Source organism: Alcaligenes sp. WGS1538, from assembly GCF_043187505.1.
Lineage (GTDB): Bacteria > Pseudomonadota > Gammaproteobacteria > Burkholderiales > Burkholderiaceae_B > Alcaligenes.
In genome coordinates this window covers 2,027,975-2,085,109 of the sequence record NZ_CP171109.1, presented here as the reverse complement: position 1 = coordinate 2,085,109, position 57,135 = coordinate 2,027,975, and the positions used below count along the sequence as shown (strand labels likewise).

Below are 57,135 nucleotides of genomic sequence, written 5' to 3'. Positions count from 1 at the left end.
GCGTGCCTTTCAATTTCGTAATGGATTACAGCCACTGTATTTTCAAGATGGCCAACCCAGCCGAGCAGGAAATATCGGGCATACGGCAGGACGTGCTGGATGGAAAGGTGATTCTTGATCCATTCGAACCAGGCAATCTGGCCGATGAATGGCTGGGCCAGAACATGGTCTGGTGGCAGCAGAACAGGCCTGCCGTGCCGAACGGGCCGGTGAACAAATGGGCGCTTGGCGAGGATGGCTTGCCGGGGCGCGGGGTGCAGTACCCCTTCCTCAAGCCGAACAAGGGCGAGTGGTACGAGGAGTGGCACGCCTATTTGCTGGAACCGACCAAGGAGGTGATACGGAAAACCCTGCGCCATCACTTGAGCAACAAAGAAAGTCCTTTGAAACTGATGACGGTTGATTACATCAATCTGCCGGACTATGGATTGGGGGTTGAATACAATACGTTGGAAAACAGTATTGCAGTTGGAAAATTCATAAGGGAGACCTATAAGAAAATAGAATCCGAAATGAAAAAATAGGAAGCATTGATTTTTTCACGCGTCACAATAAAAAGAGACAAGAACAGCCGGCCTGGATTAATCCAGGCCGGCTGGAAACCCCTATAAGGAGGCGGCATATGGGTAATGAGCACACTACTCGACCCTTGCAACAAGAGGTGACGGCTGTAGATGAGATCGTAGTTCCGGGGAAATTGCTCGTATTCGGGCTGCAGCATGTGCTGGTCATGTATGCCGGCGCCATCGCCGTCCCTATTTTGATCGGTACGGCCGCCAAGCTGCCTGCGGATCAGATTGCATTCCTGATCAGCGCCGATCTGTTCGTTTGCGGAGTGGCGTCCTTCATCCAGTCGGTCGGCATCTGGAAGTTCGGCATACGATTGCCATTGATGATGGGGGTCACGTTTGCGGCCGTACCGCCCATGCTGGTGATGATCAACAATCCCAATATAGGACTTCAAGGGATGTTTGGAGCCATCATCGTCTCGGGCCTGGTCGCCATGTTGATAGCGCCCGTCGTCGGCCGCCTGGTGCGCTTGTTTCCGCCTGTCGTGACCGGCACCGTGATTACCGTGACCGGCCTTAACCTGATACCTGTAGGCGTCAATTGGATAGCGGGCAGGGGAGAGTCGGCGGGCAGCCTGTCGAACCTGGCGATCAGCGCCTTCGTTCTGGCGATCATCATCGTGATCACCAAGTATGCCCGTGGATTCTTGCGCAATATCGCGGTTCTGGTCGGCATTGCGGGCGGCTTCCTGGCATCGACCTCCCTGGGGCTGGTCGATTTCAGCCGTTTGGGCGATGCCGCATGGCTTGCCATGATCACCCCTTTTCACTTCGGCCTGCCCACCTTTGACATCGGTTCCATTCTGGCGCTGTCCATCATCATGGTCGTGGTGATGATAGAGACCACGGGCATGATGCTGGCGGTGGCCGAGATGGTCGGCAAGAAAGTCGGTACCGAGGACGTGACGCGCGGCTTGCGCGTCGATGGCCTGGGCACGTTCATTGGCGGCATATTCAATACCTTTCCCTACGTGACCTATTCCCAGAATGTGGGTCTGGTGGGGGTGACCGGCGTCAAGAGCCGCTGGGTCTGCGCCTGCGCCGGCGTCATCATGGTTGTCCTGGCCTTGTTTCCCAAGCTGTCCATGTTGTTCGCACTGATTCCCCAGTCGGTGCTGGGCGGGGCGGGCATCGTCATGTTCGGCATGGTGGTCGCAACCGGCATCAATGTCCTGGCCGGGGTGGATTACAAGGGCATGAGCGGCCGCAACAATTTATTCATTGTCGCCGTCAGCGTCGTGATCGGCCTCATGCCCATGGTCAATGGCAAGGTGTTCAGCCGCCTGCCGGAGTGGCTGTCGCCTTTCACGCATAGCGGGATCGTGCTGGCCGCCATCACCGCCCTGATTCTGAATCTGTATCTTAATGGTTATCCCAAACCGGCCGTTTCCCGTAGCGCTGCTGCAGGGCTGGCCGTGGAAGAGTAGGCCTGCGACGGCGAGCGGAAGCGCTTGCCGGCCCCTGGGAACGGCGTTTCATGCTTTTTCGGGCGCTCGCCCAGGGGGGCGACGGGCCTTGTCGTCGCCCTTCGCTTCGGCATGCGTACAGGCGCCTTCCAGGCTGTCCAGGATGGGGCAGTCAGGGCGATGGTCTCCATGGCATTGCTCGGCGAGCTGGCGCAGCTTGGCGGCCATGTCCAGCAATTGCGCCGCACGCGTTTCCAGATGCCGGATATGGGTCTGGGCCAATTGCTTGACCTCGCTGCTCGGGCGCCGGTGATTGCGCCAGAGGCTGGTCAGTTGCTGGATGTCCGTCAGGCTGAAGCCCAGATCCTTGGCGCGCACGATGAAGCGCAGCGTGTCCAGGTCTTGCGGCTGGTACATGCGATAGCCGTTGCCCGCCCGTTCGCTGCTGAGCAGCCCCAGCTCTTCGTAATGGCGGATCATTTTCGGGGTCAGGCCAGTCTCGCGCGCGGCTTCACTGATCAGCATGGGCTTCCTTCCGGCAGTCAAGCTCGACTGCGTTATGATTCAGACACGAATTGATCCATTGTAGAGCGCAGCTCCGCGGTGGTGAAGAACTCCGGCCTTTCACGCCGGGATTGTCGAATCGGGAGTGCATATGAAGGAAATTCAGTGTGACGTGGCGGTGATCGGCGCCGGCACGGCGGGCATGACGGCGTACCGGACGGCCAAGCGCGCCGGACAGAGGACCGTCCTGATCGAGTCGGGCCCCTACGGCACCATGTGCGCCCGTGTGGGCTGCATGCCCTCCAAGCTGCTGATCGCGGCGGCCGACGCCGCCCATGACGCGCGGCGCACGGCGCCGTTCGGCGTGCACGTCGACGGACCCGTGCGCGTCGACGGCGCGCAGGTCATGGAGCGGGTGCGCCGCGAGCGGGACCGCTTCGTGCAGTTCGTGGTGGACGACGTGGAAGGGTTCGACGCGCAGGACAAGCTGCGCGGCCGGGCGCGCTTCGTGTCCGACCATGTGCTGGAGGTGGACGACCATACCCGCGTCACGGCGCGCCGCATCATCGTGGCGGCCGGCTCCGAACCTGTGCGACCCAGAGAGCTGGAGGCCCTGGGTTCATTGCTGATCAGCAATGAAGACGTTTTCTACTGGACCGATCTGCCGCGCCGCGTGCTGGTGATCGGCGCCGGCGTGATCGGCCTGGAGCTGGGGCAGGCCCTGGCGCGCCTGGATGTGGACGTGGCCATCGTCGCCCGCAGCCAGAGCCTGGCGGGCTTGTCCGATCCTCAGGTGCGCGAGGCGGCTCGCGCCATCTGGACCCAGGAATTGAACCTGCGCGCCGACGTGACGGTATTGGGCGGCGAGGCGGTCGACGGCAAGGCCCGGGTGCGGCTGCAGGTCCAGGGCCGCGAAGTAGTGGAGGAGTACGACTGCGTGCTGGCCGCCGCCGGCCGCCGTCCGCAACTGCAAGGCCTGGGCCTGGAGAATACCGGGGCGCAATGGGACGAGAAGGGGCGGCCCGTGTACGACGAGGCCACGCTGCAGTTGAAGGGCACCCCCATCTATCTGGCGGGCGATGTGAACCAGCGTGCGCCCATCCTGCACGAGGCGGCCGACGACGGCAGGCTGGCCGCCCTGCAGGCGGCCAGTTCGGGCGGCGCGGCGCCGGGGCCCCGCCGGGCGCCCATGGCAGTGATGTTCACCGACCCGCAGGTTGCAGTGATCGGCACGCCCTTCAAGGCCTTGCCGGAGGGCGCGGTGGTGGGGGCGGTCAGTTTCGTCAACCAGGGGCGCGCACGCGTCATGCTGCGCAACCAGGGGCTGCTGCATGTGTATGCCGATCGTGCAGGCCGCTTCCTGGGCGCGGAGATGGTGGGGCCGGACGCCGAGCACATCGGCCATTTGCTGGCCTGGTCCTTGCAGATGGGCTTGAGCCTGGACCAGATGCTGGCCATGCCTTTCTATCATCCGGTGCTGCAGGAAGGCTTGCGTACCGCATTGCGCCAGGCGCAGTCGGCCCTGAAGACGGAGTGAGGGACGCAGGCGTGTTCCGAAACAGGCGGCGCAATGCCGCCGTTCGTTCCTAGAGCAGGCGGCGCACGCCGTCCGCCAGCACGTCCACCGATTCGGTGTCGGGCGCGAGGAAGCGGGCCTTGCCCTGGCGATCGAAGAAATACACGCCGCGGCTGTGGGCGACCTCGTAGTCGTCCGGCGTCTTGGGGTCGGGTTTCTCGATCTGGTAGGCGACGCGGTAGCGTCGAGCGAGATCGGCGATCTGCTTTTCCGTGCCGGTCAGGCCGATGGCGTGCTCGTCGAAGGCCTTGACGTAGCTTTCCAGCGATTCGGGCGTATCGCGGTGCGGATCCACGCTGACGAACAGGATGCGCACGTCCCGGGCCTGGGGGCCCAGGCTTTCCATGACGGCGGCCAATTGGGCCAGCGTGGTGGGGCACACGTCCGGGCAACTGGCATAGCCGAAGAACAGCAGCACCACCTTGTCCTTGAAGTCGTCCTGGGTGACGGACTTGGGGCCTGCCGCCTGCAGGGAGAAGCGCAGGTCGGGCAGAAAGCCGCGCACCGGGTGCAGGTTGGCGGCTGCGCCCGGACCGGCCAGCATGAAGCCCAGCAGCATTGTCAGGGCAAGCCGTTTGAGCAGGACAAGACAGGACTTCATGGGCGGTTCTCCGGTCGGGCGGGTTCTGGTCAGGCTGGTTCCGGGGTCAGCCCGCTGTGGCGCAGCAGGGCGGCAATGGAAGGGTCGCGGCCGCGGAAGGCGCGGAACGATTCGGCGGCGGGGCGCTCGCCGCCCACCGAAAGGACTTCGCGCCAGAAGCGATGGCCGGTATTGCTGTCCAGCGTATCGCGAGCACCGTCGGCGTGCACGTAGGCCTGTTCCTCGAAGGCCGAATAGGCGTCGGCCGACAGCACTTCCGCCCATTTGTAGCTGTAGTAGCCCGCGCCGTAGCCGCCCGCGAACAGATGGGAGAACTGGTGCGGGAAGCGATGCCAGTCCGGCGGGAAGATCACCGCCACTTCCTGGCGCACCTGGTCCAGTATCTGCATGACGGCGGCAATGTCCAGGCCCGTATCGCGGGCGTGGATCAGCATGTCGAACAGGGAGAACTCCAGCTGGCGCACCATCTGCATGCCGCTCTGGAAATTGCGCGCGCGACGCAGTTTCTCGTAGAGTTCGCGCGGCAGGTGCTCGCCGGTATCGGCGTGGGCCGTCAGCATCTGCACCACCGGCCATTCCCAGCAGAAGTTCTCCATGAACTGCGAAGGCAGCTCGATGGCGTCCCATTCCACGGCGGCGAAGGCCGAGGCGGCCGGGTCGTCCACGCGCGAGAGCAGGGCGTGCAGGGCGTGACCCGATTCGTGGAACAGGGTGATGACATCGTCGTGCGTGAGCAGGGCGGGGCGGCCGGACTGCGGCTCGGCGAAATTGCACACCAGGTAGGCGATGGGCAGGCACAGGTGCTCGCCCAGGCGGCGCCGGCTGCGTTCGCTGTCGACCCAGGCCCCGCCTTGCTTGCCCTGGCGGGCGTGCAGGTCCATGTACAGGTAGCCCAGCGTCTTGCCGTCCGATCCGCAGACCTCGAAGGCGCGCACGGCAGGATGCCAGACGGGCGCCGTGGTGGGGCGCAGCGTGACGTCGAACAGGCGCTGGATGACCTGGAACAGGCCTTTGAGCACCGCCGGTTCGGTGAAATATTGTTTGACTTCGTCTTCCGAGTACACGTAGCGCTGTTCGCGCAGCCGCTCCGAGCAATAGGCCACGTCCCAGGGTTGCAGGACGGCCAGTCCCAGTTCCTGGCGGGCGAATTCCTGCAGCTCGGCCAGGTCCTGGCGGGCATAGGGGCGCGCCTTGGCGGCCAGGTCGCGCAGAAAGCCCAGCACCTGTTCCGGCGTGTCGGCCATGCGGGTTTCCAGGCGCATGTGGGCGTAGCTGGCGAAGCCCAGCAGGCCGGCTTCCTCGGCGCGCAGGCGCAGCAGGGTCTCGATGGCCTGGGAGTTGTCGAATTGGGGATCGCCCTGTTCCGAGGCGACCGTGGTGTAGGCGCGGTACAGGAGCTCGCGCAGATCCTGGTTGCGCGCATACTGCATCACGGGCAGGTAGCAGGGCATCTTCAGGGTCAGGCGCCAGCCTTGCTGGCCGTTTTCCTGCGCGGCCCGGGCAGCGGCGGCCAGCACGTCCGCGGGCACGCCTTCCAGTTCTTTTTCGTCGGTGACCAGGTAGTGCCATTGGTCGATGGCGTCCAGCACATGTTCAGAGAATTGTTGCGAGGTCTGGGCCAGCTCTTCGGAAATGCGGGCGTAGTCCTCGCGGGCCTGGCCCTGCAGTTCCACGCCGCTCAGGCGGAAGTCCCGCAGCGCCAGGGTGACGATGCGCTGGCGCTGGGGGCTGAGCCCGGCGAAGGCCGGGCTGTCGGCCAGCGCCTGGTAGCGCAGGAACAGCTGGCGGTTCAGGCCCACCCAGGTGGAGAACTCGCTCATGCGCGGCAGGCAGTTGTTGTAGGCTTCGCGCAGCTCGGGCGTGTTGATCACGGAGTTCAGGTGCCCGGCGACCGACCAGGCCCGGTACAGCGTTTCCGTGGCGTCGGTGAGCGGTTCGACGACGGTTTCCCAACTGGGTTCGCGATCGTCGCTCGACACGGTTTCCACGGCTTGCCGGGCCTGCGCCAGGAGCTGGTCTACGGCCTGCTCCACGTGCTCGGGCCGGATGGCGGGGTAATCAATGAGGCTGTCGATAGCGACCAGCAGGGGATTCGTCGTCATAGGGCTATAAATCAGTGGGTGATGCCGGCCGTGCGTTCGGCCGCTTCCAGGGTGTTCACGAGCAGCATGGCGATGGTCATGGGACCGACGCCGCCGGGCACCGGCGTGATGGCCGAGGCCACGGCGCTGGCGCTGGCGAAGTCCACGTCGCCGCACAGCTTGCCGTCCGCGCCGCGATTGATGCCCACGTCGATGACGACGGCGCCCGGCTTGACCATGTCGCCGGTGATGATCCCGGGACGGCCCACGGCCGCCACCAGCACGTCGGCGCGGCGCGTCTGCGCGGCCAGGTCGCGGGTCTTGGAGTTGCACAGCGTGACGGTGGCGCCGGCGGCCAGCAGCAGCAGGGCCATGGGCTTGCCCACGATGTTGCTGGCGCCCACCACCACGGCTTCGGCGCCGCGCAGGTTCACGCCTTCGGATTCCAGCATCTTCATGACGCCGTAGGGCGTGCAGGGGCGGAACAGGGGCTTGCCGGTCAGCAGCAGGCCGGCGTTGCTGATGTGAAAGCCGTCCACGTCCTTTTCAGGCGCGATGGCTTCGATGACCTTGTGCTCGTCCATGTGGCCGGGCAGGGGAAGCTGAACCAGAATGCCGTGCACGCCGTCGTCCTGGTTCAGGCGCGCGATCAGGGCGAGCAGTTCGGATTCGGACGTGTCGGCGGGCAGGCGGATCAGGTCCGACTTCAGGCCGGCGGCCTCGCAGGCCAGCGACTTGTTGCGTACATAGACCTGGGAGGCGGGATCCTCGCCGACCAGGACCACGGTCAGGCCGGGCTGCAGGCCTTCCTGCTTGAGTTCGGCCACGCGGGCGGCCACTTCAGCCTTGATCCGGGCGGACAGGGCTTTTCCATCGATGATGCGAGCACTCATTTACGCTTCCTCGGACTTGGCAAGGGCGATTTTCATGAGGTCGGCGACTGTGGTGACTTCCAGTTTTTCCATGATGTTGGCGCGATGCGCTTCGACAGTTTTGATGCTGATGTTCAGGTCCCCGGCGATCTGCTTGTTCAGGCGGCCCGCCACGATGCGTTCGAGCACCTGTTGTTCGCGGGCCGTCAGGCGGCCGAGGATCTCCTGCTGGTCTTTCTGGGCCTGGGCCTGCGAGGCGCGGGCCGTGGCCTGTTCTATCATGCGGCCCACGATGGTGCGCAGGTCGGCTTCGTTGAAGGGTTTCTCCAGGAAGTCGATGGCGCCTTTCTTCATGGTGCTGACGGCCATGGGCACGTCGCCGTGTCCGGTGATGAACACGATCGGTATGGTGGCCTTGCGGGCGATCAGGGTTTCCTGGAGCTCCAGGCCGCTCATGCCGGGCATGCGCACATCGACAATCAGGACCGCGACCTGGGAAGGGTCGTAGGCGCTCAGGAATTCCTCGCCGGACGCAAAGCAGCGCACGCGATAGCCATTGGCCTCCAGAAGCCAGCGCAGGGAGTCGCGCACGGCTTCGTCATCGTCAACCACATAGATGGTGCATGGCGTCTGAGGGCTGGTCATTCGGTTATCTCCAGTTTGTTATCAATGGTGTCCGGTACATCCGGCGCTGCACAGGGAAGGCTGAAACGGAAGATTGTCCCGCCTTCGGGATTCGGGCTCGCCCAGAGGCGGCCGTGATGCGATTCAATAATGGTACGGCAGATGTTCAGGCCCATCCCCAGGCCTTCGGACTTGGTGCTGTAGAAAGGCTCGAACAGGCGCTCGGGATCCTTCAGGCCATGGCCGCGGTCGATCACGGCCATTTCCAGAAGCGATTCCTGCTGGCTGATGACCAGCTTGAGCACGTGGTGCTCGCTGTGTTCCATGGCTTCGATGCCGTTCTTGAGCAGATTCAATAATACCTGTTCTATAAGAATGGGGTCGGCGATGACGTCCGGCAAGGGGTCTGGAATAGTAAGGTCTATATCGATCTGGCGCTTGCGGGCGTCGATCTCGGCAAAGCCCACCGCGTTCTCCACGATGCGCATCACGCCCACGCGCTGGCGGCGCGGCTCGCTGCGTTTGACGAATTCGCGGATGCGGCTGATGATCTTGCCGGCCCGTTCGGCCTGCTGGGCGGCTTTTTCCAGGGCGGCGAGCAGGGTCTCGGGCTGGTAGCGCCCGGACTTGAGCATGGCCACGGCGCCCATGCTGTAGTTGCTGATGGCCGTCAGGGGCTGGTTCAGCTCGTGGGCCAGCGAGGAGGCCATCTCGCCCATGGTGGTCAGGCGGCTGGTCAGCTGGACCTTTTCCTGCTGTATGCGCGAGGCTTCCTCGTGCTTGCGCCTGTCGGTGATGTCGCGCGCCACCTGCAGGCGCACGCGGCGTCCGTCCGTCCAGGCCAGCATGCGGTGATGCACTTCGAACCAGCGCGCCGCCGATTCGGAGTAGATTTCCACGGTTTCGTCGGTGAAGCGACCCAGGCGCCCGCCCAGCAGTTCCGCGTGGCCGTTGGACTGCGCCCCGAAGAAGCGCCGGTAGGTGCGGTTGGCGAACAGCAGCTCCAGGCCCTCGGAGGTGTCGGCCACCACGGAGATGGCGTCGTCCAGGCCTTCGAGCACGGTCATGAAGCGTTCGTGCGCGGCCGTCAGGGCCTCGCGGATGCGCTTGGGTTCGGTTATGTCCGTCATGGAGGTCATCCAGCCTATCTGCTCGCCGTTGGGCGCGCGCAGCGGCGAGACGTACATGCGGGCGGTGAAGCGCGAGCCGTCGCGCCGCTGGGCCTCCACTTCCAGGCCGCTGCTGGGCGTGCGCCCCGACAGCAGCAGGTCCAGGGTCTCCTGGTGCTGCTGGTGGCGGCCCGGCAGCCAGTAGGGGAAGGGCGCGGTGCGCCCGACCAGGTCGGCCTCGTTCCATCCGATCATGCGGCAGAAGGCCGGGTTCACGTAGGCGATGCGCCCCTGCATGTCGAACACCCGCATGCCGGTGGACATGGAGTTCTCCATGGCGCGCCGGAACCCGGTTTCGGCGATCTGGGCGGCTTCGGCGCGGGTGCGAAAGCGCGTGTAGCGCCACAGGGCCAGCAGGCTGACCACGATGACCAGTGACAGGGCGATGATGACCATCATGAGCCGCTGCTGACGGGTCTCCTGGTCGATGGTCACGAACATGACGCTGTCGTTCTGCAGGCGCTGCAGCCACACGAACACGCCCATGACGCAGAGATAGAGAAACAGCACGACCACCGGCGTCAGCCAATAGAAGCCGCGGCGGTTCTGCTTGGCCTGGTCGTAGAAGGTCGTCGGAATCAGAGACTTTTTGGAATGGTTGGCCATGACTGCATCAATGTTGTTGTGCGTGAATTGTAATGTAGCGCTATTTTCCTTGGTGATATTTCACATTATAAAAACTCATACCATAAAATGAAATTTTGCTTGAGCCTTTGGATGTTCTTTCCTAGAATGGCCTCGATGCAGGCGTATAGCGCCTTCACCGCTCACGGTCCGCAGTCATAAGCTTCGTTACCAACGCTTTGGCCTATCACGTGTTCAGCGTTGTGGAAGTCCGGACTCATACCCCATATACGGAGACACTATATGTCCTCAACTCAAGACAATAGTTCGGCCCACGTCAATCAAGACCAAGCCTTGGAAACAAAAGAGTGGCTCGAGGCCCTGGAAGCGGTCGTGGACCGTGAAGGCCCTGCGCGCGCCCATGACCTGATCGAGAAGCTGATCGACCTGGCGCGCCGCTCGGGCGCCCACATCCCGTTCTCGCCCAACACGGCCTACGTCAACACCATTCCTCCGGGCCTGGAGCCTCCGCACCCCGGCAACCTGGAACTGGAAGAGCGCATCCGCTCCTACATCCGCTGGAACGCCATGGCCATGGTCGTGCGCGCCAACCGCGAAACGCCGCCCGACGGCGGCGGTCTGGGCGGCCACATCGCCTCCTTCGCCTCGCTGGCCACCATGATAGGCTGCGGCCAGAACCACTTCTGGCACGCCGAATCCCAAGACCACGGCGGCGACCTGGTGTTCTTCCAGGGTCACTCCTCGCCCGGCATGTACGCCCGCGCCTTCATGGAAGGCCGCATCTCCGAAGACCAGCTGAACAACTTCCGCCAGGAAGTCGACGGCAAGGGCCTGCCTTCCTATCCGCATCCCAAGCTGATGCCCGAGTTCTGGCAGTTCCCCACCGTGTCCATGGGTCTGGGCCCGCTGATGGCCATCTACCAGGCCCGCTTCCTGAAGTACCTGCACGCCCGCGGCATCGCCGACACCAGCGGCCGCAAGGTCTGGGTGTTCCTGGGCGACGGCGAGATGGACGAACCCGAATCCCTGGGCGCCATCGGCCTGGCCGCACGCGAGAAGCTGGACAACCTGATCTTCATCGTCAACTGCAACCTGCAGCGTCTGGACGGTCCCGTGCGCGGCAACGGCAAGATCATCCAGGAACTGGAAGGCACCTTCCGCGGCGCCGGCTGGAACGTGATCAAGCTGATCTGGGGCGGCTACTGGGATCCGCTGCTGGCCCGCGACAAGGAAGGCATCCTGCGCCGCGTCATGGAAGAGACCGTTGACGGCGAATACCAGGCCTACAAGGCCAACGACGGCGCCTACGTGCGCGAGCACTTCTTCGGCAAGCATCCCAAGCTGCTGGAGATGGTCAGCCGCATGAGCGACGAGGACATCTGGCGCTTGAACCGCGGCGGCCACGATCCTCACAAAGTGTATGCCGCCTTCGATGCCGCCACCAAGCACGAGGGCCAGCCCACCGTCATCCTGGCCAAGACCATCAAGGGCTACGGCATGGGCCACGTCGGCCAGGCCAAGAACCCCTCCCACCAGCAAAAGAGCCTGGATCTGGATGCCGTGCGCGAATTCCGCGACCGCTTCAACATCCCCGTGCCCGACGACAAGCTGGAAGAGCTGCCATACTTCAAGCCGGCCGAAGATTCGCCTGAAATGCAGTACCTGCACGCCCGCCGCAAGGCGCTGGGCGGCTACCTGCCCAAGCGCCGCACCAAGGCCGACGAGCAGCTGACGGTGCCCGCGCTGGACGCGTTCAAGCCCATCCTGGAAGCGACTGCGGAAGGCCGCGAGATCTCCACCACCCAGGCTTTCGTGCGCTTCCTGAACACCTTGCTGCGCGACAAGCAGGTCGGTCCGCGCGCCGTGCCCATCCTGGCCGACGAGTCCCGCACCTTCGGCATGGAAGGCCTGTTCCGCCAGATCGGCATCTATGCGCCCGAAGGCCAGAAGTACGTGCCGGTCGACAAGGACCAGGTGATGTACTACCGCGAGACGGCCAACGGCCAGCTGCTGCAGGAAGGCATCAACGAACAGGGCGCCTTCAGCTCCTGGATCGCCGCGGCCACGTCGTACTCGAACAACAACCGCATCATGATCCCGTTCTTCATCTATTACTCGATGTTCGGGTTCCAGCGCTTCGGCGACCTGGCCTGGGCGGCGGGCGACATGAAGGCGCGCGGTTTCGTGCTGGGCGGCACCGCCGGCCGCACCACGCTGAACGGCGAAGGCCTGCAGCACGAAGACGGCCACAGCCACATCCAGTCCTCGCTGATCCCCAACTGCGTGTCCTACGACCCCACCTTCGCCCACGAAGTGGCCGTGATCATGCAGAACGGCCTCAAGCGCATGGTTGAAGACCAGGAAGACGTGTACTACTACGTCACCCTGATGAACGAGAACTACCCGCAGCCCGGCCTGGTCGAGGGCGACGAGGAAGGCATTCTGCGCGGCATGTACAAGTTCAAGTCGGCCGGCGAAGGCAGCAAGCTGCGTGTCCAGCTGATGGGCTCGGGCACGATCCTGCGCGAAGTCATCGCCGCCCAGGAACTGCTGGAAAAGGATTGGGGCATCGGCTCGGACGTCTGGAGCGTCACCAGCTTCACCGAGCTGCGCCGTGACGGCCTGGACTGCGAGCGCACCGCGCTGCTCAATCCCGAAGGCAAGGACCTGCCCGTGCCTTACGTCACCGCCAAGCTGCAGGGCACCGAGGGCCCCATCGTGGTCTCCACCGACTACGTCAAGGCGTTCGGCGACCAGATCCGTCCGTTCGTTCCCAAGGATCGCACCTTCAAGGTGCTGGGCACCGATGGCTTCGGCCGCTCGGACTTCCGCTCCAAGCTGCGTGAGCACTTCGAGGTCAATCGTCACTTCGTGGTCCTGGCCGCGCTGCGCGCCCTGGCTGAAGAAGGCAAGATCCCATTCAGCAAGGCTTCCGAAGCGATCGCCAAGTACGGCATCAATCCTGCCAAGGCCAACCCGCACCACGCATAAGGGACTGCACCATGAGCAATATCATTCAAGTCAAAATCCCGGACATCGGTGCTGAGGACGAAGTCGACGTCATCGAGATCCTGGTCAACGAAGGCGACACCATCGAGGTCGAGCAGAGCCTGATCACCGTGGAGTCCGACAAGGCCTCCATGGAAATCCCGTCCTCGCACGCCGGCGTGGTCAAGGCCATCAAGGTCAAGCTGGGCGACAAGGTCAAGGAAGGCAGCGTCGTCCTGGACCTGGAGACGGCCGACGCGGCGCAAGCCGCTCCCGCCGCCGAGCCTGCCAAGGCCGCCGAACCCGCCAAGGCCGAACCCGTCAAGGCCGAGCCCGCCGCTGCGGCGGCGCCGGCAGCGGCTCCGGCCGCCGCGGGCGGCGAGCAGAAAGTCACCGTTCAGGTGCCCGACATCGGCGACGCCCGCGACGTGGACGTGATCGAGATCATGGTCAATGTGGGCGACACCATCGAAGTCGACCAGAGCCTGATCACCGTGGAATCCGACAAGGCCTCCATGGAAGTGCCTTCGTCGCATGCCGGCGTGGTCACCGCCATCAAGGTCAAGCTGGGCGACAAGGTCAGCCAGGGCAGCGACATCCTGGAACTGACGGTCCAGGGCGCCGCTCCCGCGGCCGCGCCTGCCAAGCAGGAACAGCCCGTTCCCGCGCAGGCCGCCGCACCGGCCGCCGCCGAGCCCGCCGCTTCCTCCTCGTCCGTGGTGACGGGCGCCGGCGCGCCCGCCCCGGCGCGCGTGTCCCCGACCGCCTCCTATGCCGAGGCCGATGTGCCGCTGCGCAACCTGCCTCACGCTTCCCCCAGCGTGCGCAAGTTCGCCCGTGAACTGGGCGTGGACCTGAGCCGCGTCCATGGTTCGGGCGACAAGGGCCGCATCACGGCCGATGACGTGCGCACCTTCGTCAAGCAGGCCCTGGCGGGCGGCGCCGCCCCTGTCACGGCCGCCGGCACCGCCGCCCAGGTGGGCGGCCTGGACGTGCTGGCCTGGCCCAAGGTGGACTTCGCCAAGTTCGGTCCCGTGGAAGCCAAGCCGCTGTCGCGCATCAAGAAGATCTCCGGCGCCAACCTGCATCGCAACTGGGTCATGATCCCGCACGTCACCAACAACGACGTGGCCGACATCACCTCGCTGGAGGCGCTGCGCAAGGAGCTGAACGAGGAATACAAGAAGTCCGGCGCCCGCGTCACGATGCTGGCCTTCGTGATCAAGGCCGCCGTGGCCGCGCTCAAGAAGTTCCCCGAGTTCAACGCCTCGCTGGATGGCGACAATCTGGTGCTCAAGCAGTACTACCACATCGGTTTTGCCGCTGACACGCCCAACGGCCTGGTCGTGCCCGTGATCCGCGACGCCGACAAGAAGGGCATCCTGGACATCGCCCGCGAAACCGGCGAACTGGCCGCCGCGGCCCGCGACGGCAAGCTGACCGCCGCCCAGATGCAAGGCGGCTGCTTCACGATCTCGTCCCTGGGCGGCATCGGCGGCACCGACTTCACCCCCATCATCAACGCTCCCGAAGTGGCGATCCTGGGCCTGTCGCGCTCGAGCATGCAGCCTGTGTGGAACGGCAAGGAATTCGAGCCGCGCCTGATGCTGCCCCTGTCGCTGTCCTACGACCACCGCGTCATCGACGGCGCCGCCGCCGCCCGCTTCAATGCCTTCCTGGCAACGATGCTGGCCGACTTCCGCCGCATCGCGCTGTAAGGAGCTGCCATGAGTCTGATTGATCTGATCGTACCGGACATCGGCGACTTCGGCGAAGTCGACGTCATCGAAGTCCTCGTGCAGGTGGGCGACACCATCGAAGCCGAGCAGAGCCTGATCACCGTGGAGTCCGACAAGGCCTCCATGGAGATCCCCGCCTCGCAGGGCGGCGTGGTCAAGGAAGTGCTGGTCAAGGTGGGCGACAAGGTCGCCCAGGGCACGGCCATCGTGAAGGTGGAGGCGAGCGCGGGTGCTGCGCAAGCCGCCGCGCCGGCCGCCGCGCCCGCCGCCAAGCAGGACGGCGCCAAGGCGGCTGCCGCTCCTGCCGCCGCGCCCGCCCCGCAGGCCGCCAGCCACCAGGGCGGCTCGGACGACACCGTGGACGTGGTCGTGCTGGGCGCAGGCCCCGGCGGCTACAACGCGGCCTTCCGCGCCGCGGACCTGGGCCTGAAGGTGGCCCTGATCGAGCGCTACGACACGCTGGGCGGGGTCTGCCTGAACGTGGGCTGCATTCCCTCCAAGGCGCTGCTGCACACCGTGGCCGTCTACGAGGAAGCCAAGTCGCTGGGGACGCACGGCATCAAGTTCGGCGAAGCCGAGATCGACATCGATGCGCTGCGCGACTACAAGAACAAGGTCATCGGCAAGTTGACCGGCGGCCTGGCCGGCATGGCCAAGGGCCGGAAAGTGCAGGTGGTGGTCGGCAACGGCCAGTTCCTGGACCCGAACCACATCGAAGTGACCGCCAAGGACGGCGCCAGGAAAGTGATCAAGTTCGGTTCGGCCATCATCGCCGCGGGCAGCCAGTCCGTGAAGCTGCCGTTCCTGCCCGATGATCCTCGCGTGGTGGATTCCACCGGCGCGCTGGAACTGAAGTTCGTCCCCAAGCGCATGCTGATCGTGGGCGGCGGCATCATCGGCCTGGAAATGGGCACGGTGTACTCGGCCCTGGGCGCGCGCCTGGACGTGGTGGAGATGCAGACGGGCCTGATGCCCGGCGCGGACCGCGACGTGGTCAAGGTGTGGGAGAAGATGAACAAGCATCGCTTCGACCACATGATGCTGGAAACCCGCACCGTCAGCGCGGAAGCCCGCGAAGACGGCATCTGGGTGACCTTCGAGGGCAAGAACGCCCCGGCCGAGCCGCAGCGCTACGACCTGGTCCTGCAGGCCGTGGGACGCTCGCCCAACGGCAAGAAGATCGGCGCCGAGAAAGCGGGCGTGCAGGTCACCGACCGCGGCTTCATCGAAGTGGACAAGCAGCAGCGCACCAATGTGCCGCACATCTACGCCATCGGCGACATCGTGGGCCAGCCCATGCTGGCGCACAAGGCCGAACACGAGGCGCACGTGGCTGCCGAAGTCATCGCCGGCCAGAAGGCCTTCTTCGACGCCCGCGTGATTCCATCGGTGGCCTATACCGATCCGGAAATCGCCTGGGTGGGCCTGACCGAAGAGCAGGCCAAGAAAGACGGCATCAAGGTCGAGAAGGGCGTGTTCCCCTGGGCCGCCTCGGGTCGCGCGATCGCCAACAACCGCGACGAGGGCTTCACCAAGGTGCTGTTCGATGCCGAAACGCATCGCATCCTGGGCGGCGGCATCGTGGGCACCAACGCCGGCGAGCTGATCGGCGAGCTGGTGCTGGCCATCGAGATGGGCGTGGATCCCGTGGATCTGGCCAAGTCCATCCATCCGCATCCCACGTTGTGCGAGTCGGTCAGCAAGGCCGCCGCCGTGGCCGAAGGCACGTGCACGGACTTGCCTCCCGCGCGTCGCAAGTAATACCCATGGGCGCCTTGACTGCAAGGCGCACCGGGCGGACGGCAGGTGCTATCATCAGCGCCTGCCGTTTTTTTATCGCCGGGCCGCCCCCAAGATAAAAAACGCCCCTCGGGGGCGGCAAGCAGGCCGGGCCTGCGCGGCGTGGGGGCTTTTTATTTGGTATCTGCTATGTCTAGTCCTATCCTGAGCGCCGGCTCCGCGCTGCCTGATTGGCTCTCCTACCTGGAAACCCTGCACCCCTCGGCCATCGACATGGGCCAGGCCCGCATCCGCGAAGTCGCCCAGAGGCTGGGCGTGCGCATCGACGGCGTGGTCATCACGGTGGGCGGCACCAACGGCAAGGGCTCGACCTGCGCCATGCTGGAGGCCATCCTGCTGGCCGGAGGCTACAAGGTGGGCGTGTACGCCTCGCCGCATCTGGTGCGCTACAACGAACGCATCCGCCTGAACGGCGAGCTGGCCTCGGACGAGCAGATCACCGCGCAGTTCGCGCGCATCGACGCCGCGCGCCAGGACATCACCCTGACGTACTTCGAGTTCTCCACGCTGGCCGCCCTGTTGTTGTTCCAGGAACAGGGCGTGGACGCGGCCGTGCTGGAAGTCGGCCTGGGCGGGCGCCTGGACGCGGTGAACATCATCGATTCGGATTGCGCCGTCATCACCAGCGTGGACATAGACCACGCCGAGTATCTGGGCGACACCCGGGAAAAGATCGGCTGGGAGAAGGCCCATATCTTCCGTCCCGGCTGCCCGGCCATCTGCGCCGACCCCGTGCCGCCGCAGACGCTCATAGACTACGCCCGGGAGATCGGCGCGGACCTGTGGCTGTTCGGCAAGGATTTCAATTATTCCGGCGACCGCCAGCAATGGGCCTATGGCGGACGCGGGCAACGGCGGGCGGGCCTGGCGTACCCGGCGCTGCGCGGCGCGAACCAGTTACTGAATGCGTCGGCCGCCCTGGCGGCGCTGGAGGCCTTGCGCCCGCGTCTGGCCGTTCCGGCGCAGGCCGTGCGCGAAGGCCTGCTGCGCGCCAATGTGCCGGGCCGTTTCCAGATCCAGCCCGGCGTGCCCTGCGTGATCTTCGATGTGGCCCACAACCCGCACGCCGCGGCCGCCCTTGCGCAGAACCTGGACAATATGCCGCCGTACGCCAAGACGATCGCCGTGCTGGGCATGTACAAGGACAAGGATGTGGACGGAGTCGTCGCCCGGCTCGCCGGACGCATAGACCACTGGTTGTGCGCCGGGCTTGAGGGCCCGCGCGGCCTGAGCGGCGAGGAGCTGGCCGGGCACGTGCGCCAGGTGCTGGCGGCGCATCCGCGCCAGCCCGAGGTGCTCGACCCGGCGCAGGAAGATGCCGGCCATCGTCCCGGCGTGCGGCCGGCCGCGCGCAATCCTGTCGCAAAGCCGCCGGCCGTCGTATCCAGTTACAACAGTCCCGCCCAGGCCTATGAGGCGGCTCGAAAAGAGGCGGGCGACAATGATAGAATTGTAGTGTTTGGCTCGTTTGCAACAGTAGGCCCGATACTTGAGGCCGCAAACGGTCGCTCATCCTCCTGATCGTCCGCAAGGCAGTTCACTACATAGGTCTAGGGTTCATGGGTTTTTTCTCACGCAACGATGCTTCCTCGTCGTCGGGTCGCCGTGGAGCGGCCTCCAGTGATTCGCAACTGTCGGAGCTGCGCAGCCGGGCCCGCCGCCGCCTGATCGGGGCCCTGGCGCTGGTGCTGGCCGTGGTGGTGATCGTGCCCATGCTGACCGTGGACAAGACCGCCCCCGAACCCGAACAGTCGCTGGCCATGGGCCCGCTGGGCCAGACCGCAGCGCCCACGCAGCCCGCGCGTCCCGGCGAACTGATCGTGGAAGAGGGCGGCCAGGCGCCTGCGGTGGTGCAGCCCGAACCCCCCCTGCTTGCCGACTCCGGCGCGAGCGGCACGGTGGAGACGGTGCAGGATCCCGGCCTGGGCGCTGATCCGGCCCATGTCACGCCGCCGGCCGAACCGCCGCGCCCCGAAACGGCCCGCACGGAGCCGCCCAAGCCCGCTGAGAAACCCAAGCCAGCCGAAAAGCCCAAGCCCGCTGCCCCGCCTGCCGGCCAGGCCAGCGGCGGCAAGCGCACCGATGACGGCTCCTATGCCCTGGCGCTGCTTGAAGGGCGCGTGCCGGACGGTCCGGCGCCCGCGCCCCGCACTCCGTCCAAGCCCGCTGCGCAGCAGGGCAACTTCATCCTGCAGATCGTCGCCTATTCGAACGAAAATGACGCCCGCTCGCGCCGCGACCAGCTGGTGTCGGCCGGCGTCACCAATGCCTATGTGGAAACCGCCCAGTCCGGCGGCAAGTCCACCTACCGTCTGCGCGTGGGGCCGTTTCCCACCCGCGAGGCCGCTCAGGCCGCCCAGACCCGCTTGCGGTCCCTGGGCTACGAGAACAGCTTCATCTCGGCTAAGTGACCAGCTTCGACTATATCGTCCTTGCCGTCATCGGCGTGTCGGGCCTGCTGGGCCTGATACGCGGATTGATCAAGGAAGTGCTTTCCCTGACCGCCTACCTGCTGGCCTTCATGGCCGCCATCTGGTGGGGTCCGCGCACATCAGGCTGGATACAGGTCTGGATAGAAAACGGCTTATTGCGTACCGCCCTGGCGTACGGAGCCGTTTTTTTTGTGGTGCTGCTGCTGATCGGGCTGCTGAACATGCTGCTGGCCAGCCTGATCGAGCAAACGGGGCTGACGCCTGCCGACCATGGCCTGGGCGGCCTGTTCGGCGTGGCCCGGGGCGTGCTGCTGGTGCTGATCCTGGTCATTCTGGCCGGGCACACCGAGCTGCCCAAGGAGCCCTGGTGGGAGCAGGCCAAGCTGGCCGGCCCGGCCATACGGGCGGTCCAATCCATCAAGGCCATGCTGCCGCCGTCCTTGGCAGAATGGCTGCCTTATTGAGAACACACTAACGGGAACCAATCATGTGTGGAGTTGTAGGGGTTGTCGCGCGCAGCCCTGTGAATCAGTTGATCTATGACAGCCTGCTCCTGCTGCAGCACCGGGGGCAGGACGCCGCCGGCCTGGCGACCTGGCACGACCAGTTCTTCAGCATGCACAAGGCCTACGGCCTGGTGCGGGACGTGTTCCGCACGCGCAACATGCGCTCGCTGCCGGGCAACAGCGGCATAGGTCACGTGCGCTATCCCACGGCCGGTTCCAGCGACAGCGTGGACGAGGCCCAGCCTTTTTACGTCAACGCGCCGTTCGGGATCACCTTCGCCCACAATGGCAATCTGACCAACTGGCGCGAGCTGCGTGAAGAGCTGTTCACCATCGACCGCCGCCACATCAATACCAACTCGGATTCCGAGGTATTGCTGAACATCTACGCGCACGAGCTGCAGCGCGCCGCAACCGGTCCCGAGCTGTCCGTGGACGAAGTCTTCCAGGCAGTGTCGGCGGTGCACCGGCGCGCCCGCGGCGCCTATGCCGTGGTGTCCCAGATCGCCAATTTCGGCCTGGTCGCCTTCCGCGATCCCAACGGCATCCGCCCCTTGTGCCTGGGCCGCAACGAGACCGACAAGGGCGTGGAGTGGATGGTGGCGTCCGAGTCCGTGGCCCTGACCGGCTGCGGTTTCGAACTGGTGCGCGACGTGGAGCCCGGCGAGGCCATCATCGTCGATCTGGACGGCAACTTGAGCAGCCGCCAATGCGCGGAAGATCCTCGCCTGAACCCCTGCGTGTTCGAATACGTGTATTTTGCGCGCCCCGATTCGACCGTGGACGGCGTATCGATTTATGACGCTCGCCTGCTGATGGGCGAGTACCTGGCCGACAATGTCGCCAAGAACCTGCGCCTGGCCGATATCGACGTGGTCATGCCGATTCCCGATTCGGCCCGCCCATCGGCCATGCAGCTGGCCGCCCGGCTGAACCTGAACTACCGCGAGGGTTTCATCAAGAATCGCTATGTGGGCCGCACCTTCATCATGCCCGGCCAGGAAGTCCGCAAGAAGTCCGTGCGCCAGAAGCTCAGCGCGATCCCCATGGAATTTCGCGGCAAGAACGTGCTGCTGGTGGATGACTCCATCGTGCGCGGCACCACCAGCCGCCAGATTGTGGACATGGCGCGCGCCGCCGGCGCCAGGAAGGTGTTCTTCGCTTCCGCCGCGCCGCCTGTGCGTTATCCCAATGTGTACGGCATCGACATGCCCACCCAGACGGAACTGATCGCCACCGGCCGCGACGTGGACCAGATCGCCCGAGAAATCGGCGTGGACGGCCTGGTGTATCAGGATCTGGGCGATCTGGAGCAATCCCTGAGCGATCTCAACCCCCGCTTCGCGGGTTACGAATCGTCCTGTTTCAGCGGCCAGTACGTGACCGGCGATGTGGACGAAGCCTACCTGGAACGCTTGGCTGATAGTCGCAAGAACGGCAAGCCGGTGCCGGACGTGACTGACTGATGGTCACAGCCCCTTGTTGTTCGAACCCCGCTCCTTGAGCGGGGTTTTTTCAAGGCGCCGGCTGGTGAGGAAAGAAGCTTGCCGGATTAAGGGCGGCGCCGCAGCAGCGTCATCAGCAGGCCCAGCCCCAGGATGACGAACAGCGCCAGGCTCCAGAGGGCGTACTCGATGCCGAACAGCTCGACCCGGGCGTCCATGCACGAGGCGTAGATGCCGAACAGCGAGGGTACGGCGCTTTCCAGTCCCGACTGGGTGATGAAGCGGTCGGCGAAGGTCTGGTCGCAAGAAAACAGGTGCTGGGCCACCGTGTATTGGTACCAGGCCGCCAGCACGCCGCTGGCGGCGCCCGCCAGGGCTAGCACGCCGGCCGCGCGCGAGGCGCCTTCGCGTCCGCCCTGGCGCAGCAGCGCGGCAGCCAGGCTGGCCACGCCCAGGGCGAGGTAGATCAGGCGCTGCAGCACGCACCAGGCGCAGGGCGGCATGCTGAATACGTGCTGGGACACCAGGGCGGCGCCCACGGCCAGGAAGGACAGGGCGCTGATCAGGTAGTAGGGCAGGGCGGAGCGGTTCGAGTTGGCAGCCATGGCGAATCAGGACGACGTCGTGGAGTGGAAGGTAGATGCTTCGTGCAACAAACCCAGGAAAAGTTCATGGAAACCGGCCCAGGCGATCTGCACGCCCAGGCACAGCAGGATGAAGGCGGACAGGCGCATGACCACGGCGGTGCCGTTCTTGCCCAGCTTGTAGAGGAACTGCGAGGCAAAGCGCAGGCACAGGTACACCACGAAGCCGGCGACGGCGATGGCCGGCACGGCGCCCGCCAGCTTGCCGGCCGTGCCGGCGACGGTATTGTCGTGCAGGGTGGCTCCCACGGTCAGGGCGGCGGAGATCGAACCGGGGCCGCAGATCATGGGGAAGGTCAGGGGATAGAAAGCCTTGGAGCGTATCTGTTCCCAGGAATAGGATTCGGCCATGTTCTGTGCATGCGCCGCATCGAAGTCCGAGGCGTTGACCAGGCGCCAGGCCGTGGCGATCACCAGCAGCCCGCCGCCCACCCGGATGATGGGCAGGGAGATGCCGAAGAAGTTCAGGACGATGTTGCCGGCCACGGTGGCGATGGCCAGCATGACAAAGATGTTGATCGAGACCTTCTGGGCCAGGCGGGCGCGGTCCGGCGTGCTGGCGCCCTCGGTCAGGGTCAGGAAGATGGGGGCCGCGGCCGGCGGGTTGAGCATGGGCAGCAGGGTTGCCAGCGCGAACAGGAAGCTGCGGCTGAGATCGGCCAGGAAGGCGGGGAATTCCATTGGTGTGAGCGGACCCTAATTTGAGGCGGGTTGTTGGGACAGGGCCAGGCGCACATCGCGTTCGAAGCGCAGCTGGTTGCGGTTCTGTTCCAGGGCGGGCCCGGCGAGCACGAACACGTCTTCCACCCGATCGCCCAGCGTCATGACCTTGGCGGAGCGCAGGGTGACATCGTGCCGCTCGAAGACCTGGGCGAGACTGTACAACAAACCGCGCCGGTCCGTGGCGGTCAGCGTCAGGATCCAGTCCTCGCCCTTGTCGTCGGGGCGCAGGTCCACGGCAGGCTGGATCGGGAACACGCGCGCCCGTCGCGAACGGAAATCCCGGTAGTGGGACGGCGCCGGCCCCGCCTGCTCCTGTCCCTGCTGCAGGGCCAGGCTGAGCTCGGACTCGATGAGCAGCGGATCGCGTCGCGCCGCATGCTCGTAGGCCGGCAGCATGACGATGAAGCTGTCCAGGGCCCAGCCATGCCGCGTGGTGTAGATGCGGGCGTCCTGGATGCTCATGGCCTGGCTGTCGAAATAGCGTGAGATGCGCAGGAACAGGCCTTCCGAATCGGGCGTGTAGACCAGCACCTGGATGGCGTCGGTCTGGCCGGCCACGCGGATGCGCACGATGGGCTGCGGGCTGTGTGATTGATGGTAGAGCTGGATCGTGTGCCAGGCGATCTCGCCGGCGTCGTGACGCAGGAAATAATGGTCGTCCAGCCATTGCCAGAACTGCTCGCGGGCCTCGTCCAGCAGCCCCGCCAGGCGGATCTCGCCGGCGGCGTCGCGCTTGCGCTGCTCCAGCACGGACAGGCCGTCGCTGGCCTGGCCGCCCAGCGCGGCCAGCGTCAGGCGATACAGGTCCTCCAGCAGCTTGCCCTTCCAGGAATTCCACACCGTGGGGCTGGTGGCGCGGATGTCGGCCACGGTCAGCAGATACAGCGCGGTCAGGCGGCGCTCCGTGCCCACGGCGCGCAGGAACTGGAAGATGACCTGCGGGTCGCTCAAATCCTTTTTCTGGGCCACCTGCGACATGGTCAGGTGGTCCCGCACCAGGAAGACCACCAGCTCCGTGTCAGTGGGGTTCAGGCCGTGGTCCTGGCAGAAAGCCAGGGCGTCCTGGGCGCCCAGTTCCGAATGATTGCCGCCGCGCCCCTTGGCGATGTCATGGAACAGGGCGGCGATGTACAGCAGCCAGTGGCGCTCGAAGCCGCTCATCAGCTGGCTGGCCATGGACAGCTCCTCGCTGTGCTCGGCCATGGTGAAGCGGCGCAGGTTGCGGATCACCTTCAACGTGTGTTCGTCCACGGTGTAGGCGTGGAACAGGTCGTGCTGCATCTGGCCCACGATGCGCCGGAACACGGGCAGGTAGCGGGGCAGCAGGTTCAGCAGGTTCATCAGGCGCAGGGTGTGCACGATGCCGCGCGGCTGCTGCAGGATCTGCAGGAACAGGCGCCGGTTGCGCGGCTCGGCGCGAAAGTCCGCATCGATCAGGCGGCGCGCGTGCCAGAGCGCGCGCAGCGTGCCCGCTTTCAGGCCGTGCAGGTCGGCGCGCGACTGCAGGTGCAGCATGGCCACGAACATCAGGGAGGGATCGCGCTGGAAGCCGTCGGGGCGGCGCAGCTCCAGTTGGCCATGGTGGACCTGGAAGTCGTCGTCCAGCATGTGGGCCGGCTGGTCGGGCTGGGGAAACAGGCGCTCCTCGATGCTTTGCATCAGGATCAGGTTGAGCTGGCTGACGACCTTGGCCGCCCAGTAGTAGCGCTGCATCAGCAGTTCGCTGGCGCGCCGCGTGGCGGTGGGCTGGAAACCGTAGATTTCGGCCAGGCGCGGCTGCAGGTCGAACAGCAGGCGGTCCTCGGCGCGGCCGGTCAGCAGGTGCAGTTCGATGCGCAGGCGCTTGAAGGCCTGGTCCACGCGGCTCAGGGCGCGCAGCTCGGCCTGGGTCAGCAGCCCCGAGCGGGCGATGTCGCGCCAGGTGCGCCCCAGGCCGGCGGCGCGCGCCATCCACAGCAGCACCTGCAGGTCGCGCAGGGCTCCGGGCGATTCCTTGCAGTTGGGCTCCAGCGCATAGGGCGTATCCTGCAGGCGGGCGTGGCGCTGCTGCTGTTCGGCCTGTTTGGCCAGGAAGAAGGCGCGCGGATCCAGCTGGCTCTGCAATTGGCGCTGCACGTGGCGCAGCAGCAGGCGCGAGCCGGCCAGCCAGCGGCTCTCCAGCAGCGCGGTTTCCGTGGTGATGTCCTGCGCGGCCTGTTCCAGGCATTGCTGCGGCGTGACCACGGCATGGCTGGGGGCCAGGCCGATGTCCCACATGGCGGCCAGCAGGGCCTCGATGCGGGCAATGTCCCGGGCGTCGGGAGGGCGCTGCAGCAGGATCAGCAGATCCACGTCGGAGTGGGGGTAGAGCTCTCCGCGGCCGTAGCCGCCCAGCGCGGCCAGGCAGGCCTGTTCGGGCAGAGGATGAAGGGCGAGCAGTTCACGCAGGCCCTGGTCGCAGATGCGGCGCAGGGCCTTGAGCAGCACGTCGGGCTGCAGGTGTTGCCGATAGCGCCGGCAAGCGTTGGCCCGGCGGCGGGCGATCGTGTCGCGCAGCGAGGCCAGGGCCGGGCCGGGCATGGGATCAGTCCTTGATGAAGGCCGGCGGCGCGGGCATGCCGGGCGAGACGGTCAGCACTTCGTAGCCGGTGTCGGTGACCAGAACGGCGTGCTCCCACTGCGCCGACAGGCTGTGGTCGCGGGTCACCACGGTCCATTGGTCCGCCAGGGTGCGCAGCTCGCGGCGGCCGGCGTTGATCATGGGTTCGATGGTGAAGATCATGCCGGCCTCCAGCTTGATGCCGGTGCCGGGCTTGCCGTAGTGCAGCACTTGCGGATCCTGGTGGAACTTGCGGCCCACGCCGTGCCCGCAGTATTCGCGCACCACCGAGAAGCCCTGGCTTTCGGCGTGCTTCTGGATGGCGTGGCCGATGTCGCCCAGCGTGGCGCCCGGCTTGACCTGGTCTATGCCCAGCCACATGCATTCGTAGGTGGTTTCGGTCAGGCGGCGGGCCAGGATGCTGGGTTCGCCAATATAGAACATGCGGCTGGTGTCCCCGAACCAGCCGTCCTGGATGATGGTCACGTCGATGTTCAGGATGTCGCCGTTCTTGAGGACCTTGTCGCCGGGAATGCCATGGCAGATGACGTGGTTCACGGAGGTGCAGATGGAACCGGGGAAGGGCGGGTAGCCGGGCGGCGCGTAACCGACGGTGGCGGATTTCACCTGCAGTTCGTTGATGCGTTCCATGCACAGTCTGTCCAGTTCGGCGGTGGTGACGCCGGCTTTGACAAAGGGGGTCAGGTAGTCGAGGATCGAAGCTGCCGTCCGGCAGGCTGCCCGCATTTTGTCGAGGTCGGAAGGGTCTGTGACGAGAATACTCATAGCAACTTGAACAGGTCTGTTGAAAAATAGTAGAATTATAGGCTTTCGTGAATTTTGCGGCAGTGCAAACCCTTCTTTACGGGGGCTTGGTGTCGGCAAAAGAAGTGAAATTTGGCGGGAGAGCCTTGCGCCTTATCCTTCTAGGATACACCCGGTGCGTGCCTGGCGTCTGTTTTGCCCTTTCATGAAAGCGACGGGCCGGACACTGGCGGTCGCCAAGCGCATGTCGCTTTGCGCGGTCGCGGGCCCGTATGTCCAATGCGCCAGTCCCGTCTTGGGCGGCGTTCCTAAATGTAGCTGTAAATCGCGTGACCGTCCGTCTCGGGGTGTCTGGAATGCAGGCGAACCTGCGGCCCTTACCGGATACCGGGCGGTTACAAGACCAAACCCTTGGAGAAAATCATGTCTTTGATGCGTGAAATGCTGGAAGCCGGTGTGCACTTTGGCCACCAAACCCGTTACTGGAACCCCAAGATGTCGCAGTACATCTTCGGCCAGCGTAACAACATCCATATCATCAACCTGGAAAAGACGGTTGCTCAGTACGAAGAAGCCGTGAAGTTCGTGCGCCAGCTGGCCGCCCGCGGTGGCAACATCCTGTTCGTCGGCACCAAGCGCGCCGCCCGTGAACTGGTCGCCGCCGAAGCCGAGCGCTGCGGCATGCCTTACGTCGACAGCCGCTGGCTGGGCGGCATGATGACCAACTTCAAGACGGTCAAGACCTCCATCAAGCGCCTGAAGGACATGGAAGCTCAGCTGGCCGAAGGCCGCACCGAAGGCATGAGCAAGAAAGAAGCCCTGATGTTCGAGCGCGAGCTGGAAAAGCTGAACAAGTCCATCGGCGGCATCAAGGACATGAACAACCTGCCTGACGCCCTGTTCGTGATCGACGTCGGCTACCACAAGATCGCCGTGGCCGAAGCCCGCACCCTGGGCATCCCCGTGGTGGCCGTGGTCGACACCAACCACTCCCCGGAAGGCCTGGACTACGTGATCCCCGGCAACGATGACTCCGCCAAGGCCATCGCCCTGTACGCCCGCGGCATCGCCGACGCCGTGCTGGCCGGCCGCGAGCAGAACCTGAACGGTCTGGTTGAAGAAATCGCTGCCGACGAGGAATTCGTCGAAGTCGACGCCGACTCCCAGGAGTAATCGGCTCGAAGCCATCGGCCATGCGCAAGGCTGTCATGGCCGATGGCTACACTTGCATTTCGCACCGCCCCGGCCCGCCGGGGCACGTTCTACAGAATTGGAGAAAACCGTGGCTCAAATCACCGCATCGATGGTTAAGGAATTGCGCGAGAAAACCGACGCGCCCATGATGGAATGCAAAAAGGCGCTGACCGAAGCCGATGGCGACATGGCCCGCGCCGAAGAAATCCTGCGCGTGAAGCTGGGCAGCAAGGCCAGCAAGGCCGCCAGCCGCGTGACCGCTGAAGGTCTGGTGACGGTCTACATCGCCGACGACGCCAAGACCGGCGCCATCGTCGAAGTCAACTGCGAAACCGACTTCGTGGCCAAGAACGATGACTTCATCCAGTTCATCGATCAGGTCGCCCAGCTGGTTGCCAAGAACAATCCCGCCGACCTGGCCGCCCTGGCTGAACTGCCACTGGCCGACGGCACCGTTGAAAGCGTGCGCGCCGCCCTGGTCGGCAAGATCGGCGAGAACATCTCCGTGCGCCGCTTCCAGCGCTACGAAACCGCCGGCCAGCTGGCCAGCTACATCCACAGCGGCAAGATCGGCGTTCTGGTCGACTTCACCGGCTCCGAGGAAGTGGGCAAGGACCTGGCCATGCACATCGCCGCCAGCCGTCCCAAGGCCCTGGACGCATCCGGCGTGGACGCGGCCGACATCGAAGCCGAGCGTTCCGTCGCCGCCCAGAAGGCTGCCGAGTCCGGCAAGCCTGCCGACATCGTCACCAAGATGGTGGACGGCGCCGTGGCCAAGTTCCTGAAGGAAGTCACGCTGCTGAACCAGCCTTTCGTCAAGAACGACAAGCAAAGCGTCCAGCAGATGCTGAACGAAAGCAAAGCGACCATCGCCGGCTTCACCCTGTATGTCGTGGGTGAAGGCATCGAGAAGCGCGTTGAAGACTTCGCCGCCGAGGTGGCTGCTGCCGCCGGTCAAGCTTAATCTGGCTTGAACTTGCAGGGCAGGCACCGTAGTGGCGGTGCCTGCCCTGCTGCTTTACACTCTCCCTGTCTTTCGTCACTTGGAACCCCAACCATGACCACCCCTCATTACAAACGCGTCCTGCTCAAGCTTTCCGGCGAAGCGCTGATGGGCGAGGACTCGTTCGGTATCAATCGCAGCACCATTCTTCGCATGACGGAGGAAATCGCCCAGGTCGCCCAGCTGGGCGTGCAGCTGGCGATCGTCATCGGAGGGGGCAATATTTTCCGGGGCATCGCTCCCGGCGCCCAGGGAATGGATCGCGCGACGGCCGACTACATGGGGATGATGGCCACTGTCATGAACGCACTGGCGCTGCAGGATGCGCTGAAGCACCGCGGCCTGGATGCCCGCGTGCAGTCGGCGCTGAACATCGAGCAGGTCGTGGAACCCTACATCCGTCCCAAGGCGCTGCGCTACCTGGAAGAGAACAAGGTCGTCATTTTCGCGGCCGGCACGGGCAACCCCTTCTTCACGACCGATACCGCCGCCGCGCTGCGCGGCGCCGAAGTGGGCGCGGAGATCGTGCTCAAGGCCACCAAGGTGGACGGCATCTACAGCGCCGACCCGAACAAGGATCCCGGCGCGACCCGCTATTCGCGCATCAGCTTCGACGAGGCCATCGTGCGTCGTCTGGAAGTGATGGACGCCACGGCCTTCGCCCTGTGCCGCGATCAGAAACTGCCCATCAAAGTGTTTTCCATCAACAAGCCCGGCGCCCTGACGCGCGCGGTCTCCGGCGAGGACGAGGGCACCCTGGTCCACGTTTAAAGTTATAGGAAATTAAGTCCATGAGTCTCTCCGAGATCAAATCAACGACCGACACCCGCATGGCCAAGTCCATCGAGTCCCTGAAGACCGGCCTGGCCAAGATCCGCACCGGCCGCGCCACCACGGGGCTGCTCGATCACGTCCAGGTGGAGTACTACGGCTCGCCCGTGCCCGTCAGCCAGGTGTCCAACATCACCGTCGTGGACGCGCGCACCCTGAATGTGCAGGTCTGGGAAAAAAACATGGCCGGTCCTATTGAAAAGGCCATCCGCGACAGCGACCTGGGCCTGAACCCCATTTCCATGGGCGACAGCATCCGCGTGCCCATGCCGGCCCTGACCGAAGAGCGCCGCCGCGACCTGGCCAAGGTCGTGCGCAGCGAAGGCGAGGACGCCAAGGTCGCTATCCGCAACCTGCGCCGCGACGCCAACGACACGCTCAAGAAGCAGGTCAAGGACAAGGAGATCTCCGAGGACGAGGAGCGCCGCGCCCAGGACGAAGTCCAGAAGCTGACCGATAAGTACGTCGCCGAGATCGACAAGCTGATCGCGCAGAAAGAAGCCGAGATCATGACGGTCTGATGACCGCGCAACAGGTGGCTAGGTGATTCCATTCAGTTCTACTCAGCGTATCCCGACGCACAGTCAAGTCCCTGGTCACCTGGCCATTGTCATGGACGGCAATGGTCGATGGGCAACCCGCCGCATGCTCCCGCGTACGGCGGGCCACCTGCGCGGCGTCCAGGCCGTCCGACGCATCGTCGAGGCCTGCGGCGACCTGGGGGTGCGCTACCTGACCTTGTTCGCATTCAGTTCCGAGAACTGGCGCCGGCCTCCCGAGGAGGTCTCCATGCTGATGCGCCTGTTCGTGAAGATGCTCCAGAAGGAAGTGGCCACGCTCAAGAAGAACGGCGTGCGCCTGCATGTGGTCGGCGAGCTGTCCGCCTTCAGCGACGAGCTGCGCGAGCTCATCGCCCGCGCCGAGGAACAGACTCGCGACAATGACCTCCTGCATCTGACCATTGCCGCCAATTACGGCGGCCGCTGGGACATATTGCAGGCGGCGCAGAAAACCATCGCGGCCAATCCCGAATTGGCTGCGCATCCGGAGAAACTGGACGAAAACCTGTTCAGTCCGCATCTGGCCATGGCCTACGCGCCCGAACCGGATCTGTTCATTCGCACCGGCGGCGAGCGCCGCATCTCCAACTTCCTGATCTGGCAGATGGCCTACACGGAACTGTACTTCACCGATGTGTACTGGCCCGATTTCGGCCGGGCCGAGCTCGAGGAAGCGTTCGAATGGTATCGCGGACGGGAGCGGCGCTTTGGCCGCACCAGCGCTCAGGTGCTGGAATCCTCCGCCTCCTGAGGAGTACCCTTATGCTTAAACAGCGAGTCATTACCGCCATCGTGCTGTTGGTGATCCTCGGCGCCGCCATGCTGGCGCCGGTGCAATGGCCGCTGTTGGCCATCTTCGGATTGCTGAGCACGCTGGCCTGCTGGGAATGGCAGCGCCTGAGCCTGCCGGCGGACCAGCAGCGCTGGGCCTGGCCCATCGCCTTGCTGACCGGCGCGCTGATCGCCTGGCTGAGCGTGTACTGGTATGCCGGCGGTCCGCAGGGCCAGGCCGCCGATCTGGTCTATCGGGGCCTGGTGCCCGTCATGGTCGCCGTCTGGCTGGTGGGTGCGACGGGGCTGGTCCTGCAGGGCCAGGCCCAGCAGCGGGCCCAGACCTCGTTCCTGTGCGTGATGGGCGTGGCCGCTCCGCTGGCCGCCTGGGCCGCACTGTATCACCTGCTGCACGGCCGGGGCGTCGTTTACGTGCTGTCCGTGCTGGTGCTGATCTGGGTGGCCGACATTGCCGCCTATTTTGCCGGCCGCGCTTTCGGCAAGGCCAAGCTGGCGCCCAGGGTCAGCCCGGGCAAGACCTGGGCGGGGGCAATCGGAGGCATGGCCGCCGCCGCCGCCTGGATGCTGCTCAGCGCGGCGTGGCCGGGCACTTTCGGCGCGGACCTGGTCGCGCGCTGGGGCTGGTTGGCCACGGCCGCGCTGGGAGTGCTGCTGGCGGCCATTTCCATCGTGGGCGACCTGTTCGAATCGCTGCTCAAGCGCCGCGCCGGCGTCAAGGATTCCAGCCAGTTGCTGCCCGGGCATGGCGGGGTCTATGATCGCATCGATGCCTTGCTGCCCGTAGCGCCGCTGGCCTTGCTTTTAGGTGGGGCGTGGCTGTTCTGATCCGGAAAGGATGCGGGGCGCCTGCGCCAAGGAAATACTCATGAACTTCCAGCATGTCTGCGTCCTTGGGGCCACGGGCTCCATCGGCGTCAGCACTTTAGATGTCATCGCCCGCCATCCGGACCGTATGGCCGTCCATGCCCTGACGGGCCACACCCGCATGGAGCAGTTGGCCGGGCAGGCCCATTCCAGCCGGGCGAAAGTGGTCGTGGTGCCCGACGCCGCCGCTCGCGAACGTTTTCTTGCCGCCTGGCCGGGCGGGGCGCCATTGCCCGAGATCCGCGTAGGCGCCCAGGCCCTGGCCGATACGGCGGCCGATCCCCAGGTCACGACCGTCATGGCGGCCATCATCGGTGCGGCCGGACTGCCCTCGGCTCTGGCGGCGGCACGGGCCGGCAAGCGCGTCCTGCTCGCCAACAAGGAAGCGCTGGTTGCGGCCGGCGGCATCTTCATGAAAGCGGTGCAGCAGGGCGGGGCGCAATTGCTGCCCATCGACTCCGAGCACAGCGCCATCTATCAATGTCTGGCGGGCGAGGCTCCGGCGCAGGCCGGCCAGGCCGTGGCGGGGTTGCGCCGCCTGCTCGTCACGGCCTCTGGCGGTCCGTTCCGCTCCCGGCCCCTGGCCGAGCTGGACGCCGTCACGCCGGAGCAGGCCTGCGCACATCCGAACTGGAGCATGGGCCGCAAGATCTCCGTCGATTCGGCCACCATGCTGAACAAAGGGCTGGAAGTCATCGAGGCTCATTGGCTGTTCTGCGTGCCGGTGGAACAGATCGATGTCGTCATCCACCCCCAGAGCGTCATCCATTCCATGGTGGAGTTCATCGACGGTTCGGTCATGGCGCAGCTGGGCCAGCCGGACATGCGCACGGCCATTGCCTATGGCCTGGGTTTTCCCGAACGCCTGGCCAGCGGCGTGGGCCTGCTGGATCTGGCGACCATGGGTCGGCTGGATTTCGAGCCTCCGGACCTGGTGCGCTTTCCCTGCCTGCGCCTGGCCTACGAAGCCTTGCGCAACAGCCAGGCGGCCTGCGTCACCTTGAATGCGGCCAATGAAATCGCTGTGGATCGCTTTCTGGGCGAGCAGATTCGTTATACTCAGATTCCGGACGTGATCGAACACTGTCTGGACAAACTCAATGGCCGCGCCGCCCAGTCGCTGGACGCTCTGGACGCGGTGCTGGACCTGGACCGGGAGACCCGGTCCCTGGCGCTGGATTACTGCCGCACGGCGCCGCGCGGCTGACAGGATCCCACATGCTGTACACCTTGCTGGCCTTTCTGGTGACTCTGGGCGTGCTCGTGACTTTCCACGAGCTGGGCCACTACTGGGTCGCGCGCCGCTGCGGCGTGCGGGTCGAGCGCTTTTCGATCGGTTTCGGCAAGGTGCTTTACCGCCGCAGGGACAGGCACGGCACGGAGTGGGCGGTGTCGGCTCTGCCGCTGGGCGGTTATGTGGCGATGCAGAACGATCCGCCGCCCGGCGCCACGCTGGAGCAGGTCCAGGAATCCTTCAATTGCAAGCCTTTGTGGCAGCGCGCCGCCGTGGTGCTTGCCGGGCCGCTGGCCAATCTGATCCTGGCCGTCATCATCTACGCGCTGGTGGGCCTGCTGGGCGCGCAGGAGCCGGCGCCCGTCATCGCCCAGCCGCAGGCCGGCACGCCGGCCGCCCAGGCCGGCTTCCAGGCAGGCGACCGCCTGATCGACATAGCCGGCCGCGAGGTCCGTTCCTGGAACGAGGCGCGCTGGGAATTCATGGAGGCCCTGTCCTCGGGCGGCACGCTGGCGGTGGGCGTGCTCGATGCGCAAGGCCAGGAGCGCGAGCGCAGCCTGTCGCTGCCGGCCGGCGAGATCACGCCCGACAATCGCGACCTGCTGGCGCAGGCAGGGCTGGCCCTGCTGCCGCCGCGCGCCGTAGTCCAGGAGGTGTACAAGGACAGCGCCGGCGAGCAGGCTGGCCTGCAGGAAAAAGACATCATCCTGGCGCTGGGTTCCAGGCAGGACCCGGACGTGGTGCAGTTCGTCGAACAGATTCAGAAGTCCGCCGGCCAGACGCTGGCGCTGGACGTGCTGCGCGCCGGGCAGGTCCTGCACCTGTCCATCACGCCTCGGGCGCAGGCCGGCGAGGACGGCGAGGTGCTTGGGCGCATCGGCGCCAAGATAGGCCCCGATTTCGACATGGTGCATGTGCGCTACGGGCCCGTTGACAGCGTCCGGCGCGGCTTCGTGCGCACGGCCGAGACCTTCTGGTTCTCCCTGAAGATGATAGGGCGCATGATCACTGGCGAGGTATCCGTGCGCAATGTCAGCGGGCCGGTTACTATTGCAGACTATGCGGGTCAGACGGCGCGCATCGGCCTGATCGCCTACCTGAATTTTCTGGCGCTGATCAGCATCAGCATCGGATTGCTGAATTTATTGCCCGTGCCCATGCTGGACGGCGGGCATCTACTGTACTATGCCATCGAAGCAGTACGCGGCAAGCCCGCATCGGATCGCATGCTGATGATAGGTCAGCGTCTGGGCCTGAGCGCATTGGCGGTGCTGATGAGCATCGCATTTTTTAATGACATCACCCGCCTTTTCAGTTGACGGCGTGTGGCATACAATTTCCAACCATTTGACCGACCAAGGATTGTCCAGGATGTCGTTTAGCCGGAAACCCACTTTTGCGTTGCGTGTCTTGCCCGTGCTGGTGGCAAGTCTCCTTGCCCCCGCCCTGGCGAATGCATTTGCACCGTTTGTCGTGCGCGATATTCAAGTCAACGGCATCCAGCGGGTCGATCCCGGCGCCGTGTTCTCGTCCCTGCCCGTCAAGGTGGGCGAGTCCTTCTCCGAGGAACAGGCTGCCGACGCCATCCAGCGCCTGTACGCCACGGGCTTCTTCAGCGACGTCCAGATCGACACCAGCGGCAATGTGCTGATCGTCAATGTCAAGGAACGCCCGACCATCGCCTCGGTGTCCTTCAACGGCATGCGCGAGTTCGACTCCAAGAACATCATCACGTCCCTGGCCCAGGTCGGTTTTGGCGAAGGGCGCGTGTTCGACCGCTCCATGCTGGAGCGCGCGGAGTTCGAGCTCAAGCAGCAATATCTGTCCAAAGGCAAGTACGGCGTGGAGATCACGCCCATCATCACGCCCCTGCCGCGCAACCGCGTGGGCGTGAGCTTCGACATCTTCGAAGGCGAGCTGGCCAAGATCAAGGAAATCCGCGTGGTGGGCAACGAAGCCTTCTCGCAGAGCCGTCTGCTCGACGAGATGGAACTGACCACCTCGGGCATGATGACCTGGTACACCGGCACCAACAAGTATTCCCGCGAGAAGCTGGAAGGCGACATGGAGCGCATCCGCTCCTTCTACCTGAACCGCGGCTACCTGGAGTATTCGGCGGAGCCGCCGCAGGTATCCATCTCGCCGGACCGCAAGGACATCTTCATCACCCTGACCCTGCATGAAGGCCAGCCTTATACGCTCAGCGACGTGAAGCTGGCGGGCGACCTGCTGGGTCTGGACGACAAGATCCAGCCCCTGGTGCAGCAGAAGGCCGGCGAGGTCTTCTCCGCCGACAAGACCAACGCCACGGTCAAGGCCATCACGGAGTATCTGGGCAGCCTGGGTTACGCCTTCGCCAACGTCAACCCCAATCCCGTGCTCGACCGCGAAGGGCATACGGCAGACCTGACCTTCTACGTGGACCCGGGCCGGCGCGTGTATGTGCGCCGCATCGACATCGGCGGCAACACCCGCACGCGCGATGAAGTCATCCGCCGCGAAATGCGCCAGCAGGAAGCCGCCTGGTATGACTCGTCCAGCATCAAGTTCTCGCGCGACCGCGTCGACCGCCTGGGCTACTTCAATGAAGTGGATGTCAACACCAAGCCGGTGCCCGGCTCGCCCGACCAGGTGGACGTGAACGTGGACGTCAAGGAAAAGCCCACCGGGCTGATCAACCTGGGCGTGGGCTACGGCTCGACCGACAAGCTGATCCTGTCCGCCGGCCTGAGCCAGGACAACATCTTCGGCAGCGGCAACAGCCTGTCCCTGCAGGTCAATACCAGCAAGGTGAACCGCGCCGCCGTCATCAGCCACACCAACCCGTACTGGACGCGCGACGGCATCAGCAAGACCACCTCGATCTACTACCGCCGCACCACGCCCTACGAGGCCAACAACGCCTGGGGCGACTACCAGAACACCGCCATCGGTGCGGGCCTGAACTTCGGCGTGCCGATTTCCGAGTACGACCGCATCTTCATGGGCGTGAACTTCGAGCAGAACAAGCTCTCGCGCCTGAGCCCGGAGTACACGCCGCGCGCGTACCAGGATTACGTGGCCGAGTACGGCGAACGCACCAACGCGTTCATCTTCAACCTGGGCTGGTCCAAGGACACCCGCGACAGCGCCATCGCTCCCAACAAGGGCAGCCTGACCAGCCTGTCGGGCGATTTGGGCACCATGGACCTGCGCTACTACATGCTGCGCGCCAGCCACCAGCACTACATCCCGCTGGGCCGCGCCTACACGCTGGCGCTGAACGGCGCCATCGACTGGGGCCGCGCCTATGGCAGCAAGTCCTATCCGGTCATCAAGAACGTGTATGGCGGGGGCATAGGTTCGGTGCGCGGCTACGAAGGCGCCTCGCTCGGTCCGCGCGATACGCTCACCGGCAACTACCTGGGCGGTTCGCGCCGCATGATCGCCAATGCCCAGCTCTACCTGCCGTTCCCCGGCGCCACGCGGGATCGCACCCTGCGCTGGTTCCTGTTCGCCGACGCCGGCAAGGTGGACAACACCAGCGGCGGCTGCGCCATGGGCCGTCCCGACAGCCCTTCCACGGATCCTTGCGGCTGGAAGTACTCCGCCGGCCTGGGCCTGTCCTGGCAGTCGCCTCTGGGGCCGCTGCAGTTGTCCTACGGTCGCGCCCTGCGCGCCAAGGAAGGCGATGACAAGCAGGCCTTCCAGTTCCAGATCGGCACGGCTTTCTGATGTTCGCGTTTAATGGCACAATTGCTCTATTCTGCAGCCTAATTAGCAAGGTAGATTTTTCATGAAGTCAAACATCGCAATGAAACTCACAACTATCGCCCGCGGCCTGACCCGTGGCAATAAAGCGCTCGTTCTGGCTGCCGCACTGGGTGTCAGCGCCATGACAGCCGCTCCTGTTGTTCAGGCTCAGACCAAGATCGGTTTCGTCAGCACCGAGCGCATCCTGCGCGATTCCAAACCCGCCAAGGCTGCCCAGACCAAGATCGAAGCGGAATTTAAGCGCCGCGACGAAGAACTGGAAAAACTGGCGAACAACCTGCGCGCCCAGGCACAGAAATTCGACAAGGACGCTCCCGTGCTGTCCGAGTCCGACCGCGTCAAGCGCCAGCGCCAGCTGGCCGACCTGGATTCGGACTTGCAGCGCAAGCGTCGCGAATTCCAGGAAGACTTCAACCGTCGCCGCAACGAAGAGTTCTCGGCCATCGTCGAAAAAGCGGATGCCGCTATCAAGAGCATCGCTGATTCCCAAGGCTACGATCTCATCATCCAGGATGCCGTTACCGTCAGCCCTCGCGTGGACATCACCGAAGAAGTCCTGAAAGCACTGGGCGGTTGATGAACCATGCCGGTATTGCTGAGCGCCGAACAGGCGGTGTCCCTGCCTGAGCTGGTACAGGAAATCAACAAGACCGGACTGGATTGCAAGCTGCCTCAGGGCGCCCAAGAGCCTATGTCCCGCATCCGGGGCCTAGGCTCTTTGCTTTCTGCGGGCCCGCAGGAAATCAGCTTTCTGTCCAATCCCAAGCTGCACGAGCTGCTGTCCCGGACACAGGCCGCGGCGGTCATCCTGACCCCGGAGGTTTATGCCGCGCTGGATTTCGAGCCGGCCTTCGCGCCTGTGCTCTGTCCCCAGCCTTATCTGATGTATGCGCTGCTGGCGCAGCGCTTCGACCAGGTGCGCCTGTCCGGCCTGCCCAAGGGCATTCATCCCAGCGCCGTCGTCGACCCTTCCGCTGAAGTCGGGGAAGGCGCGGCCATCGGGCCCTTCTGCGTGATCGAAGCCGGCGCGCGCATCGGCCGCGGTTCGCGGCTGGGAGCCCATTGCGTCATTGGCGCGGGCTCCACGCTTGGCCAGGATTGCCTGCTGCATGCCCGCGTCACCCTCTATCATGGCGTGCACGTGGGCGATCGCGCCATCCTGCATTCCGGCGTGGTGCTGGGCGCGGACGGTTTCGGTTTCGCACCGGATCCCGTCAAGGGCGACGGCGCCTGGGCCAAGATCGCGCAGATCGGCCAGGTCCGGATCGGCAACGATGTCGAAATCGGTGCCAACACCACGGTGGACCGCGGCGCCCTGGACGATACCGTGATCGGGGACGGCGTCAAGCTGGACAATCAGATCATGATCGCCCACAACGTGCACGTGGGCGAGCACACCGCCATGGCCGCCTGCGTGGGCGTGGCCGGTTCCACGCAGATCGGGGCGCGCTGCACCATCGCCGGCGCAGCCATGCTGTCCGGCCACATCCGTCTGGCGGACGACGTGCACGTATCCGGGGGCACCGCCATCACGTCCAGCATCACCGAGCCCGGCCGCTACACCGGGGTCTATCCTTTTGCGCCGCACCAGGACTGGCAGAAGAACGCCGCCGTCCTGGGGCAATTGGGCGGCCTGCGCCGCCGCCTGCGCTCGCTGGAGCGCCAGGCGGACGAGGGGGCCGATTCATCTCGTAACACACATAACCAGAACTAAGCAGGACAAGAAAAAATGGAACTCGACATTCGACAAATCATGGATCGCCTACCCCATCGCTACCCGATGCTGCTGGTCGATCGCGTGCTGGAAATGGTGCCGGGCAAGAGTATCGTGGCCATCAAGAATGTGTCGATGAACGAGCCTTTCTTCACGGGCCACTTTCCGCATCACCCCGTGATGCCGGGCGTGCTGATCATCGAAGCCATGGCCCAGGCCGCTGCGCTGTTCTCCTTCACCGACCCCGAAGACCCCTACGCAAAAGTGGACAACAAGCTGGCCTACTACCTGGTGGGCGTGGATGGTGCGCGCTTTCGCAAGCCCGTGCTGCCCGGCGATCAGCTGCGCCTGGAAGTCGAGGCCGACCGCATCAGCCGTGCCTTGTGCAAGTACACGGGGCGCGCCCTGGTGGACGGCCAGGTCGTGGCCGAGGCCAAGCTCATGTGCGCCATCCGTCAACTGGAAGAGTAATTTATGCGTATCCATGAAACGGCCATCATCGAAGCGGGGGCGACCCTGGCCGATGATGTCGAAGTCGGCGCCTACAGCATCATCGGGGCCAACGTCACGATAGGGGCGGGCACCAAGGTGGGCCCGCACTGCGTGATCGACGGCCATACCACCATAGGCCGCGACAATCATTTCTACCGTTTCTGCTCCATCGGCGGCATGCCCCAGGACAAGAAGTATGCCGGCGAACCCACCCGCCTGGAGATCGGAGACGGCAACACCGTCCGGGAATACGTCACCATCAATACCGGCACGGTGCAGGACGTGGGCGTGACCCGCGTGGGCAGCGACAACTGGATCATGGCTTACGTGCACATCGCGCATGATTGCCAGGTGGGGGACCACACCATCATCGCCAACAGCGTTCAGTTGGCCGGCCATATCCACATCGGCGACTGGGCCATCCTGGGCGGCCTGACCGCGGTGCACCAGTTCGTGCGCATCGGCGCGCACAGCATGATAGGCGGCACCAGCTCGGTGCGCCAGGACATCCCTCCCTACGTCATCGGCGCGGGCGATCCCTTCCGCCCCGTGGGCATCAACAGCGAAGGCCTGGGCCGGCGCGGCTTCACGCCCGACTCCATCGCCGCCGTCAAGGAATGCTACAAGTTGCTCTATCGGCGCAAGCTCACCATCGAGCAGGCGGTCGAGGAAATGCAGCAGTTGCAGCAGGCCCAGCCTGACAGCGCCGCCGCCATCCAGATCATGGTGGACTTCCTGAACGCTTCCGGCCGGGGCATCTCCCGACCATGACCATGCCTCAAGGCGCAGGCCGGCCGGGCGCGGGCTGGCGCAGCCCGGGCGTGTCCGGCCTGACCGTCGGCATGGTGGCGGGCGAGCCGTCGGGCGACCTGCTGGCGGCCCGCATCATCCAGGGCCTGCGCCGGAGCGACGCACAGCTCCTGGTCGAAGGCATAGGCGGTCCCGAAATGGCCGCCGGGCAGTTCCGCCAGCACTACCCCATGGATGCCCTGACGGTCTTCGGCTACGTGGAGGCGCTCAAGCGCATTCCCGGCCTGGTATCCACCTACCTGGGCATGCGCAATCACTGGCTGCGTCATCGCCCCGACGTCTTCGTGGGCATAGACGCGCCCGATTTCAATCTGCGCCTGGAGCAGCGGCTGCGCCAGGCGGGCGTGCCTACCGTGCATTTCGTCGGGCCGTCCATCTGGGCCTGGCGCTACGAACGCATCCACAAGATCCGCGAAGCAGTCTCGCACATGCTGGTGCTGTTTCCCTTCGAGACCGAGATCTACGAAAAGGAAGGCATCCCCGTCACTTACGTAGGCCATCCGCTGGCCGCCAATATTCCCGTGCAGCCCGACAAGCAGGATGCGCGTCGCCGCCTGGGCCTGCAAGGGCAGGGCCGCGTGCTGGGCGTGTTGCCGGGCAGCCGTTCCTCGGAGGTGCGTCTGCTGGCGCCCCGTTTCCTCAGAACTGTTCAACTGCTGCAGCAGCAGGACCCGGACCTGACCGTTCTGGTGCCCATGGTCAATGTCCGGCGCCGCCGGGAGTTCGAGCAGGCGCTGGCGCAGTGCCCGGTGCGCAATCTGCACGTGATCGACGGCGACACGCCCGGCGTGCGCGCGCCCGACGCTCAGGGCGTGGTGCGTCCGGCGGCCTGGACCGTCATGGAAGCCAGCGATGCGGTGCTGGTGGCCAGCGGCACGGCCAGCCTGGAGACGGCGCTGTACAAGCGCCCCATGGTCATCTCCTATGTGCTGACGCCGATGATGGAGCGCATCATACGCTGGAAGTCGGGCCAGGACCGTCCCTATGTTCCGTGGGTGGGTCTGCCCAATGTGCTGGCGCGGGACTTCGTCGTGCCGGAACTGCTCCAGGAAGACGCCGAGCCCGAAAAGCTGGCGAGCGAATGCTGGAAGGCGCTCACGGACCAGGACTACGTCAGGCATATCGAACAGGTTTTCACCCAGATGCATCTGCAGTTGCGCCGCGACACGCCGGCCCTGGCGGCAGAGGTCATCCTGAAGCTGGCGCGCGAACATGCAGGTTGAACTGTTCGGCTTTGATCCGGCAGCCGGCCTGGTCGCGGGCCTGGACGAGGCCGGCCGGGGGCCTTTGGCCGGTCCGGTATTCGCCGCCGCCGTGATCCTGGATCCGGCCAGGCCCATTGCCGGCCTGAATGACTCCAAGAAGCTGACCGCGCGCCGCCGCGAAGAGCTGGCGGCCCGGATCAAGGAGCGCGCCCTGGCCTGGGAGATCGCCAGCGCCAGCGTTGCCGAGATCGACGACATCAATATCCTGCAGGCCGCCATGCTGGCCATGCGGCGCGCCTGCAATGCGCTGGCTGCAAAGCCCGACCAGGCCCTGGTCGACGGCAACCGGGTCCCGGCAGCGCTGTGCTGTCCCGCCGTCGCCCTGGTCAAGGGAGACGCCACCCAGCCGGCCATCTCGGCCGCGTCCATCCTTGCCAAAACGGCGCGCGACGCATACTGCATGGAGCTGCACGCCCGCTTTCCACAGTATGGTTTCGACCAGCACAAAGGCTACGGCACCGCGCTGCACCTGGAGCGCCTGGCCCTGCACGGCGCCTGTGAAGAACACCGCCGCAGTTTTGCGCCGGTGCGCCAAACCCTGTTAGGTAATTCCCATGAGGTTGATTGAATCCAAGGACAACGCCCTGTTCAAGCGCGTGCAGCGCCTAGCGCATGACAGGCGCGAAGTGGACGGCGCCGAGCAGCGGGTGTGGCTGGAAGGCATACATTTATGCCAGATGTGGCTGGAGCACCGCGGCCTGCCGGAACTGGCGGTCTTCGAACTGGATCGTCACAGTGACGAGTTGCTGGAGCTGGCGCGGTTCCTGCCCGGCCGCGCCTGCGTGACCTTCAGTGCATCGCTGATGAATGCGGTGTCCCAGGTGGGGCAGGGGCAGGGCGTGGGTTTCGTGGTGCGCGTGCCGCGCGCCACGCAGTGGACCGTGCCGAGCGGGCGCGCCTTGTTGCTGGACCAGGTACAGGATCCCGGCAATGTGGGCACCGTGCTGCGCACGGCCGTGGCCGTGGGCCTGGAGGCCGTCTACCTGACGCCGGGCTGTGCCAGCGTGTGGTCCCAGAAGGTGCTGCGCAGCGCCCAGGGGGCCCATTTCTCCATCCAGCTGCACGAGCAGGTCGACGGCGCTGACCTGCTGGTCAAGGCCGGGCTGCCGGTGCTGGTGACGTCGCTGGAGCAGGGCGCCACGGACCTGTACGAGACCGCCTTGCCCGATGCCGGCGTCTGGGTCTTCGGCAACGAAGGCCAGGGCGTCAGTCCGGCCCTGGCGGCGCTGGCCAGCCAGCGCCTGTTCATTCCTCAGGCCCCTGGCGTCGAGTCTCTGAACGTGGCCATCGCCACGGCCCTGTGTCTGTACGAGCAGCGGCGCCAGCACCGCGCCTGAGGCGCCCGTTCGGCAATCGCTCCTGCTTGTCCATGACAAGCAGGCAGGGACGTGCTTCATGACGCATTGCGGTTTTTTCAAATCCGCTTGTTTTGAATCAGGGTTGCGATTCGCACTCTTCGTTCTTCCCGAGGAGATAAGGGCTGCTCCGAGCCCCTGCTGCTGTTCGTCGTGCCCGATCCCGCCTTGACGGTGGAGGAAGCAAAAATGTTCGGATCCAGTCCCAAAGGGTGCAGGCTTGATGCTTCGCGTAGATTCTTCACGACAAATCGGTTCGGCGCGCGCTGGGGAGTCACGTCCGGGTCGTGATTCGGAGTTGGCTTGAAATAAGCCATGGCGGCCGTGATCTGAGACTGTGCCTGCGCTTTCATGCGGGCTGGTATGTCGCCGTAGGCTTGCTGCGTCGCGGATACTAGCTCGTTGAGCAGGACCAGGGGGACGGATACGCTGATATCGCGTTTCCGCCCCATCGCCTCTTCCTGCTTGACCCTACAGGACTTCAAATCCGGTTCGGCCCGGCGATAGATCTCATCTTCCAAGGTCTGGCGCAAGCGCACCAATAGCCCCCCGCTGTCATGCAACGCTCGCGTGGCGCGATCCAGTTTGACAGCGTTCAGCTTCGCCTGTATTTGTTTGAATTCAGTCCTGGACAACGATTGCAGGTAGGACGTCAGCCGTTTGCCCTCGTCCCGGTAAAGTCTAGTCAAAAACACATTCAGCGCTGCGCCGTCCAGTAGTCGGCGGGACAGCAGGCCGGCGCAACCCTCCACTAGCTTGCGAGTCGGCCTTCTCCATTGCCTGTCCGCGGCTTTCCGGATTTCTTTAATCATGGCTTCTGCCTGGGTGCGCAATTTCTGGTCCGGCCACGAAATCTTGCCCAGCATATCCGCTATCGCACTCTCGCTCTTGTACAACCAGCTTTTGCGCAGGGCATAGATATCCGCAGGCGCCAACCTCCCCAGATGCAGGGACAGCAGGTTTTCCCGTCGGGGCAACTGGTCTGAGACGTCTTTGGGCAAATTGACCATTTGAGCCAGCTGTTGCGCGACCTTGAGCTGTGCCTGCCTGGTTTGCTGTCCGGCTGTCAGTTCACCCAGCATACTGCTCAAAAGCAAGCTGTATTGGCGCATCTGCATCCGAAACTTGTACTCCGTGCGTTTGGGCGAGGGCGCAGCAGTGAAAAAAAGGCGCAGTTTGTCGCATAGATCGGCCATGGCATGGCGCAGCGTGTACAGGGCAGTGGCAAGTCGGCCGGCGCGGGGCGTGCCGCCTTCAGCGGCGGAGAATCTTAGATTTCCTCTGTTTCCCAGGGCGCTGGGCCACATGGTGGAGTGCAGGATCTCGTTTCTTGTCTGCGAAACTGTGAAGGCGGGCCCAGGTTGGATGAGCTGAAGTTTCTTCATGATTTTCCTTGACATTTTGGAGTGAGAGCTTGCTGAGTAACAAGTTCACGCTTTGTGTCGCAAGGTTTCAAACAGGATGAGCAGTCCGCAGGAGTGTCAGGCCGTGCTCAGGCGCCTTGGCGCGGGCTGTCTTCAAGCGCAACAGGAGAGCGGCGCTTCGCGGCGTCGCTTGATGGCGGCCCACGCCCATGTCGCGGCGATTAGACGTGGAATTTCACGCCCTGCGCCAGCGGGAGTTCCCGCGAATAGTTGATGGTGTTGGTGGCGCGGCGCATGTAGTTCTTCCACGCGTCGGAACCGGATTCGCGGCCGCCGCCGGTCTCTTTCTCGCCCCCGAACGCCCCCCCGATCTCGGCTCCCGAGGTGCCGATGTTGACGTTGGCAATGCCGCAGTCCGAGCCTGAGGCGGACAGAAAATGTTCGGCCTCGCGCAGGTCGTTGGTAAAAATCGCCGAGGATAGGCCCTGCGGCACGTCATTCTGCAAGGCAATGGCATCCTCGAACTGCTCATAGGCGAGGACGTAGAGAATAGGCGCGAAGGTTTCCTGGCGCACGGTATCGGTCTGGGCATTCATTTCGACGATGGCCGGGCGTACGTAGTAGCCGTCGGGGGCTTGCGGCATGTCCACGCGTGCGCCGCCGTAGACCTGCCCGCCTTCGGCTTTGGCGCAGTCCAGGGCTGCCTGGAACGCTTCATAGCTGGCTTTGTCGATCAGCGGCCCCACCAGGGTCTGCGCGTCCAGGGGATGGCCGATCGGCAGCTTTTCATAAACGGTTTTCAGACGGGAGAGCAGCGCGTCCTTGACGCTGGCATGCACGATGAGCCGGCGCGTGGAGGTACAGCGCTGGCCGGCCGTGCCGGCAGCCGCGAAAACGATGCCGCGCAGCGCCAGATCCAGGTCCGCGCTGGGAGTGACGATCACAGCGTTATTGCCTCCCAACTCCAGGAGCGAGCGGCCAAAGCGCCGCGCCACGCGCGGGCCGACCTCGCGGCCCATGCGGGTGCTGCCGGTCGCCGAGACCAGTGCAACCTTGCGGCTGTCCACGATCACTTCTCCCAGGCTGCGGTCGCCAAGCACCAACTGATTCAAATGGGACGGCGCCTTGCCGAAGCGCTCGAGCGCGCGCTCGAACAAGGCTTGCGAGGCGAGCGCCGTCAGCGGCGTCTTCTCCGAGGGCTTCCACACCACGGCGTTGCCGGTCACCAATGCCAGGGCGGCATTCCAGGCCCATACGGCGACCGGGAAGTTGAAGGCGGTGATCACGCCCACGACTCCCAAGGGATGCCAGGTTTCCATCATGCGGTGGCCAGGGCGTTCGGAAGCGATGGTCAGGCCATGGAGCTGGCGGGAGAGGCCGACGGCGAAGTCGCAGATGTCTATCATCTCCTGCACTTCGCCCAGGCCTTCAGTCAGGATCTTGCCGGTCTCCAGCGACACCAGCCGGCCCAGCCTCTCTTTTCCGGCTCGCAATTCCTCGCCAAGAAGGCGAACCAGTTCACCGCGCTGCGGGGCGGGCACGTCGCGCCATTCGAGACTGGCGGCCTGCGCCTGATCGATGATCAAGGCGACTTGTTCGGCGGACTGGGCATGCGGGCGACCGATCACCGAACCGTCGATGGGCGTGCACACTTCCAGATTGCCGTTCAGATAGAGGGCCGGGTCCACGCCCAGTTCCTGCAGTATGGATTGGCAGAGCTCAGGGGCAGGCAGACAGGGTGGATTGGACATGGGTTTCAGCTCCTGTAGAGGCTCGTGGCAAGAAATGAGTGAAGGCGGATAGGGAAATTATTTCACCGTCCGGAATATCTGTTTCCTATAGGAAACCCTAGCCGCGGGCTGGCACGTTCATGGCTGGCGTCACTCGCATCGCAGGGGTGAAATAGGAGAGCTTGTACGGCCATGATCTCCTGGCAACGTCTTGAAACCATGTTTCGCAAATTTCCAGATACATTGAAGGGACTGTGCCGCGACGGCCCGTCCTTCCCCTGTCCTTGGGAGGGTGCCAAGCACAAGAGCCATGCAGCCGATGCCGCCCGGGATGCATTCGATATCCGGCAAGAGGCTTCAGGCGCAGCCAATGGACGAGATCGCGCTTCATGCACATTTCCAGCAGGGCTCTCTGGATGTGATGCGGGCGCGCTTCATGCGAGGGCAGTCATGAACGATGATCAACGCAGCCATGGACTGTGGGAGGCCAGCGCCCCGGCTGCACCTGCGGCCGCCCGGCTGGCGGGTCATGCGGGGGCCGTGGACGTCGTCATCGTCGGCGGCGGTTTCACCGGCCTGTCCGCCGCACTGCACTTGTGCGAGGGCGGGGCCGGCGTCGTCTTGCTGGAGGCCGAAGAATTCGGCTTTGGCGGCTCCGGCCGCAATGTCGGCCTGGTCAATGCGGGACTGTGGGCCATGCCTCGCACATTGCCTGATCTTCTCGGCCCCGTATACGGACAGCGCCTTTTGCAGTTGCTCGGCAATGCGCCTGAACTGGTCTATCAGCTCGTGGACAGGCACGGCATGGACTGCCAGGCCGTGCGCAACGGGACGCTGCACTGCGCTGTCGGGGCCCGAGGGCTGAAGGAGATCCGGGAGCGCTGGCGGCAATGGAAGGAGGCCGGCGCGCCGGTCGAGCTTCTGGACGCCGACGCCACGGCGCGGGCCGTGGGCACCACCGCGTACAGCGGCAGCCTGCTCGATCGCCGCGCCGGCACCATCCAGCCTCTGGCCTATGTGCGCGGCCTCGCCCATGCGGCAGCCAATGCGGGGGCGCGCCTGCACACGCGCAGTCGTGTCGTTTCCGTCCAGGACCGGCAGACGCATTGGCAGGTCCGGACGGCCGAAGGACGGGTCGATGCAAAATGGATCGTGGTGGCCACGGACGCCTATACCCGCGACATCTGGCCCGAACTGCAGCAGCAACAGGTTCGCCTGCCTTACTTCAATATGGCCACGCGTCCGCTCGGCGAGGGCCTGCGCGCCCGTATCCTGTCGAACCGGGAAGGCGTCTGGGATACCCGGAAAGTGCTGTCCTCATTCCGTTTCGATCGCGACGCCCGCCTGGTGTTCGGCAGTGTCGGGGCTCTGCGCGGGGCGGGCGCACGCGTCCATGAAAACTGGGGGCGCCGCGCGCTGGCCAAGCTGTTCCCGGAGCTAGGCAGCGTGGAGTTCGAGTACGAGTGGTACGGGCAGATCGGCATGACGTCCGATGCCCTGCCGCGCTTGCACCAGCTTGCCCGCAACACTCTCAGCTTCACCGGCTACAACGGTCGCGGCATCGCGCCGGGCACGACGCTGGGGCGCGAACTGGCGCGCCTGATTCTTGGCCGGATAGACATCATGGACCTGCCCCTGCCGCTGAGCGATCCGGAAAAAGCCGCGTTCAAGTCTGCGCGCGAAGCGTTCTATGAATACGGGGCCGTTGCCGCGCATGCGGCAGGCGCCCGCTTCTGACGGTCTTCCGCATCCTGGAGCCGGCAGGCCGCGCGTCAGGGCGTGCCGGCCTGGCCGGCGGATTCATGGCGCAACTGCGCCAGCAGCCAGTCCGCGCGTTCGGCCACGCCCGTTCTGGGCAGGATGAGGACTTCATAGCCCAGCCGCGGATAGACCTCCAGAAGGTGTTCATACTCCCGCAAGGCATCTTCCAGGGCGAGCTGGCGCTGGCTGTCGCGCTGGTAGAGCTCGGGCCAGGGTGGGGCCAGGAAGACCTGTTCATGGTAGCGGCGCTCGTGGCGCAACTGTTCCAGCAGGGAGGGATTCCCCAGGCGGGCCAGGCCGGCGGCCGCATCGACCAGGCCGCGATCGAAGAAGGTCCGGCCGCTGCCGGCGCCGTCGTAGTCCAGGCGCGCCAGTCGGGCGGCGCGCTCGAGAAAGGCCTGCATGTCCGTCCAGGGCAGGGCAGGCCCCGCGCCCGCCTGTTCCTGTTCGACGATGCGGCGGCCTGGCTCGGCCACCACGGCGTGGCCGCGGCGCCGCAGTTCTTCCAGCAGGGTGGACTTGCCCCCGGCGGAGCAGCCCGAAATGACGATTCGTTGGTTCATGGCGTGTGCGGGCCGGCGCATGCGCCGGCCGGAGATGGGAAGGAGGGGAGGGTTGCGGCGCGGGCCGCATGAACGGGCAAGGCGAGAGCTCGCCCTGCCGCGGAGACGGTTCAGTAGGTGCGACGGTCCAGGCCGACGTCGTCCAGGATCTTGGTGGAGATCTCTTCGATGGACTTGGTGGTGGTGGACAGCCACGGAATGCCTTCCATGCGCATCAGGCGCTCGGCCTCGGCCACTTCCATGCGGCATTGCTCCAGGGAGGCGTACTTGCTGTCCGGGCGGCGTTCGTTGCGCACTTCGGCCAGGCGGTCCGGGTGAATGGACAGGCCGAAGATCTTCTTGCGATAGGGCGCCAGCGTGGCGGGCAGGGTGCCGCGCTGGAAGTCTTCCGGGATCAGCGGGTAGTTGGCGGCCTTCACGGCGTACTGCATGGCCAGGTACAGGCTGGTGGGGGTCTTGCCGCAGCGCGACACGCCCACCAGGATCACGTCCGCTTGTTCCAGGCCGTTGACGTACTGTCCGTCGTCGTGCGCCAGGCTGAAATTGATGGCCTCGATGCGGTTGTTGTATCGTTTTGACATTCCCCCGGAGTGGGAACGTCCGACCGAGCGGCTGGACTTCACGCCCAGGGCGCGTTCGATGTGGCGCACGAAGGCGCCGAACAGGTCCAGGAACGTGCAGTTGGAGGCCCCGATGATGTGCGCCATCTTGGGGTCCACCAGGGTGCTGAACACCAGAGGCTGCTGGCCCTGTTCCTGCGCGCAGCGGTTGATGCGCTCGGCCACGGATTCGGCTTTCTCGATGGTGTCGATGAACGGGATGCGGATGGCCTGGAACTCGAACTGGGCGAATTGGGACAGGACGGAATGGCTGAAGGTTTCAGCAGTGATGCCCGTGCTGTCGGAAACGACGAAGACGGTGCGCTCGATAGGAGAGGAAGACATGGAATAAGTCGTGCACAATGCTCGGGAAACGGTACAATTTGCAAGGTTACCACTTAACCGCAGAGCTCGGGTGCGGTGAAAAGGCAGGTTTGCCTAGGGCATGGACGTCCTCATGGATTTTTTATCCATGCCTTAAGCAAACACGCTTTTTTTTCTATTCAAGGTGACTTATGTCTTACGTAATTGCATTCGACAAGCTCCGCATGACGGACGTCGACTCGGTGGGCGGCAAGAACGCCTCGCTGGGTGAAATGATCAGCCAGCTGGCCGATGTGGGCGTGCGCGTGCCCGGCGGCTTCGCCACCACCGCCGAAGCCTTCCGCGTCTTCCTCAAGAGCAACGGCCTGGACCAGCGCATCGCCGAACGCCTGAACTCCCTGGACGCCGACGACGTGCGCGAACTGGCCGCCGCCGGCGCCGAGATCCGCCAGTGGATCATCGACACCCCGTTCCCCCCTGAGTTCGAAAAGGCCGTGCGCGAAGCCTTCGCCGAGCTGGACGCCGACGGCAAGGGTTCGTTCGCCGTGCGTTCCTCGGCCACCGCCGAAGACCTGCCCGATGCGTCTTTCGCCGGCCAGCAGGAAACGTACCTGAACGTGGTCGGCATCGACGACGTGCTCAGCAAGATTCACCACGTGTTCGCCTCGCTGTACAACGACCGCGCCATTTCCTACCGCGTGCACAAGGGCTACGCCCACGCGGAAGTGGCCCTGTCGGCCGGCATCCAGCGCATGGTGCGTTCGGACAAGGGCAGCGCCGGCGTGATGTTCACCCTGGACACCGAGTCCGGCTTCAAGGACGTGGTCTTCATCACCTCGTCCTACGGCCTGGGCGAGACCGTGGTGCAGGGCGCCGTGAACCCCGACGAATTCTACGTCTACAAGCCCACCCTGGCCTCCGGCCACTACCCCATCATCAGCCGGCGCATCGGCTCCAAGCTGATCAAGATGGAGTTCGACGAAAGCCGCAGCACCGGTCATGCCGTGCGCACGGTGGACGTGCCCGTGTCCGAGCGCAACCGCTATTCGCTCAACGACGAGGAAGTCATCGAGCTGGCGCGCTACGCCACCATCATCGAGAAGCACTACCAGCGCCCCATGGACATCGAATGGGGCCGCGACGGCATAGACGGCAAGATCTACATCCTGCAGGCCCGCCCCGAGACCGTGAAGTCCCAGCAGGCCAACAACGAAGTGCAGGAACGCTACCGCCTGAAGGCCACCGGCGACGTGCTGGTCACCGGCCGCGCCATCGGCCAGAAGATCGGCTCGGGCAAGGTGCGCATCGTGGCCGACGCCTCCGAGATGGATCAGGTCAAGCCCGGCGACGTGCTGGTCACCGACATGACGGACCCCAACTGGGAGCCCATCATGAAGCTGGCCTCGGCCATCGTCACCAACCGGGGCGGGCGCACCTGCCACGCCGCCATCATCGCCCGCGAGCTGGGCATCCCGGCCGTGGTCGGCTGCAACAACGCCACCGATGTCCTGAAGGACGGCCAGGAAGTCACCGTTTCCTGCGCGGAAGGCGATGAAGGCCGCATCTACGACGGCCTGCTGGACACCGAGATCGAAGAGGTCAGCTGGGGCCAGATGCCCGAGATCGGCCTGAAGATCATGATGAACGTGGGCAATCCGCAGCTGGCCTTCGACTTCTCCCAGATTCCCAACGCCGGCATCGGTCTGGCCCGTCTGGAATTCATCATCAACAACAACATCGCCGTGCACCCCAAGGCCGTGCTGGACTACCCCAACGTGGACAGCGACCTGAAGAAAGCGGTGGAATCGGCGGCCCGCGGCTACGCCAGCCCGCGCGCCTTCTTCGTGGAAAAACTGGCCGAAGGCGTGGCCACCCTGGCGGCGGCCTTCTATCCCAAGCCCGTCATCGTGCGCCTGTCGGACTTCAAGTCCAACGAATACCGCAAGCTGGTGGGCGGCTCGCGCTACGAACCCGAGGAAGAAAACCCGATGCTGGGCTTCCGCGGCGCAGCGCGCTACCTGTCGGACGACTTCGAAGAGTGCTTCAAGATGGAATGCGAAGCCCTCAAGAAGGTGCGTGACGACATGGGCCTGACCAACGTCGAGATCATGGTGCCCTTCGTGCGCACCCTGGGCCAGGCAGAGCGCGTGGTCGGCCTGCTGGCCAAGCACGGCCTGGCGCGCGGCGAGAACGGCCTGCGCCTGATCATGATGTGCGAAGTGCCGTCCAACGCCATCCTGGCGGACCAGTTCCTGCAGTACTTCGACGGCTTTTCCATCGGCTCCAACGACATGACCCAGCTCACCCTGGGCCTGGACCGCGACTCCGGCATGGAGCTGCTGGCCGCCGATTTCGACGAGCGCGACGAAGCGGTCAAGTTCATGCTCAGCCGCGCCATCAAGGCATGCCTGGCGCAGAACAAGTATGTGGGCATCTGCGGCCAGGGCCCCAGCGACCACGCCGACCTGGCCCAGTGGCTGCGCGACGAGGGCATTCTGTCCCTGTCGCTCAATCCCGACACCGTCGTGGACACCTGGCAGCGTCTGGCCACGGCCTGATCGCCGTCCGCCGCCTGCCGGGCCGGACCCGGCGGGCCGCGCATGCAAGAAACCCCGCCTCAGGGCGGGGTTTTTTCATGGCCGGGCGGTGCGGCGGCGGCAGAGACGGATCAGGCGTTGTCGATCAGGTAGACGCGCATGAACATGTCGATGATGTGATCGGTTTCGCTCTGGACGCGGGCTTCGTCCCAGGGGTCCATGGCGCCCATCAGCAGGATGATGACTTCGCCGTCGCACAGGCAGTGCAGGTGATCGCACATCAGTTTGGGGTCCAGCTTGCGCAGCACTCCGCGCTCGCTCTGGCGCGCCAGGAAGCGCGTGACGTTGTCCCAGATCTGGTCGTCCAGCATGTTGAAGAAGCGCCGGCCGATGTCGCTGTTGCCGCCCACCGACACCACCACCCGCAGCAACTGGGCGGTTTCCTTGGAATACAGCTTGCGCAGCATGGGCGGCAGGAAGCGGCGCAGCTCGGTGCGCAGATCGCCTTCGCCGTCCAGCTCGATCAGGACCTGCTCGGCGAACTCCTGCGCGCCCTTGACCAGCGTGGCCAGAAGCAGGTCCTCCTTGGACGGGAAGTAATTGTAGAGCGTGCCTTTGGAGCCGCCGGCCAGGGCCGCGATCTGGGACATGGACGTGGCTTCGAATCCGTGCTCGCGGAAAACTTCGGCCGCCACTTCCAGGATCTTGTCGCGGCGCTCGCGGCCCTTGCGGGTGGCGCGCTGCGACTTTCGGGGAACATCGTCGTGCATAATGGTGCAAAAGGGATAGGGAATTGAATCCAGTATAAACCATACCGTATGGACGGCCTTGCGGGCGACCTTTCGCGCTGATAATCGTGCCCGAGCCGTTCATGTCAAGGCCGGGCGCGGCGCGAAATTTGCTGCGCGGTCTTGCGTCAAGACGCGAGGCCGGCGTGATAAGGAACTTCTATAGTCATTATCAGTTTTGATTTAAAGTAATCTGCCGGGATTCTGATACTGTCAATTCTCGATAACCATAAGGAGTTTTGCATGTCCCACACACAGCCCTATAAAGTGGTGATTGTCGGTGGCGGAGCAGGCGGCCTGGAACTGGCCGCCAAGCTGGGACGCCAGTTCGGCCGCAAGCATGTCTTCCTTGTGGACAAGGACAGCGACCATATCTGGAAGCCGTCGCTGCATGAGGTGGCCGCCGGCACGCTGGACATTCACCGCGAGGGCCTGTCGTATTTCATGCTGGCGCGCGATTGCGGCTTCACCTTCGTGCCCGGCGAGATGGTGGGCATGGATCGTGACGAGCGCCGCATCTTCCTGTCGGCCGTGCTGGGGCCGAACCAAGAAGAGGTCTTCCCCGAACGCCAGCTATCCTACGACATGCTGGTGATGGCGGTGGGCAGCAGGTCCAACTTCTTCAACACGCCCGGCTCGCAGGACTATGCGATCACGCTGGATTCCACGAACCAGGCTGAACGTTTCCGGCTCAAGCTGCTCAACGAGCTCATCAGCGTCAGCCGGCGCAACGACCGCGAACAGGGATCGGCCCTGCACATCAATATCGTGGGCGGGGGAGCCACCGGCGTGGAGCTGGCGGCCGAGCTCCTGGAGGCGCGCGCCGACCTGAGCATCTACGGCATACCGTCCAGCGACTCCGAGCGCGAGGTGCGCATCACCCTGCTGGAGGGGGCGGACCGCATCCTGTCGGCGCTGCCGCCCAAGCTGTCGGCCACGGCCCAGCAGTTGCTGGAGCAGCGCGGCGTGGCCGTGCGCACCTCGGTACGCGTCAGCCGCATCGCCGCCGATCACATCGAAGACGCCAATGGCGCGCGCTACCCCAGCGATCTGTGCGTGTGGGCGGCAGGCATCGAGGCGCCGGCCTTCCTGGCCCAGCTGGGGCTGCCTGTCAACCGCATCAATCAGTTGGTGGCGGACCGCTGCCTGCGTACTCCCGACCCGCACATCCTGGCCATGGGCGACTGTGCGCAAGTTCCCTGGGGCGAGGGAGAGGGCCGTTTCCTGCCGGCGCGCGCCCAGGTGGCGCACCAGCAGGCCAGCTATCTGTGCAAACGCCTGGCGGCCCTGATCCAGGGGAAAACGGTGGATGAGGACCCTTTCGTGTTCAAGGATTACGGCTCGCTGGTGTCGGTCGGACACAGTCGCGGCGTGGGCAGCCTGATGGGCGTGCTCTCGGGCAAGAGCTGGTTCGTGAAGGGCCTGCTGGCGCGCGTCATGTACATGAGCCTGCACCTGATGCATCACATGGCGGTGCTGGGCGTGGTGCGCACCGCCACTCTGGCGCTGGGCAGGCTGCTGAGCAAACGGGCGGCGCCTCGTGTTAAATTACACTAACTGCATTGAAAAAACGGGCCCGGCGGCCCGTTTTATTCGTGGGCCTTGCGGCGGGTGTCGTGCTTCATCAGGCGTTCCTGTTCGCGCTTCCAGTCCTTGTCGCGGGAGACGTCGCGCTTGTCGTGCAGCTTCTTGCCGCGGCCCAGGCCGAAGTCCAGCTTGATGCGGCCCTTTTTGTAGTGCAGGTTCAGGGGCACCAGGGTGTAGCCGCGCTGTTCGACCTTGCCGATCAGCTTGCGGATCTCCTCGGCCCTGAGCAGCAGTTTGCGCGTGCGCGTGGCGTCCGGGCGAATGTGGGTGGACGCGGTCGGCAGGGCGCTGACATGCATGCCCAGCACGTACAGTTCGCCGTCGCGCACAATGACATAGCTTTCTTTGAGCTGCACATGGCCGGCCCGGATTGCCTTGACTTCCCAGCCTTCCAGCACGAGCCCGGCCTCGAAGCGTTCTTCGATAAAGTATTCGTGGGTTGCCTTGCGGTTATCAACAATGCTCATGAATCAATTGCCAGCCTTAGATTGTAAAATCAGAACATTCTATCTATTAACCAGACCTGATGCATACAGTAAAACGCTCCGTCCTCGTCCCCTACAGCTGCGAGCAGATGTTCGATCTGGTGGCCGACGTGGACAAATACCCCGAATTCATGCCCTGGTGCGGCGGCGCTTCCGTTACGCAGCGCACCGAGCAGGGCATGGAGGCGTCGGTCACCATCAGCATCGCCGGCATACGCCAGTCCTTCACCACGCGCAATGAACACGACTATCCCAAGCGCATCGTCCTGCGCCTGGTCGACGGCCCGTTTTCCGCCCTGATCGGGGACTGGCAATTCGTCGCCCTGGGCTCGGACGGCTGCAAGGTGGTCTTCACCATGGATTACGAATTCTCCAGCCGCGCCCTGGAAATGGTGGTGGGGCCCATCTTCAACCGGGTGGCCAACAGCTTCATCGATTCGTTCACGCGCCGCGCCCAGGAGGTCTACGGTGACTGAGCTGGCTGTCACGGTGGTGGTCGCCACGCAGGCCCAGGTCTGGACTGCGCGCCTGGCCCTGCCGCCCGGCAGCAGCGTGCGCGACGCCCTGGCTCAATCGGGCGTCTCGGCCGGGCTGCAGGAGTGCGGACTGCCGCCGCTGGATCCGGCCTTGGGGCTGGATGGCCTGCGGGTCGGCGTGTTCGGCCAGCGCTGCGAGCTGGACCAGTTGCTGCGCGATCAGGACAGGGTGGAAGTCTACCGCGACCTGGTCTTCGATCCCATGGAGTCGCGCCGCCGCCGCTACGCCCACAAGATGGCCTCGCCCAAGGCGGTCCGGCCCCGCCGCAAGACCCCGCCCGCCGCGCGCTGAACGAATCCGCCTGCAAGCCGCGCCTTGCCGCCCGGCGCCATTGCGCAAGCCCGGGCCTGCAATGCCGGGCCGTGCAGGGCCGGGGCTCTCCTTCCTGCTTTGGCCACTGCGCCGGATTGTCATCGGCATGACAACCTTGCCGCGCCGCTGGCATTATGGTGGGATAAAACAAGGAGACAGGCATGATACTGACAGACGAGCAGCAGGCCTTCGTCCAGGCCGCCCGTGAATTCGCCCAAGGGGAACTGGCCCCGCACGCGGCTCGCTGGGACGAGGAGCAGGAGTTTCCGGTCCAGGTCTTTCGCAAGGCGGGCGAATTGGGCTTTTGCGGCCTGTACGCCGCCGAGTCCATCGGCGGCCTGGGCCTGGGGCGGCTGGAATCCAGCCTGGTATTCGAGGAGATGGCGGCAGTGGACCCTTCCACGACCGCCTTCCTGACGATTCACAACATGGCCACCTGGATGGTGGGGAAATGGGGCTCGGACAGCCTCAGGGAGCAATGGGGCGCGGACCTGAGCGCGGGCCTGAAGCTGGCCTCCTACTGCCTGACGGAGCCGGGCTCGGGCTCGGACGCCGCTTCCCTGCGCACCCGCGCCGAGCGGGACGGCGGGGATTATCTGCTCAGCGGCAGCAAGGCTTTCATTTCGGGGGCGGGCGAAACCGACCTGCTCATCGTCATGGCGCGAACCGGGGGCGAGGGCCCCAAGGGGATTTCCGCTTTCGCCGTGCCGGCCGACAGCGCCGGCATCACCTATGGCCGCAAGGAGCAGAAGATGGGCTGGAACAGCCAGTCCACCCGGGCAGTCAGCTTCGATCGCGTGCGGGTGCCGGCCCAGGCCATGCTGGGCCGCGAGGGCGACGGGTTCAAGCTCGCCATGAAGGGCCTGGACGGCGGGCGCATCAACATCGCCTGCTGTTCAGTGGGCGCCGCCCAGGGAGCGTACGAGGCGGCCCGGCTCCACATGCAGGAGCGCCGCCAGTTCGGCCAGCGCCTGGACCAGTTCCAGGCCCTGCAGTTCAAGCTGGCGGACATCCTGACCCATATCGTGGCGGCGCGACAGATGGTGCGCCTGGCCGCCACGCATCTGGACGCCGGCAGCGAGCAGGCCAGCGCATACTGCGCCATGGCCAAGCGCCTGGCCACCGACCTGGGCTTCCAGGCCTGCCTGGACGCGCAGCAGCTGTTCGGCGGCTATGGCTACCTGAAGGACTATCCGCTCGAGCGCCTGGTGCGCGATGCGCGGGTGCATCAGATCCTGGAGGGCACCAATGAAATCATGCGCGTTATCATTGCCCGACACATCATCGATCAAGGAGCCGACATCCGATGACTGAATCCGTGTTGTTCGAGCGCGTGCCCGCCCAGGGCGGACGCGTGCTGGGGATGGCCACGCTGAACCGCCCGCAGGCGCTCAACGGCCTGGACCTGGACATGTGCCGCCGCCTGCTGGCGCAACTGCAATCCTGGGCCTATGACGACGCCGTGGCGCTGGTGGTGCTGCAAGGGGCGGGCGAGAAGGCTTTCTGCGCCGGGGGCGACCTGCATGCGCTCTACGCTGGCATGCAGGCCAACCAGGGCGGTGCGGCCTGGGACAACCAGTACGCCCGCGAGTTCTTCGACGTGGAATATCGCTTGGACTACCTGATCCACACCTATCCCAAGCCGATCCTGTGCTGGGGCGACGGCATCGTCATGGGCGGGGGCGTGGGCCTGTTCAACGGCGCCAGCCACCGGGTGGTGTCGGACACGACGCGTTTTGCCATGCCGGAGATTTCCATCGGCCTGTTCCCGGACGTGGGCGGAACCTGGATGTTGGCGCACCTGCCGGCCGGCGTAGGCCATTTCTTGGCCTTGAGCGGGGCGCAGATCAATGCCTCCGATTGCCTGTTCCTGGGGCTGGCCGATGCCTTTCTGCCGCAGGCGCGCTACCAGGCCTTGCTGGCGGCCTTGAGCCAGTTCGACTGGCGCGGCGATCGCGCCATGCTGGATCGCCGCCTGCATCAATGCCTGGACGAGGCGCGCGCTGGCGCCCGGCCGGCGCCAGGCCCGCTGGAGCAGCATTACGCGGCGCTGCGCGAGTTGTGCGCGGGCCGCGATTTCGAACGCATCTGCCAAGGCCTGCTCCAGTGGCAGGGCAGCGAGGACGCCTGGCTGGCGCGGGCCGCGCAGACCTTCGCCAAGGGTTCGCCCGGCTCGGCCCGCCTGTCGCACACCTTGCTGGAACGGGTGCGGCATCTGTCGCTTGCCGACGTGTTCCGTCTGGAGTACATCGTGTCCCTGCAGTGCGGGGTGCAGGGTGATTTCCAGGAAGGCATACGGGCGCTGCTGATCGACAAGGACAAGCAGCCGCGCTGGAATCCCGATACGCTGGACAGGGCCGACGCCGACTGGGTGGAGCGCTTCTTTGCGCCATCCTGGCCGCAGGGGATGGCCCATCCTCTGGCCGATCTGGGAAGGAAAGAGGGCGAAGCGGCCGCCTGAGCCGCAGGCCCGAGCCGACAATCAAGGAGACATCATGGATACGATCGCATTCATCGGGCTGGGTCATATGGGCAAGCCCATGGCCTTGAACTTGATCAAGGCGGGGCATGCCTTGCAGGTCTACGACGTGCTGGAGTCCAGCATGGCCGAATTGCGTCAGGCCGGCGCCCGCAGCTTCAGTTCCTCGGCGGAGTCAGTCAGGGGAGCGCGGGTCGTCTTCACCATGCTGCCGGCGAGCGAGCATGTGCGCCAGGTGTACGAGGGTCCGCACGGACTGCTGCAGGCGGTGGAGCCGGGCACGCTGCTGGTCGATTGCAGCACCATCGAGGCCCAGGTCAGCCAGGACCTGGCGGCCCAGGCGGCCCAACGCGGCCTGGCCATGCTGGATGCGCCTGTTTCGGGCGGCACCGCGGGGGCGGCGGCGGGGACGCTGACCTTCATCGTGGGGGGCGAAGCCCAGGCGCTGGAGCAGGCCCGGCCTTATCTGGAGATCATGGGCAAGGCTGTTTTCCACGCCGGCAAGGCCGGGGCGGGGCAGGTCGCCAAGATCTGCAACAACATGCTGCTGGGCATTCTGATGGCGGGCACGTCCGAGGCGCTGGCCCTGGGCGCG

General features: G+C 65.0%; 50 protein-coding genes (2 of these 50 only partly in view). 34 read left to right on the top strand and 16 right to left on the bottom strand.

Going from position 1 to position 57,135, the window contains the following annotated elements; translation table 11 throughout:
* Together ACF3ND_RS09710 and ACF3ND_RS09705 are read left to right on the top strand one after the other, a co-directional pair.
* Nucleotides 1-524, top strand: partial view of a xylose isomerase gene (locus tag ACF3ND_RS09710; RefSeq protein ID WP_394059899.1) — the 3' portion only. 493 nt of this gene lie to the left of the window's left edge; only the last 524 of its 1,017 coding nucleotides appear in the window; its start codon lies off the left edge, out of view; it ends in the stop codon at nt 522-524.
* A gap of 137 nt (nt 525-661) precedes the next feature.
* A complete protein-coding gene (locus ACF3ND_RS09705; RefSeq protein ID WP_394059897.1) occupies nt 662-1,996 on the top strand; it encodes a nucleobase:cation symporter-2 family protein in 1,335 nt (444 codons plus the stop codon).
* A 48-nt stretch (nt 1,997-2,044) separates the two neighbouring features.
* Here ACF3ND_RS09705 and ACF3ND_RS09700 read toward each other — a convergent pair whose 3' ends face one another.
* Nucleotides 2,045-2,500 (bottom strand): MerR family transcriptional regulator, encoded by a 456-nt coding sequence (locus ACF3ND_RS09700; protein WP_394059895.1) that lies wholly within the window; start codon nt 2,498-2,500, stop codon nt 2,045-2,047.
* A 130-nt stretch (nt 2,501-2,630) separates the two neighbouring features.
* Between ACF3ND_RS09700 and ACF3ND_RS09695 the strand changes: the two genes are divergently transcribed.
* Nucleotides 2,631-4,016, top strand: coding sequence for a dihydrolipoyl dehydrogenase (locus ACF3ND_RS09695; protein ID WP_394059893.1), 1,386 nt, complete (start codon nt 2,631-2,633; stop codon nt 4,014-4,016).
* A gap of 49 nt (nt 4,017-4,065) precedes the next feature.
* Here the strand turns inward: ACF3ND_RS09695 and ACF3ND_RS09690 are convergent, their stop codons facing one another.
* The 5 genes from ACF3ND_RS09690 to ACF3ND_RS09670 are packed head-to-tail and all read right to left on the bottom strand — an operon-like array spanning nt 4,066 to nt 10,008.
* Nucleotides 4,066-4,656: an SCO family protein gene (locus tag ACF3ND_RS09690; protein ID WP_394059891.1), complete on the bottom strand. Its 591-nt coding sequence runs from the start codon at nt 4,654-4,656 to the stop codon at nt 4,066-4,068.
* A 29-nt stretch (nt 4,657-4,685) separates the two neighbouring features.
* On the bottom strand, nt 4,686-6,758 hold the full coding sequence (locus ACF3ND_RS09685) for a M3 family metallopeptidase (RefSeq protein ID WP_394059889.1): 2,073 nt from the start codon (nt 6,756-6,758) through the stop codon (nt 4,686-4,688).
* A gap of 11 nt (nt 6,759-6,769) precedes the next feature.
* Entirely contained in the window at nt 6,770-7,630 is an 861-nt protein-coding gene (folD, locus tag ACF3ND_RS09680) for a bifunctional methylenetetrahydrofolate dehydrogenase/methenyltetrahydrofolate cyclohydrolase FolD (RefSeq protein ID WP_394059887.1), read from the bottom strand.
* The gene (locus ACF3ND_RS09675; protein WP_394059885.1) at nt 7,631-8,254 is read right to left on the bottom strand and encodes a response regulator transcription factor; all 624 of its coding nucleotides are present in this window, start codon (nt 8,252-8,254) and stop codon (nt 7,631-7,633) included. It lies immediately after the preceding gene.
* Complete coding sequence (locus ACF3ND_RS09670; RefSeq protein WP_394059883.1) at nt 8,251-10,008, bottom strand: PAS domain S-box protein; 1,758 nt, start codon at nt 10,006-10,008, stop codon at nt 8,251-8,253. Before ACF3ND_RS09670 ends, ACF3ND_RS09675 begins: the two co-directional genes overlap by 4 nt.
* 261 nt (nt 10,009-10,269) lie before the next feature.
* Here ACF3ND_RS09670 and aceE point away from each other — a divergent pair, with 261 nt between their 5' ends.
* The 7 genes from aceE (at nt 10,270) to purF (ending at nt 20,918) form a co-directional block, all read left to right on the top strand.
* Nucleotides 10,270-12,978 (top strand): pyruvate dehydrogenase (acetyl-transferring), homodimeric type, encoded by a 2,709-nt coding sequence (gene aceE / locus ACF3ND_RS09665; RefSeq protein ID WP_394059881.1) that lies wholly within the window; start codon nt 10,270-10,272, stop codon nt 12,976-12,978.
* 11 nt (nt 12,979-12,989) lie between these two features.
* The gene (gene aceF / locus ACF3ND_RS09660) at nt 12,990-14,693 is read left to right on the top strand and encodes a dihydrolipoyllysine-residue acetyltransferase (protein ID WP_394059879.1); all 1,704 of its coding nucleotides are present in this window, start codon (nt 12,990-12,992) and stop codon (nt 14,691-14,693) included.
* Between the two features lie 9 nt (nt 14,694-14,702).
* Complete coding sequence (gene lpdA, locus ACF3ND_RS09655) at nt 14,703-16,475, top strand: dihydrolipoyl dehydrogenase (protein WP_394059877.1); 1,773 nt, start codon at nt 14,703-14,705, stop codon at nt 16,473-16,475.
* 168 nt (nt 16,476-16,643) lie between these two features.
* Nucleotides 16,644-18,035 (top strand): bifunctional tetrahydrofolate synthase/dihydrofolate synthase, encoded by a 1,392-nt coding sequence (folC, locus tag ACF3ND_RS09650; protein ID WP_394059875.1) that lies wholly within the window; start codon nt 16,644-16,646, stop codon nt 18,033-18,035.
* A 38-nt stretch (nt 18,036-18,073) separates the two neighbouring features.
* Complete coding sequence (locus tag ACF3ND_RS09645; RefSeq protein WP_394059874.1) at nt 18,074-18,925, top strand: SPOR domain-containing protein; 852 nt, start codon at nt 18,074-18,076, stop codon at nt 18,923-18,925.
* Nucleotides 18,922-19,410, top strand: coding sequence for a CvpA family protein (locus ACF3ND_RS09640; RefSeq protein WP_394059872.1), 489 nt, complete (start codon nt 18,922-18,924; stop codon nt 19,408-19,410). Before ACF3ND_RS09645 ends, ACF3ND_RS09640 begins: the two co-directional genes overlap by 4 nt.
* A gap of 23 nt (nt 19,411-19,433) precedes the next feature.
* A complete protein-coding gene (gene purF / locus ACF3ND_RS09635) occupies nt 19,434-20,918 on the top strand; it encodes an amidophosphoribosyltransferase (RefSeq protein ID WP_394059870.1) in 1,485 nt (494 codons plus the stop codon).
* 86 nt (nt 20,919-21,004) lie between these two features.
* Here the strand turns inward: purF and ACF3ND_RS09630 are convergent, their stop codons facing one another.
* The 4 genes from ACF3ND_RS09630 to map are packed head-to-tail and all read right to left on the bottom strand — an operon-like array spanning nt 21,005 to nt 25,628.
* On the bottom strand, nt 21,005-21,502 hold the full coding sequence (locus ACF3ND_RS09630) for a disulfide bond formation protein B (RefSeq protein ID WP_394059868.1): 498 nt from the start codon (nt 21,500-21,502) through the stop codon (nt 21,005-21,007).
* A gap of 6 nt (nt 21,503-21,508) precedes the next feature.
* Nucleotides 21,509-22,222 carry a MarC family protein gene (locus ACF3ND_RS09625; protein ID WP_394059866.1) on the bottom strand — a complete coding sequence of 238 codons (714 nt, stop codon included), beginning with the start codon at nt 22,220-22,222 and terminating at the stop codon, nt 21,509-21,511.
* Between the two features lie 15 nt (nt 22,223-22,237).
* The gene (locus tag ACF3ND_RS09620; protein ID WP_394059864.1) at nt 22,238-24,823 is read right to left on the bottom strand and encodes a [protein-PII] uridylyltransferase; all 2,586 of its coding nucleotides are present in this window, start codon (nt 24,821-24,823) and stop codon (nt 22,238-22,240) included.
* A gap of 4 nt (nt 24,824-24,827) precedes the next feature.
* On the bottom strand, nt 24,828-25,628 hold the full coding sequence (gene map / locus ACF3ND_RS09615; RefSeq protein ID WP_394059862.1) for a type I methionyl aminopeptidase: 801 nt from the start codon (nt 25,626-25,628) through the stop codon (nt 24,828-24,830).
* 402 nt (nt 25,629-26,030) lie between these two features.
* On the opposite strand from map, the gene rpsB reads away from it, so the two are divergent.
* From rpsB to ACF3ND_RS09535, 16 genes are all read left to right on the top strand, one after another.
* Nucleotides 26,031-26,780, top strand: coding sequence for a 30S ribosomal protein S2 (gene rpsB / locus ACF3ND_RS09610; protein ID WP_394059860.1), 750 nt, complete (start codon nt 26,031-26,033; stop codon nt 26,778-26,780).
* Between the two features lie 109 nt (nt 26,781-26,889).
* On the top strand, nt 26,890-27,765 hold the full coding sequence (gene tsf / locus ACF3ND_RS09605) for a translation elongation factor Ts (protein ID WP_394059858.1): 876 nt from the start codon (nt 26,890-26,892) through the stop codon (nt 27,763-27,765).
* Between the two features lie 93 nt (nt 27,766-27,858).
* Nucleotides 27,859-28,575 (top strand): UMP kinase, encoded by a 717-nt coding sequence (gene pyrH / locus ACF3ND_RS09600; protein ID WP_394059857.1) that lies wholly within the window; start codon nt 27,859-27,861, stop codon nt 28,573-28,575.
* A gap of 20 nt (nt 28,576-28,595) precedes the next feature.
* Entirely contained in the window at nt 28,596-29,156 is a 561-nt protein-coding gene (gene frr / locus ACF3ND_RS09595) for a ribosome recycling factor (RefSeq protein WP_394059856.1), read from the top strand.
* 25 nt (nt 29,157-29,181) lie between these two features.
* Complete coding sequence (gene uppS / locus ACF3ND_RS09590; RefSeq protein ID WP_394065814.1) at nt 29,182-29,946, top strand: polyprenyl diphosphate synthase; 765 nt, start codon at nt 29,182-29,184, stop codon at nt 29,944-29,946.
* Between the two features lie 11 nt (nt 29,947-29,957).
* Entirely contained in the window at nt 29,958-30,812 is an 855-nt protein-coding gene (locus ACF3ND_RS09585) for a phosphatidate cytidylyltransferase (protein WP_394059855.1), read from the top strand.
* A 40-nt stretch (nt 30,813-30,852) separates the two neighbouring features.
* Nucleotides 30,853-32,058: a 1-deoxy-D-xylulose-5-phosphate reductoisomerase gene (locus tag ACF3ND_RS09580; RefSeq protein WP_394059854.1), complete on the top strand. Its 1,206-nt coding sequence runs from the start codon at nt 30,853-30,855 to the stop codon at nt 32,056-32,058.
* Nucleotides 32,059-32,069: 11 nt separating this feature from the next.
* On the top strand, nt 32,070-33,404 hold the full coding sequence (rseP, locus tag ACF3ND_RS09575; protein WP_394059853.1) for an RIP metalloprotease RseP: 1,335 nt from the start codon (nt 32,070-32,072) through the stop codon (nt 33,402-33,404).
* A 52-nt stretch (nt 33,405-33,456) separates the two neighbouring features.
* Nucleotides 33,457-35,799 (top strand): outer membrane protein assembly factor BamA, encoded by a 2,343-nt coding sequence (gene bamA / locus ACF3ND_RS09570; protein ID WP_394059852.1) that lies wholly within the window; start codon nt 33,457-33,459, stop codon nt 35,797-35,799.
* 61 nt (nt 35,800-35,860) lie between these two features.
* Nucleotides 35,861-36,415 (top strand): OmpH family outer membrane protein, encoded by a 555-nt coding sequence (locus ACF3ND_RS09565; protein ID WP_394059851.1) that lies wholly within the window; start codon nt 35,861-35,863, stop codon nt 36,413-36,415.
* 6 nt (nt 36,416-36,421) lie between these two features.
* On the top strand, nt 36,422-37,552 hold the full coding sequence (gene lpxD, locus ACF3ND_RS09560; RefSeq protein ID WP_394059850.1) for a UDP-3-O-(3-hydroxymyristoyl)glucosamine N-acyltransferase: 1,131 nt from the start codon (nt 36,422-36,424) through the stop codon (nt 37,550-37,552).
* Between the two features lie 15 nt (nt 37,553-37,567).
* Complete coding sequence (fabZ, locus tag ACF3ND_RS09555; protein ID WP_394059849.1) at nt 37,568-38,023, top strand: 3-hydroxyacyl-ACP dehydratase FabZ; 456 nt, start codon at nt 37,568-37,570, stop codon at nt 38,021-38,023.
* A gap of 3 nt (nt 38,024-38,026) precedes the next feature.
* A complete protein-coding gene (gene lpxA / locus ACF3ND_RS09550) occupies nt 38,027-38,815 on the top strand; it encodes an acyl-ACP--UDP-N-acetylglucosamine O-acyltransferase (protein ID WP_394059848.1) in 789 nt (262 codons plus the stop codon).
* A gap of 71 nt (nt 38,816-38,886) precedes the next feature.
* The gene (lpxB, locus tag ACF3ND_RS09545; RefSeq protein WP_394065813.1) at nt 38,887-40,077 is read left to right on the top strand and encodes a lipid-A-disaccharide synthase; all 1,191 of its coding nucleotides are present in this window, start codon (nt 38,887-38,889) and stop codon (nt 40,075-40,077) included.
* Nucleotides 40,067-40,687 carry a ribonuclease HII gene (gene rnhB / locus ACF3ND_RS09540; RefSeq protein ID WP_394059847.1) on the top strand — a complete coding sequence of 207 codons (621 nt, stop codon included), beginning with the start codon at nt 40,067-40,069 and terminating at the stop codon, nt 40,685-40,687. The genes lpxB and rnhB overlap by 11 nt, the downstream gene beginning before the upstream one ends.
* Nucleotides 40,674-41,456 carry a TrmH family RNA methyltransferase gene (locus tag ACF3ND_RS09535; protein WP_394059846.1) on the top strand — a complete coding sequence of 261 codons (783 nt, stop codon included), beginning with the start codon at nt 40,674-40,676 and terminating at the stop codon, nt 41,454-41,456. The genes rnhB and ACF3ND_RS09535 overlap by 14 nt, the downstream gene beginning before the upstream one ends.
* A gap of 77 nt (nt 41,457-41,533) precedes the next feature.
* Here the strand turns inward: ACF3ND_RS09535 and ACF3ND_RS09530 are convergent, their stop codons facing one another.
* Together ACF3ND_RS09530 and ACF3ND_RS09525 are read right to left on the bottom strand one after the other, a co-directional pair.
* Nucleotides 41,534-42,859 carry a hypothetical protein gene (locus ACF3ND_RS09530; RefSeq protein WP_394059845.1) on the bottom strand — a complete coding sequence of 442 codons (1,326 nt, stop codon included), beginning with the start codon at nt 42,857-42,859 and terminating at the stop codon, nt 41,534-41,536.
* Nucleotides 42,860-43,059: 200 nt separating this feature from the next.
* Entirely contained in the window at nt 43,060-44,589 is a 1,530-nt protein-coding gene (locus ACF3ND_RS09525; protein WP_394059844.1) for an aldehyde dehydrogenase family protein, read from the bottom strand.
* A 429-nt stretch (nt 44,590-45,018) separates the two neighbouring features.
* On the opposite strand from ACF3ND_RS09525, the gene ACF3ND_RS09520 reads away from it, so the two are divergent.
* Nucleotides 45,019-46,305, top strand: coding sequence for an NAD(P)/FAD-dependent oxidoreductase (locus ACF3ND_RS09520; RefSeq protein ID WP_394059843.1), 1,287 nt, complete (start codon nt 45,019-45,021; stop codon nt 46,303-46,305).
* Nucleotides 46,306-46,340: 35 nt separating this feature from the next.
* Here the strand turns inward: ACF3ND_RS09520 and ACF3ND_RS09515 are convergent, their stop codons facing one another.
* Complete coding sequence (locus ACF3ND_RS09515) at nt 46,341-46,892, bottom strand: AAA family ATPase (RefSeq protein WP_394059842.1); 552 nt, start codon at nt 46,890-46,892, stop codon at nt 46,341-46,343.
* Nucleotides 46,893-47,002: 110 nt separating this feature from the next.
* Nucleotides 47,003-47,836 carry a pyruvate, water dikinase regulatory protein gene (locus ACF3ND_RS09510; RefSeq protein ID WP_394059841.1) on the bottom strand — a complete coding sequence of 278 codons (834 nt, stop codon included), beginning with the start codon at nt 47,834-47,836 and terminating at the stop codon, nt 47,003-47,005.
* Between the two features lie 170 nt (nt 47,837-48,006).
* Here ACF3ND_RS09510 and ppsA point away from each other — a divergent pair, with 170 nt between their 5' ends.
* Nucleotides 48,007-50,373 carry a phosphoenolpyruvate synthase gene (gene ppsA, locus ACF3ND_RS09505; protein WP_394059840.1) on the top strand — a complete coding sequence of 789 codons (2,367 nt, stop codon included), beginning with the start codon at nt 48,007-48,009 and terminating at the stop codon, nt 50,371-50,373.
* Nucleotides 50,374-50,483: 110 nt separating this feature from the next.
* Here ppsA and ACF3ND_RS09500 read toward each other — a convergent pair whose 3' ends face one another.
* Nucleotides 50,484-51,122 carry a TetR/AcrR family transcriptional regulator gene (locus tag ACF3ND_RS09500; protein ID WP_394059839.1) on the bottom strand — a complete coding sequence of 213 codons (639 nt, stop codon included), beginning with the start codon at nt 51,120-51,122 and terminating at the stop codon, nt 50,484-50,486.
* Nucleotides 51,123-51,383: 261 nt separating this feature from the next.
* Between ACF3ND_RS09500 and ACF3ND_RS09495 the strand changes: the two genes are divergently transcribed.
* A complete protein-coding gene (locus tag ACF3ND_RS09495) occupies nt 51,384-52,697 on the top strand; it encodes an NAD(P)/FAD-dependent oxidoreductase (protein WP_394059838.1) in 1,314 nt (437 codons plus the stop codon).
* A gap of 32 nt (nt 52,698-52,729) precedes the next feature.
* Here ACF3ND_RS09495 and smpB read toward each other — a convergent pair whose 3' ends face one another.
* A complete protein-coding gene (smpB, locus tag ACF3ND_RS09490) occupies nt 52,730-53,194 on the bottom strand; it encodes an SsrA-binding protein SmpB (protein WP_341666673.1) in 465 nt (154 codons plus the stop codon).
* Between the two features lie 59 nt (nt 53,195-53,253).
* On the opposite strand from smpB, the gene ACF3ND_RS09485 reads away from it, so the two are divergent.
* From ACF3ND_RS09485 to mmsB, 5 genes are all read left to right on the top strand, one after another.
* A complete protein-coding gene (locus tag ACF3ND_RS09485) occupies nt 53,254-53,688 on the top strand; it encodes a type II toxin-antitoxin system RatA family toxin (protein WP_394059837.1) in 435 nt (144 codons plus the stop codon).
* Nucleotides 53,681-54,040, top strand: a complete 360-nt coding sequence (locus tag ACF3ND_RS09480; protein WP_394059836.1) for an RnfH family protein — start codon at nt 53,681-53,683, stop codon at nt 54,038-54,040. The genes ACF3ND_RS09485 and ACF3ND_RS09480 overlap by 8 nt, the downstream gene beginning before the upstream one ends.
* Nucleotides 54,041-54,222: 182 nt before the next feature.
* Nucleotides 54,223-55,371 carry an acyl-CoA dehydrogenase family protein gene (locus tag ACF3ND_RS09475; protein WP_394059835.1) on the top strand — a complete coding sequence of 383 codons (1,149 nt, stop codon included), beginning with the start codon at nt 54,223-54,225 and terminating at the stop codon, nt 55,369-55,371.
* The gene (locus ACF3ND_RS09470; RefSeq protein ID WP_394059834.1) at nt 55,368-56,522 is read left to right on the top strand and encodes an enoyl-CoA hydratase/isomerase family protein; all 1,155 of its coding nucleotides are present in this window, start codon (nt 55,368-55,370) and stop codon (nt 56,520-56,522) included. The genes ACF3ND_RS09475 and ACF3ND_RS09470 overlap by 4 nt, the downstream gene beginning before the upstream one ends.
* Nucleotides 56,523-56,556: 34 nt before the next feature.
* Nucleotides 56,557-57,135, top strand: the 5' portion of a protein-coding gene (gene mmsB / locus ACF3ND_RS09465; protein ID WP_394059833.1) for a 3-hydroxyisobutyrate dehydrogenase. Its footprint extends 312 nt past the window's final position; only the first 579 of its 891 coding nucleotides appear in the window; it begins with the start codon at nt 56,557-56,559; its stop codon lies off the right edge, out of view.

Coding starts and splice junctions, on each gene's coding strand:
- ACF3ND_RS09530 (WP_394059845.1), bottom strand. CDS start 42,859: ATGAAGAAACTTCAGCTCATCCAACCTGGGCCCGCCTTCACAGTTTCG.
- ACF3ND_RS09700 (WP_394059895.1), bottom strand. CDS start 2,500: ATGCTGATCAGTGAAGCCGCGCGCGAGACTGGCCTGACCCCGAAAATG.
- ACF3ND_RS09565 (WP_394059851.1), top strand. CDS start 35,861: ATGAAGTCAAACATCGCAATGAAACTCACAACTATCGCCCGCGGCCTG.
- ACF3ND_RS09625 (WP_394059866.1), bottom strand. CDS start 22,222: ATGGAATTCCCCGCCTTCCTGGCCGATCTCAGCCGCAGCTTCCTGTTC.
- fabZ (WP_394059849.1), top strand. CDS start 37,568: ATGGAACTCGACATTCGACAAATCATGGATCGCCTACCCCATCGCTAC.
- ACF3ND_RS09485 (WP_394059837.1), top strand. CDS start 53,254: ATGCATACAGTAAAACGCTCCGTCCTCGTCCCCTACAGCTGCGAGCAG.
- ACF3ND_RS09535 (WP_394059846.1), top strand. CDS start 40,674: ATGAGGTTGATTGAATCCAAGGACAACGCCCTGTTCAAGCGCGTGCAG.
- ACF3ND_RS09470 (WP_394059834.1), top strand. CDS start 55,368: ATGACTGAATCCGTGTTGTTCGAGCGCGTGCCCGCCCAGGGCGGACGC.
- ACF3ND_RS09515 (WP_394059842.1), bottom strand. CDS start 46,892: ATGAACCAACGAATCGTCATTTCGGGCTGCTCCGCCGGGGGCAAGTCC.
- ACF3ND_RS09500 (WP_394059839.1), bottom strand. CDS start 51,122: ATGCACGACGATGTTCCCCGAAAGTCGCAGCGCGCCACCCGCAAGGGC.
- ACF3ND_RS09690 (WP_394059891.1), bottom strand. CDS start 4,656: ATGAAGTCCTGTCTTGTCCTGCTCAAACGGCTTGCCCTGACAATGCTG.
- lpxA (WP_394059848.1), top strand. CDS start 38,027: ATGCGTATCCATGAAACGGCCATCATCGAAGCGGGGGCGACCCTGGCC.
- rseP (WP_394059853.1), top strand. CDS start 32,070: ATGCTGTACACCTTGCTGGCCTTTCTGGTGACTCTGGGCGTGCTCGTG.
- ACF3ND_RS09620 (WP_394059864.1), bottom strand. CDS start 24,823: ATGCCCGGCCCGGCCCTGGCCTCGCTGCGCGACACGATCGCCCGCCGC.
- bamA (WP_394059852.1), top strand. CDS start 33,457: ATGTCGTTTAGCCGGAAACCCACTTTTGCGTTGCGTGTCTTGCCCGTG.
- folD (WP_394059887.1), bottom strand. CDS start 7,630: ATGAGTGCTCGCATCATCGATGGAAAAGCCCTGTCCGCCCGGATCAAG.
- ACF3ND_RS09580 (WP_394059854.1), top strand. CDS start 30,853: ATGAACTTCCAGCATGTCTGCGTCCTTGGGGCCACGGGCTCCATCGGC.
- ACF3ND_RS09695 (WP_394059893.1), top strand. CDS start 2,631: ATGAAGGAAATTCAGTGTGACGTGGCGGTGATCGGCGCCGGCACGGCG.
- frr (WP_394059856.1), top strand. CDS start 28,596: ATGAGTCTCTCCGAGATCAAATCAACGACCGACACCCGCATGGCCAAG.
- lpxD (WP_394059850.1), top strand. CDS start 36,422: ATGCCGGTATTGCTGAGCGCCGAACAGGCGGTGTCCCTGCCTGAGCTG.
- ACF3ND_RS09495 (WP_394059838.1), top strand. CDS start 51,384: ATGTCCCACACACAGCCCTATAAAGTGGTGATTGTCGGTGGCGGAGCA.
- rpsB (WP_394059860.1), top strand. CDS start 26,031: ATGTCTTTGATGCGTGAAATGCTGGAAGCCGGTGTGCACTTTGGCCAC.
- ppsA (WP_394059840.1), top strand. CDS start 48,007: ATGTCTTACGTAATTGCATTCGACAAGCTCCGCATGACGGACGTCGAC.
- ACF3ND_RS09510 (WP_394059841.1), bottom strand. CDS start 47,836: ATGTCTTCCTCTCCTATCGAGCGCACCGTCTTCGTCGTTTCCGACAGC.
- ACF3ND_RS09520 (WP_394059843.1), top strand. CDS start 45,019: ATGAACGATGATCAACGCAGCCATGGACTGTGGGAGGCCAGCGCCCCG.
- ACF3ND_RS09675 (WP_394059885.1), bottom strand. CDS start 8,254: ATGACCAGCCCTCAGACGCCATGCACCATCTATGTGGTTGACGATGAC.
- ACF3ND_RS09645 (WP_394059874.1), top strand. CDS start 18,074: ATGGGTTTTTTCTCACGCAACGATGCTTCCTCGTCGTCGGGTCGCCGT.
- map (WP_394059862.1), bottom strand. CDS start 25,628: ATGAGTATTCTCGTCACAGACCCTTCCGACCTCGACAAAATGCGGGCA.
- ACF3ND_RS09670 (WP_394059883.1), bottom strand. CDS start 10,008: ATGGCCAACCATTCCAAAAAGTCTCTGATTCCGACGACCTTCTACGAC.
- ACF3ND_RS09630 (WP_394059868.1), bottom strand. CDS start 21,502: ATGGCTGCCAACTCGAACCGCTCCGCCCTGCCCTACTACCTGATCAGC.
- smpB (WP_341666673.1), bottom strand. CDS start 53,194: ATGAGCATTGTTGATAACCGCAAGGCAACCCACGAATACTTTATCGAA.
- rnhB (WP_394059847.1), top strand. CDS start 40,067: ATGCAGGTTGAACTGTTCGGCTTTGATCCGGCAGCCGGCCTGGTCGCG.
- lpxB (WP_394065813.1), top strand. CDS start 38,887: ATGGTGGCGGGCGAGCCGTCGGGCGACCTGCTGGCGGCCCGCATCATC.
- ACF3ND_RS09525 (WP_394059844.1), bottom strand. CDS start 44,589: ATGTCCAATCCACCCTGTCTGCCTGCCCCTGAGCTCTGCCAATCCATA.
- folC (WP_394059875.1), top strand. CDS start 16,644: ATGTCTAGTCCTATCCTGAGCGCCGGCTCCGCGCTGCCTGATTGGCTC.
- aceE (WP_394059881.1), top strand. CDS start 10,270: ATGTCCTCAACTCAAGACAATAGTTCGGCCCACGTCAATCAAGACCAA.
- purF (WP_394059870.1), top strand. CDS start 19,434: ATGTGTGGAGTTGTAGGGGTTGTCGCGCGCAGCCCTGTGAATCAGTTG.
- ACF3ND_RS09585 (WP_394059855.1), top strand. CDS start 29,958: ATGCTTAAACAGCGAGTCATTACCGCCATCGTGCTGTTGGTGATCCTC.
- ACF3ND_RS09475 (WP_394059835.1), top strand. CDS start 54,223: ATGATACTGACAGACGAGCAGCAGGCCTTCGTCCAGGCCGCCCGTGAA.
- ACF3ND_RS09685 (WP_394059889.1), bottom strand. CDS start 6,758: ATGACGACGAATCCCCTGCTGGTCGCTATCGACAGCCTCATTGATTAC.
- pyrH (WP_394059857.1), top strand. CDS start 27,859: ATGACCACCCCTCATTACAAACGCGTCCTGCTCAAGCTTTCCGGCGAA.
- aceF (WP_394059879.1), top strand. CDS start 12,990: ATGAGCAATATCATTCAAGTCAAAATCCCGGACATCGGTGCTGAGGAC.
- lpdA (WP_394059877.1), top strand. CDS start 14,703: ATGAGTCTGATTGATCTGATCGTACCGGACATCGGCGACTTCGGCGAA.